Consider the following 56431-nt stretch of genomic DNA (forward strand, 5'->3'; position numbering starts at 1 on the left):
GGCGGCCAGGGGATCGAGGTTGGCGAAGAAGCCCAGGGGCAGGAGGATGACCGGGCGCAGGAGGCCCATGCACATGGGGGTTGCCACCCGGGTGGACTCGACGAAGCGCACCGCGCGGCGGAGGGCGGCGCTGCGGACCAGGCGCCCGAGCCAAGGCGGCTCGACGATGGGCGTAGCCGCGGCCTTCAGGCGGCGCAGCCAGAGCCATCCACCCACCGTGCGAAGGCTGAAGGCCATGACACCCGCGATCCATGCGGCCAGGATCCAGGGCAGGTACGGCTGCAGCCGGGCCTGCCAGGGGAGGGTGGTCGTCAAGGGTGCGGCTGCGGACGCCACGAGCGGTGCGGAGGGGACCTCTGGAGAGCCCGGAAGCAGGGTGAAGCTCAGGCCCTGACCCGGAACATGAGGAACCGGCGAGAGCAGCATGAAGGTGGTGATCGCGCTCCCCAGGCAGGCCAGGAGGAAGGCGCAGCCCGCCAGATGGCGAAGCTGGGGGGCCCGTCGCTTGAGGAGCGAGAACGCCACCCAGGCCGCCAGGCCCAGCAGGGCGCCCTGCCACAGGAAGTGGAGCAGGGTCCAGGCGAGGCGCTGGGCCGCGGGCGATTCGAGGAGGGGGATCACGGACGCTTCTCCTTGGCCTTTGCCAGCAGCTGGGCGATCTCCTCGCGCTCGCTGGAGTCCAGCTTGCGGCTCGCGAGGGTGGTGGCCATCAGGTCCAGGGCGCTGCCGCCGAAGGCGCGCTCCAGCAGGTCATCCACCAGGTGCCTCAGGGTGTGCTCCCGGGCCTGGGCGGGACGGTAGACGTGGGAACGGCCCGATTCATCGCGAAGCAGCAACCCCTTGTCCGTCATGGTCTGCATCATCTTCAACACGGCGGTGTAGGCCAGGTCGCGATCCACGGTGAGCGCTTCGTGGACCTGGCGCACCGTGGCCGGGCCGAGGTCCCAGAGGGCGCGAAGGATGGAGAGTTCCACATCGGTGGGACGGTTCAGGGGATGTCGCATGGGGTGTCCTGGGGCTACACCAGAAAACCTACGATAAAAAGTGTATGTGTCAACCCCGGTCCCGAATTTTTTTTATCCGAGGGCAAAGCTGTCGTCTCTCCAAACGGGGCCCGCAGGCCCTCGTTTGGAGCTGGGCTCTCGGAGAATCAAGGTTCCTCCCGTACAATGATCGGTTCGGGAGTCCGCATGCTCGCAGTCCAGAACGTCACCATGCGCTACGGCGCGAAGATCCTCTTCGAGGACGTCACCACGACCTTCAACCCGGGCCGGCGCTACGGTCTGACGGGGCCGAACGGAGCTGGGAAGTCCACGTTCATGAAGATCCTCGCGGGCGAGCTGGAGCAGCAGACGGGCACCGTCCAGCGGCCCCGCAAGATGGGCATCCTCCGACAGGACCAGTTCGCCTTCGACGCATTCCGCGTCATCGACACGGTGATCATGGGCAACGCGGGGCTCTGGAAGGCGCTGCAGGAGCGGGACGCCATCTACGAGAAGGCCGAGATGACGGACGAGGACGGCATGCGCGTGGCCGAGCTCGAGGGCATCGTGGCCGACGAGGACGGCTACACCGCCGAAGCCGATGCCGCGGTGCTGCTGGATGGCCTGGGCATCCCCGAGGCGCTCCATGAGCGGAAGATGGGCGAGCTGCAGGGTGGCCAGAAGGTGCGCGTGCTGCTGTCCCAGGCCCTGTTCGGCAACCCCGAGGCGCTGCTGCTGGACGAGCCCACCAACCACCTGGACCTGGACTCCATCCACTGGCTGGAGGAGTTCCTGGACCGCTACAAGGGCACGGTGGTGGTGATCTCCCACGACCGTCACTTCCTGAACAACGTCTGCACCCACATCGCCGACATCGACTACCAGACGATCATCCAGTACACCGGCGGCTACGACGACATGGTCATGGCCAAGATGCAGATCCGGTCGCGCATCGAATCCGAGAACGCCCAGCGCGAGAAGAAGATCGCCCAGCTCAACGAGTTCATCCAGCGCTTCGCGGCGGGCACCCGCAGCAGCCAGGTGAACAGCCGGCGCAAGGAGGTCGAGCGCCTCCAGCCCAGCGACCTGGCGCGCAGCAACATCCAGCGCCCCTTCATCAAGTTCAACCTCGGCAAGCCCGGCGGCCGCTACGCCCTGGAGTGCGAGGGCGTGAAGAAGGGCTACGACACGGCCAAGGACGGGACGGGCGGCCGCCACGAGGTCATCAAGGGCTTCACCGCCATGGTCCAGCGCGGCGAGAAGGTCGCCATCATGGGCCGCAACGGCATCGGCAAGACCACCCTGCTGAACGCCCTGCTGGCCAACGCGCCCCAGGTGACCGAAGGCGGCCTGAAGCTGGACGCGGGCGAGGTGAAGTGGGGCCACGAGGCCAACGTGGGCTACTTCTCGCAGGACTTCGCCGAGAGCATCCCCAAGGGCTACGACCTGGTGACCTGGCTGCACCAGTTTGACCCGGACGCCACCAAGGAGCAGATCCGCGGCGTCATGGGCCAGATGCTCTTCCGCGGCGAGGAAGGCAACAAGATGACGGACGTGCTGAGCGGCGGCGAGTCCTGCCGCCTGCTCTTCTGCAAGCTCATGCTGCAGAAGCCCAACATCCTGGTGCTCGACGAACCCACGAACCACCTGGACCTGGAAGCCGTCATCGCCCTCAACGACGCGCTCCAGCGCTACGAGGGGACCATCCTCTTCGTGACCCACGACGAGGACATCATCGACGAAGTGGCCACCCGCATCTGGCACCTCACAGACGACGGCATCGAGGACTTCCAGGGGACCTACGCCGAGTACATGGCGCCCACAGGAAGGTGAGCCGTCTCCCCCGGGCTCACTCGGGCACGTGGATCCGCTCCTTGATGTGCTTGAGGTTCGCCACGATGGTGAAGGTCATGATGATGAGGAGCGACCAGGAGCTCCACTTGCCCACGTGCACCCGGGACCAGGCGCCGAGCTGGTTGGGGTACCTCCAGATGCCCAGGAAGGTGCTGACGTTTTCGGCCAGCCAGATGAAGAAGCCGATCAGTACGAAGGCCAGCAGCAGGGGCATCTTCCGCTCCCGGTCCAGGGGACGGAAGATCACGGTGGCTCGCGCATAGAGACCCAGCGCGCAGGCCGCCAAGTACCAGCGGACATCGCCGATGAAGTGGTGGGTGAAGAAGTTGGCGTAGACCAGCGTGGCCAGGATCCACGCCATCCAGTACGGCGGGTGGTGGACCACCCGCACGTGGAGGAGGCGCCAGGCCTGGATGAGGTAACTGCCGATGGCCGCGTACATGAAACCCGAGAAGAGCGGCACGCCGAGGATCTTGGTGTAGGCGTCGTCCGGATAGGACCAGGACCGGATGCCCTGGGAGGTCTTGAAGGCTTCCAGCACGAACCCGATCACGTGGAAGAGCGTGATGGCCTTGAGCTCGTCCAGGGTCTCGAGCCGGGACCAGACCATCCATCCCTGGATGCCGAGGGCCACCAGGAGCAATAGGTCGTAGCGGGGCAGGCCCAGCACGCCGCCCCGCGGCATGGAAAACACGGCGCCGAAGAAGAGTCCGGCGAAGAGGCAGGCCCGGGCCTCCTTGAGGCCGAAAGACCAGAATTCCGCCAGGAATCGTCGCGGACCCTCCAGGTCAGGCCGATCGGCGGGATGGATCAGGCGCTCATCCAGCTCTTTCAGATCGGGGAATCGCAGGCAGGAGAAGGGCAGGGTAGGCATGTGGACCGGAAAGGGCTGATCGATCTTGAACCATAACAGTCCCCCCTCCCGATCATCGGACTCCGGCCTGACAGGATGCAGATGGCCGCCTCGCTCCTGGATCGAGTCCTGCCTCGTGCTTTAGGTCTATCTTGCCTAGTTGATCCGAATGTCTATATTGAGACTTTGTCTGAATGGTTCTGGATCTGATGGAGAAGCCTCTTCGTGACATTTCGGCAGGGAACCAGCCACGGCCCGGAAGATGAGCCCACGGATCCCGGCGGGCCGGGGAAATCGACCTCGCGCGTCACCCGGCTCCTGCGGGAACTGGAGAACTTCAAGCGGGCCCTCGACGAGCACGCCATCGTGGCGGTGACCGACGCCCGGGGCCGGATCACCTACGTGAACGAGAAGTTCTGCGCCATCTCCCAGTACTCGCACGAGGAGCTGCTGGGCCAGGACCACCGGATCATCAACTCGGGTCACCACCCCAAGGCCTTCATGGCGCAGCTGTGGAAGACCATCCTGGCCGGACAGGTGTGGAAGGGGGAGATCAAGAACCGGGCGAAGGACGGGAGCTATTACTGGGTGGACACCACCATCGTCCCGTTCCTTGGGGAAGATGGCCGGCCCGCGCAGTTCGTGGCCATCCGGGCCGACATCACCCAGCGCAAGGAGGCCGAGGACGCGCTGCGGCAATCCCAGAAGCTGGAGAGCCTCGGGGTCCTGTCCGGCGGCATCGCCCACGACTTCAACAACCTGCTCACCACCATCCTGGGCAACGCCAACCTCGGCGCCATGCAGCTGCCGCCGGAGAGCCCGGCCCTGCCGTACCTGCGGCAGATCGAGCAGGCCACGCTGAGGGCCGCTGACCTGACCCGGCAGCTGCTGGCCTACGCGGGGAAGGGCCGCCTGCAGGTCGTCGAGGTGGACCTGAACCGCCTGGTGGTGGAGATGACCCAGCTCCTCACGGTCTCCATCTCCAAGAAGGCGATGGTGCGCTACGACCTGGCCCAGGGCCTGCCCACCATCTCCGCCGATCCCTCCCAGATGCAGCAGCTCGTCATGAACCTGGTCACCAATGCCTCAGAGGCCATCGGCGAGGAGGTCAGCGGGCTCATCACCGTGAGGACCGGCGTCCAGAGCGTGGACGAGGTCACCAACGGGGGCCTCCTGCCGGCCCTGCCCCTGGCCGTGGGCACCTACGTGACCCTGGAGGTGAGCGACACAGGCTGCGGCATGTCGCCGGAAGTGCGCGACCGGATCTTCGACCCCTTCTTCACCACCAAGTTCACGGGCCGGGGCCTGGGACTCTCCGCCATGCTGGGCATTCTGCGGAGCCACCACGGCAGCTTGAAGGTGTACAGCGAGCCGGGCCGGGGATCCGTCTTCAAGCTCTTCCTCCCCGCCCTTATCCACGACCCCGAATCCCAGGCGCCGCGGCCCTCCGGGGCGGAGTGGCAAGGCCGCGGGGTGCTGCTGGTGGTGGACGACGAACCCGGGGCCCGGGCCGTGGCCCGGGGCATGGCCGAAATCTGCGGCTTCCAGGTGCTGGAGGCGGCGGACGGCCAGGAGGCGGTGTCGCTGTTCGAGCTGCGCCACACGGAGATCCGGGCCGTCCTCATGGATCTGACCATGCCCCACATGGACGGCCGACAGGCTTTCCTCCGCATGCACGAGGTGGATCCGGGCGTGCCCGTGGTGCTCACCAGCGGCTACAGCGAGCAGGATGTGCTGGCGGACTTCCTGGGCCGGGGCTTGGCCGGCTTCCTGGCGAAGCCTTACCAGGCCAGCCAGTTCCAGGGCGTGCTGCGGCAGGCCCTGGAGGGTTCCTAGGTTGCGGGCTCCAGCAGCAGCCGCAGCGCCTCCTCGGCGACTTTCATCCCCACGATGGCGGGCATGTACGAGATGGTGCCCACGGGCCGGCGCTGGCGGCCGGGGCCGCGATGGGGCTCGATGTCGATGGGGTTCGCCGGGCGCTTGTTGTCGGCGGGTTCCAGCGAGTAGACGCAGCAGATGCCCTGGGTGATGCCCACCTTGCGGAGCTCCTTGCGCACCCGCGCCGCCAGCGGGCAGAGGCGCGTGTGGCTGAGGTCGCCCACGCGGAGCTGGCTGCTGTCCGTGCGCCCGCCGGCGCCCATGGCCGAGATGATGGGCAGGCCCTGCTCGTGCGCGGTGCGCATGAGGGCCACCTTGCAGGACATGGAGTCGATGGCGTCGATCATCACGTCGGGTCGCGGCGTGAGCAGCTCGGGCAGCGTGTCCGTGTGGATGAAGGTGATGCGGGGCTCCACGTCGCAGTCGGGGTTGATGTCCCGCACCCGGGCGGCGGCGACCTCGGCCTTGGGCTGGCCGATCGTGGAGCGGAGGGCATAGAGCTGGCGGTTGAGGTTGCTGGGGCCGACGACGTCGTGGTCCACCAGGCGCAGATGCCCCACGCCCGCGCGGGCCAGGGCCTCCACGGCGAAGGAGCCCACGCCGCCCAGGCCGAAGACCGTCAGGCGCGCGGCGCGCAGCCGCTCCAGGGCCGCTTCTCCGAGCAGCAGCTCGCTCCGGGAATACCACCTCATGCCATGAGCTCCTTGAAACACTGGCCCCCATTCTCCCAGGCCAGGAGCTCAAGATCCGTCACGCTGATCCCGCGGATCGCCGAGGCCGCCTCCATCACCCGCTCCAGCTCCACGCTGCCGTCCGTCTCCAGGAGCAGGCGGGAGGGTGAAGCCGACCGCAGAGCCTCCCGTACGCCTGCCTGTTCGGGCTTCAGGAGGGCGCCGGAAAACGACAGGAAGACGCCCATGGCCTGGAGCGTCCGGGCGGTCTCCGGGCTTCCGGAGAAGGCATGGACCAGCGCGCCGGCCGGGGGCACCCCCTCCTCCCGGAGCACCTCCAGCAGCGTCCCCCAGGCCTTGACCACGTGGATCGCCACGGGCCGGTGCAGGGCGTGGGCCAGTCGCAGCTGGACCCGCAGGGCCGACTCCTGTCCGGTCCGGTCCGCTTCCTTGCGCGCGAAGTCGAGCCCGCACTCTCCGACGCCGGCGGGATGGGAACGGAGCAGGGCCTCCAGCCGCGCCTCCCAGCCTTGCGCCGCGTCCCTCACGAACCAGGGATGCAGGCCCAGCATCGGGAGAACCTCTGCGTGAGAGGCCGCATGGGCCAGCACCGCGGGCCAATCCGCCTCGCAGGTCCCGCAGACCACGCGCCGGTGGTCCCGGCCGCGCACCACAGGCTCCGGCGCGCCGACCTTCGGCAGGTGGCTGTGGGCATCGAAGAGAGGCGGCATGACATTCGCTCGGCGGATGGATCGGACGATCCGGGTTCCTTTCCCCATGATAAGCCGGATCGGTGGCGCATGGATGGAATGATGCCGCCGCATCCGTGCAGCCAGATTGAGGATTAATTGTCAAAAACAGGGCACGAATTGCTCTGCTTTCGACGCGATCGCCGTCCGGACACCTGTGTCGGGAGAGCTCCCGCAGCGTCCAGGTCTCCGGGGCTCGTGGAGCCTACTTGATCTTGAACGCCTCATGGGTGATCAGCGTCCCCAGCTCCTCTCTGATGACGGCGGGTGCCTTCGGATCACGCTTCCAGGCTTCCACGAAGTCCGCCACGAGCCCATGATTCCGCACGAAGGAGCCGAAACCAGCCGCCCGCCCCAGGCCTGCGGGTGAGGGAGGCTCCAGAACAAAGAGACAACTGCTAGACTGGGGGCCTCGCAAACCCGCGCGGGTCCCGTAGCTCAGCTGGATAGAGCAGCTCCCTCCTAAGGAGCAGGTCGTGCGTTCGAATCGCATCGGGGCCACCATTCTTGCCAGGGCCCGCCCCGGGCACTCCGAAAGCGGGCAGAAGCCCCCGTGGAGCTTCTGCTCGAATGTCAGAACGGCGGCGGCAGCGCTGCCCGATCACCGGATGGGGGCGTAGGCCAGCCCTCCGCCGGGGGCCAGGAAGACGGCCTCGTGATCGAGGAGGCCCACCAGCCGGTGTCCCTCGGGCAGCTCGGTCGGGATCCACTCCAGGGCGCCGTTGAGCAGGTCGAAGCGGGCAAGCACGAGGCCCTTGGATTCGGGGGCGCCGCAGGACTTGATCTGGCTGGGCGTGAAGACGCTGAAGATCACGTCCTTGCCCGCCCAGGACAGCATGGGGCCGCGGCCCACCGAGCCCAGCAGGGCGCGGCCGGGCAGGGCGTCGTGGCAGGTGAAGAAGGTCTGGCCGGGCTCCTTGGGCCCCCGGGCTGGGTCGAGGACCGTGAAGGCCAGGCTGGCGCCCTCCGCGAGGTACACCGTCCCGTCCGTTCCCAGCGCCATGCGGTTGAGCGGGACCAGCAGGGGCTGGGTCGCGGCGTCCTTCACCTGGGCGCGGTCGCCGTAGGACCAGAGCACCGCGCCGGTCCTCAGGTCGCGCTTCTCGAGGTAGGGCTTCAGGGTCCGGTAGAGGACGAGGATGCCCTCGCGGCCCACGGCCATGTCCTCGATGGCGGCGGGAACCGCCAGGGCGTTCTCGATCTGGCCGTCCTTGTTGAGGATGACCAGGCGGCCGTCGCAGGCCATCCAGGTCCGGCTGTAGGAGTCGATGACCCAGCGCTCGGGCACGGCCTCGCAGGCGGCCTCCGGGGCCGGTTGCGGGGTCGGCTTCGTGGCCGCGGCGCGGGGCCGCTGGTGCTGTGGAATCCCGTAGAGGAGGGCCCCGGCCGCGTCATAGTCGCTGGCGACGCGACCGCTCGCGACCGGCGCCGGTTTCGGCGCCGCGGCGGCCTTCCGGACTTCCGGAAGGGTGACCTGGAGCGTGGACAGGAGGCCGTTCCCCTTCATCCAGGAACGCAGGGAGCGGGTGGGCGGGTCGAAGAAGACCAGCGAGCCGTCGACTTCCTGGAAGGCCCATCCTCCCGTCGCGCGGGCGGGATCCCAGCCCTGGGCCGAAGCCCGGGCCTGGGCGTCCAGGGGAAGGGAGCCGCAGAGGGCCAGCGTGGCAAAGATGGTCAGAAGGCGGAGTCTCATAAATTACCTGCCTATATTTTATTATGCCCATCTACGACTTCAGTCAAACCCATCTCGCTGTGACGGAGCGCACGATTTATTCCAAAGACCTTCAGATCTGTTGAGAACCCCAGGCTGGCCCCGGAATCCCGCACTTCTTGCGATGATGGAGGTTTCCCGAGGGGCTGACGTGACGCGATCCCGGCTGAAGGACGAAGTCTTCATGAACATGGCACTGGAGCTGAGCCGCCTGGGGACCTGCTGCCGCCTCCAGGTGGGCGCGGTCCTGCTGCGGGGCGATGGCGGCATCGCGGCCGCGGGCTTCAACGGGGCGCTGCCCGGCATGCCCCACTGCACGCCGGACACCTGCAAGCCAGGCCAGCGCTGCCTGCACACCAGCCACGCGGAGGAGAACGCCCTGGGATTCTGCGACGGCCCCGTGGCCACGGCCTACGTCACCCACGAGCCCTGCCTCACCTGCTGCCGCGCCCTGGTGCGTCGTGGCGTGCGCCGGGTGGTGTTCCGCCACCCCTACGCGAGCATCGCCGAGCAGGAACGCGTCGAGCGCCAGCACATCCTCGACCACTTCGGCGTGAAGTGGGAACAGCACGGCCAGCCTTGAACTCCAGGGCAGGCGGCGCATACTGCTGAGCGCCCCTTCCTTCAGGAGACAAGCTGGTGACCGGAACCCCCATCCGCCTGCGGGTGAATGGCCGCGACGTCGCGACGCAGCCGGGGACCACGCTGCTGGAGACCTGCCGGCGGAACGGCATCGAGATCCCCACCCTCTGTTCAGACCCGCGGTTGAAGCCCGCCTCCAGCTGCCGGTTGTGCGAGGTCGAGGTGGAAGGCCGCGAACGCCCACCCTGCGCCTGCGGCACCCTGGCGGAGGAGGGCATGGTGGTGGAGACCCACACGCCCGCCCTGGAGGATTTCCGCCGGGCCATGCTGACGCGTCTGGCCGGGCGCATCCCCGTGGAGGATCCGGCGCGCCTGGCGGGGAAGCCCTTCCGGAAGCTGCTGGATACCTATGGCGTGGCGCCATCGGGTGCGCGCAGGCCAGGGGCGAGGCATCCGGAGCATCCCTACCTGGACGTGGACCTGTCCTGGTGCGTGGCCTGCGGCCGTTGCGTGCGAATCTGCGACGAGGTGCAGGGGCAGAACATCTGGACGTTCACGGGGCGCGGCGGGGACCTGGCCTTGGCGCCGGAGCTGTCGCCCGGCCTGCGGGAGAGCGCCTGCGTGAGCTGCGGCGCCTGCGCCGACACCTGCCCCACCGGGGCCATCGAGGATGTCTCCCGCCTGGCCGCGGGGCTTCCGGAGCGCTGGGTGCGCACCACCTGCCCCTACTGCGGCACCGGCTGCGAGCTGGACGTGGGCGTGACCGAGGGGCGCATCACCGAGGCCCGCCCAGTGGTCGCCTCGCCCGTGAGCCGGGGGCACCTCTGCGTGAAGGGACGCTACGGCTGGGGCTTCAACGAGGCGCCGGACCGGATCACCGAGCCCATGCTCCGACGCCACGGCGTCTGGGAGCCGGTGAGCTGGGAGGAGGCGCTGGATGCCGCCGCCTCGGCGCTTCGGGCCGGGATGGCCTCGGGCGGGCCGGAGGCCGTGGGCGTTCTGGCCTCGAGCCGCGCCACCAACGAGGAGAACTACCTGGCGCAGAAGTTCGCGCGCGTGGCGCTGGGCACCCACAACGTGGACTGCTGCGCCCGCGTCTGCCACGCCCCCAGCGCCGCGGGCCTGGGTCAGGCCTTCGGCACCGGGGCGGCCACCAACAGCTACGCGGACATCGAGCGGGCCGGCCTGCTGATGGTGGTGGGCGCCAACCCCACGGAGAACCACCCCATCGTCGGCGCCCGCCTCCGCCAACGCGCGCGGACGGGCGTGCCGCTCATCGTGATCGATCCGCGTCGCACGGAGCTGGCCGAAGCGGCCGCCCACCACCTGGCCCCGCGACCCGGCACGAACCTGCCCCTCCTGCAGGCCATGGCGAACGTGATCCTGGCCGAGGGCCTCGCGGACACGGCCTTCCTCGGGGCCCGCACCCGCAACCTGGAGGCCTATGCCGATTCGCTGCGGGCGTGGACTCCGGAACGGGCGGGCGCCCTGTGCGGGATCGATCCGGAGGCCATCCGGCGCGCGGCGAAGCTGTACGCCACCGCCAAGCCGGCCATGACCTTCCACGGCCTGGGGGTCACCGAGCACCGGCAGGGCACGGATGGCGTGGCGGCCCTGGCCCACCTCGCGCTGCTCACGGGGAACGTGGGCATTCCGGGTGGTGGGGTGAATCCCCTGCGGGGCCAGAACAACGTCCAGGGCAGCGCGCAGATGGGCTGCGAGCCCTCCCGCCTGACGGGCTACCAGAAGCTGGAGCAGGCGAAGGGCGTCCACGCGCAGGTCTGGGGCGCCGACCTGCCGCAGGCGCCGGGCCTCAACGCCCTGCAGATGATCGACGCCGCGGGGGAGGGCCGGCTGAAGGCCCTGCTGGTGATCGGCTACGACCCGCTGCTGAGCCATCCCGGGGCGCGGGAGACCGCCGAGAACCTGAATGGGCTGGAGGCCCTCATCGTGGTGGACCTCTTCCTCACGGAGACGGCCAAAGCCTTCGGCACGGTCTTCCTGCCCGCCGCCAGCCCCTTCGAGAAGGAGGGCACCTTCATGAATGGGGAGCGGCGCGTCCAGCGGGTCCGCCGGGTGCTGCCGCCGAAGGGGAACAGCCGCACGGACCAGGCGATCCTGGCCGCCCTGGCGGAACGGCTGGGCGCCGGCCCGCAGTTCGCGCATCCGGATGCGGCGGCCGTGTGGGAGGAGGCGCGCCAGGTCTGGCCGGCCATCGCGGGCATCAGCCATGCGCGGCTGGACCGCGAGGGGGGTCTCCAGTGGCCCTGCCCGGCGGAGGACCACCCCGGCACGCCGGTCCTTCACGCGGGAGGCTTCCCGGAAGGCCGCGCCACCTTCCGCCCGCTGGCCTGGGCGCCTTCACCGGAGGCTCCGGACCGCGAGTTCCCCTTCCTGCTGAACACGGGCCGCAGCCTGTTCCACTTCAATGCCGCCACCATGACGGGACGGACCCGGAACCACGAGCTGCGGGCGGATGACGAGCTGGAACTCCACCCCGACGACGCTGCGGAGCTGGGGCTTTCGGCGGGCGATCCGGTGCGGGTGCGGAGCCGCCACGGGGCCTTCACTCTCCGCGTCCGCCCCACGGACCGGGTCCGGCGGGGCGAGCCCTTCGCCACCTTCCACGCGGTGGCCGCCTATGTGAACCTGGCCACGGGCCCGGGCCGGGACACGGTCACGGGGACGCCGGAATACAAGGTCACGGCGGTGAGTCTGCACCCTACCGCCGACTCGAAGGTCCGGTAACCTGGGGCATGCTCAGCCATGCCGCCCAGCCGAACCCGCGCCCCTTCCGCGAGAACCGCTTCCTCCAGGCCCTCGGCCTGCTCTACGCCCTCGTCTGGATCGTGACGGCCATCCGGCCCCTCTATCCCAGCGACTGGCGGATGGAGAACCTGCTGGTGGTCATCGCGGTGATCGGGTTGGCTGGCACCTACCGTCGTTTCCCCCTGTCGGACCTCAGCTACCTGCTGATCACCGTGTTCCTGGCCCTACATGCGGTCGGGGCCCACTACACCTACGCCAACGTGCCCCTCGGCTTCTGGATGAAGGCCCACTGGGGGCTGGCGCGGAACCCCTTCGACCGCATCGTCCACTTCAGCTTCGGCCTGCTGATGGCCTACCCCGCCCGCGAGGTGTTCATGCGGGTGGCCCGGACCCGGGGCTTCTGGAACTACTACCTGCCGCTGGACGTGGTGCTGGCGGCCTCCGCCGTCTACGAGATCATCGAGAGCCTCACCGCCCGTCTCGCCGCCCCGGAGCTGGGCGACGCCTTCCTCGGCACCCAGGGGGACATCTGGGACGCCCAGAAGGACATGACGGCCGCCGCCGCCGGGGCCGTCCTCACCATGCTGGTGGTGGCGCTGGTGCGGCGAATGCGTCGGATGCCGGAACCCTCACCCGAACCCGGCGCCTGAATCCAGCACTTGAGACCCGGTTCCCAGCGTCCTCTCCGGAGTTCAGATGCCGCCGTGCTCCCAGGAGGGCAGGGGCTTGTTCTCCAGGGCCACCTCGGTGCCATCGTCCAGGATGAGCACGGGGGGATCCCCCAGCCGGAGGTCGACGATGGTGCGGCCGAGGAGGCGCTCGTGGTGGTCCCGCTGCCAGGGGATGCCCACGGGATAGGTGCGGCGGTAGGCGTCCAGGGGATCCTCGAGCTGGTGGCAGAGGCGATGGAGGGCGGCGTCGAAGGCGGCCTCGAAGCCCTTGGGCGGGTCGGGATCCAGGCCGGCGGCCCGGAGGAAGGCCTCCATGGGTGGGATGTCTCCGGAACCTCCGGCCACCCAGCGCCGGAGACCGCGCCCATAGGGGGCTGGCCCATCCAGTGCCACGGCCCGGTCCCGGTGGATCCCCAGCCAGAGGGAGACCCGTCCGCAGGCGCCGGCGCCCTCGAAGTCCAGGGGCAGCTGGGCATCGTCATGGAAGACCACCGCGCGGAGGGGCAGCCATTCGAAGGTCTCGGCCACCTTGGCGCCCACGGGGCCGAGGCTGTCCCGACGTAGGTCGGCGACAGCTTCCGCGAAGGTCTGACGCAGGCTGGCCAGGCTGAGGACGCCTTCCGGAAGGCCCTGGGCATCGAGGGCCAGGGGCGGTTCGTGCCAGTCCGCGGCCAGGGCCGGCAGCACCTGCTGGAAGAGGATCAAGGCCGGGTCCCAGTCCCAGTGGTGGGCGGGCTCGTAGCCCAGCTCGCGGCAGAGGTCGAACCAGGCGCGATCCGGCGCCGCGGCCCCGGGCAGGTAGATGGACCGTCCGTCCAGGAAGATCTCACAGGCCGGGAGGCCGGCGGCGGACCGCCGGCGGCTCAGGCCCAGCTCATGGCGCCCCAGGGTGGCCAGGGTGGTCTCCCGGTACGGATGATCCTCCTGCCGCAGCACCTTCAGCGGCGCGCCGAGGATCCAGGCGTCCATGGACATCTCCACCTCCCGGGGAGGCTAACCTGGGGTCGCCATGGCATTCCGTCAATCCCAGAATGGGATTTCATGGTCAAAAATCAGTCGACTTTCCGGAGCTCGGTCCCGGGATAGTAGTGCTGGAGGATCTGCTGGAAGGTGGCGCCTTCCAGGGCCATGCCGTAGGCCCCGGTCTGGCACAGGCCCACGCCGTGCCCCCAGCCGCGCCCGTAGAACACCCAGCGGCGCTGGGCGCCCTGGCCGAGCGTGAGGAACCGGAAGACGTTGTCCTTGAGGCCCAGCAGGCCGCGGATGTGCATGCCCCGCACGCGATGGACGGCGCCCTGGGTATCCACCAGCGCCAGATCCAGCACCCGGCCCTCCTGGTTGTGCTGGGCGCGGAGCTCGCGGATGCCGGGCACCTTCATGCGCTTACGCACCAGGGCCAGCAGATCCGCCTCGGTGTACTCCACACGCCAGTGGGCCGTGGGGCTGTAGCGATCCCAGGCGGCGCCGTCGGGATCGAGGCGGCGCACCAGCAGGGTGGCCGGCCCGCCCTCGGGGATCCACTTCAGGCGATCGCCCACCTGGATGTCGGCCTTCGGGACCAGGCGCAGGCTCCCGTCCGGGGCCTCCTCCGCGAGGAGCAGCCGGGGCGAGAGAGCCAAGGGCTCGGGGCCGCCCCGCTTCCGGCGGACCTGGCGGTCCATCAGCAGGCTGCCCTCGCCCAGCGCCAGGGGCTCCAGGTCCTGCCACATCCGGCCCAGGGCCGCGAGAGCCTGCCGCAGGGTGGGCGGCTCCGGAGCGGCCCAGGCAGCCGCGGGCACCAGGCCGCGCCGGGTGAGGAAGGTGGCCAGCAGGCGATCCGCGGCGGGGAGCTCGGAAGGCAGGAAGTAGGCCGCGTCCTGGGGGCGCTCCTGCCCCGCCACCACCTGCTCCAGCCCCAGGGCGCGCGCCAGGGCGAGCATCAGGGGGCCCTGACGGGGCAGGGGCGCGGGCTCGAGGCCCAGCCGTTGCTGGAGGGCCAGGACGGGAGCCGTGAGATCCTCCGCGGTGGCGGGGCGGGCCAGGCGCTCGCCGCTCAGCCAGTCCACCGGCACGATGTCCGCGGCCAGCCTCAGCAGGTCCCAGGTGAGCCAGGGCTGCTGGGCCTCCGTCGTCACGGACACGCCGGAGGCGAAGGGTAGGGTGAGGGGTTTGGCGGGATAGCAGGTGGCGGCCTTGAGGTAGGGGGCGTCCCCGCCGAAGACCTGGGACACGTCCACGGTGTGGCCGCCGCAGTTGGCCATGAAGAGGGCCAGGATGGGCTTGCCGCCATAGGTGGCGAAGAGGCCCTCGGTCTCCTGGATGGCCCGGTCTGTGAGGGCCTGCTCGCCGTCGCGGCCGCCGTACACCTGGTCGGCCACGGTATCGCCCATGTCGAAGCCGTCCGCCGCGCGCTTGCCGCGGTTGGCCACGGCATAGGTGCGGGCGGCCACCGCCTGGGCCTTCAGGGCCTCCAGGCTGGGGAATTCCCAGGCGCCCATCTCCTTGGGCACCACGCCGCGCAGGTAGGTCTCCAGGTCCAAGGTGTTCACCACAGTCAGGCGGCCCTGGGCGTTGGGGAAGATCTCCACCTTGCCGCGGTAGCGGCCCTTGCCGTTGAGGCTGGTGAGCTCGCCTGCGGGCTTCAGCCACACGCCGCCCAGGGGCAGAGGGCGTCGCTCATAGCGCTCGGTGACGGCGTAGAGGGCGCGACCCTTGCGCGGCTGGGCGTCCCGGGATTCCGTGGCCACCCACAACTCCTCGAAGCCCAGGTCCTGGAGCTTCTGGAGCAGGGGGTCGGCCTTGGCCGCCTCGGGGAAGTGCCCCACCAGCACGCGCCAGGTGTCGGCGTCCGGAACCTTCACGCGATCCGACGGTTCCCCCAGCTTCCGGAGGCGGGCCATCAGGGCCGCGGCCTCGTCGGCGCCCAGGGGGTGTCCCACCTGGATGCGGTACTCGCTCGTGGGGTCCGAGACCCCCCGGCTGTCCCACCAGATGCGGACCTTTTCGTCCGGCGCCAGTCGCAGGATCGGCTTCCCCGCGCGGTCGCAGATCTGGCCGCCGCCCTCCAGGGACACGATCCATTCCGTGGCCTGGGTGTCGAGCCCGATCTTCAGCGGGGGCTGGGCGGCGGGGGCGGCGACGAAGGGCAGGACCAGGGCGGGAACGAGGAAGGGCTTCATCCGCCGAATTGTCCCACGAAACGGGAGAGGGCTTGCCAGCGCCGGGCCCGCAACGCCTCTATGTCGAGCATCATTCCGGCCGGCCCGCTCCTGTGGAGCAGGAGGGCCACACAGGCTCCGTCCGCGGGCCGGTAGAAGAGGGCGGGGCCGGTGTAGCCCAGGTGGAACCACCAGCCCGAGGGAGGGCCCGGCTCGGGTTCGAGGGACGGCGCCGGGGTCGGCATGTCCAGCGCCGGATCCTCGATCACATGGAGGCCCACATCGGCGGGAATTCTGGACAGCAACTGTCCGAACCGGCCTCCACCCGAGAAGAGCGCCTGGAGGCCGAGTCCCCACCGGGATCCGTTCTCTCCGTCGGCGGTCTCGACCGCCATGCGCGCCGGCCAGCCCGCGGCCACCCAGCCCGCCAGGGCGGCTTCCAACTGCGGAGTCGTGGCGCCGAAACCCGCGTGGCCGGGCATGCCCGCCCGGGCGTTGGCGTCCTGGGGCAGGCACGGATCCCGCGGGGGCAGGGGATGATCCGTGGCCAGCCGCCAGGCCTCGGCGTCGGGGGCATCCGGCAGCTCGATGGGTGCGTCACGCCAGGGGGCGGGTGACAGGCCGGACATCGCGCCGAGCCTTCGGAAGGAAACGCGAGTCTCGGCCTCCACCAGCTCCGCCAGCAGGCGGTAGTTCAGGTCCGAGTAGGTGGCCATGCCTGGCGTGGCGGGGCGGAGCAGGGGATGATCCGGCACGGGACGCCGCAGCTGCGCGGCCAGGGGTTCGCCCGTGAAGGGCCGCCAGGGCGGCAGCCCGGAGCTGTGCGACAGCAGCTGCCGCACCGTGAGCGGCGTGTCGCGGTCATGGAAGCCCAGCGCCCAACGCCGGTCCGCATCCAGGTCCAGGAAGGCCAGCGCCAGCGGCGCCGTCACCAGGGGCTTGGTGAGGGAGGCGAGGTCGTAGAACCCGCTCACGCCTGCCGGATCTCCGCCAGGCTCTTGGCCACGGCCTTCTGCACCTGGTCGGCCACGCGCATGGCCTCCTGGCCTTCTTCCCAGGTGACGCCCTCCTGGCCCTGGCCCAGGCAGGCGGCGTGGAAGGCTTCGATCTCGAGGCGGAGGGGCTCGCCCTCCTCGATGCTGGCGGTCTCCGGGCGCACTTCGGGGCCGTCAGGGCCCATGACCAGCCGCAGCAGCTCCAGCTTCTGGGCGGCGAAGTCGAGGCTGGCGTATTCCTTGTCGCCGAAGGCGCGGAGGGTGCGCTCCTTCTTGCGGGCCACGCGGCTGGCGGTGACGGTGGCGAAGGCACCGCCCTCGAACTTCAGGCGGGCGTTCACCAGGTCGGCGTAGGGCGTCAGCACCGGCACGCCCACGGCCACCACATCCACCACGGGACGTCCCACCAGGGCGCGCAGCAGGTCGAGGTCATGGATCATCACGTCCATGATCACGTCCACCTCCAGGCTGCGGGCCGGGAAGGGCGAGACGCGCACGGCCTCGAGGAAGCGGGGCTTGAAGCCGCGGTCGCGCAGGGCCGCCACGGCGGGATTGAAGCGCTCCAGGTGCCCCACCTGGGCCACGAGGCCCGGTTTGGCGGCCCGGGCCGCTGCCAGGGCCGTCAGCAGGGCCGCGCCCTCCTCCAGAGAGGCTGCCAGGGGCTTCTCCATCAGGACGTGCTTGCCGGCCTTGAGGGCCTGGGCGCCGAGGGCATGGTGGAAGCCCGTGGGCGCGGCGATCTGGACGGCGTCCACCTCCGCGAGCACCTGGCCCAGGGAGGCGGCCCAGGGGGCGCCGAATTTTCCCGCGATCTCCGGGCCCCGGGCCGGATCCGGATCCACGACGGCGGTCAGCACGGCGTCCGGCGCGGAGGCGGCGATCCTCGCATGGTGCTGGCCCAGGTGTCCCACACCCACGACGGCGACGCGCAGCTTGGACATGACAGCCTCCTGACCAATCGAGCCTAGCAGGGCTGCTACCCTGGGGGTCTTCTTCGCGAGGGTGACCATGAACCTGAAGCTCGAGGCCGTGAATCTTGTCCGCTGGCTGCACTTCGTGACCCTGGCCGTGGGTGGCGGAGCGGCCGTGGTGGCGCTGCTCCTCTCCGGATTCGAGGAGGGCCGCGAAGAGATCCGGGGTCTGGCCGCGACGATCTGGGCGAAGGTGGTGGCCTGGTCCTTCCGGCTGGCGCTGGTCGCCGGCATCGGCCTCCTGATCCTGATGATCCAGGGCGGCCAGAACCCCCTGAAGCATGGCCACTACTTCCACATCAAGCTGCTGCTCGTGGTCGTCCTGGTGGGCCTGTCCGAGATGACGCCCAAGGCCCTGGCGGCCGGCAAGCGGGGGTCCGCCCTGCTGGTCTTGATGTTCTTCCTGGCCTCCAGCTTCATCGTCTACAACAAGGGGCTCTTCGGCGCCCGTCCGGCGCCGGCCACCATCCTCCCCGCCACGGCGGATACCGCTTTCACGGCCCGCTGATCCATGCGGCGCCTGGTCTGGATCCTGGCGGGGACGAGCCTCCTCGCCGGGTGGCCGGAGACCGTCCCTGAACGCACTCAGCTCCGGCGGACCTCCACGGTGGGGGAGGTCCGGGCCTTCATGGAGGCCCTTCGGAAGCAGGCCCCGGGCCTGGAGCCCTACCAGCCCAAAGGGGCGCCGCGGGCCACGGAGACAGGCCGGCCCCTGCTGGCCTGGCGCCTGAGGGGCACGGGGAGGGATCCGCTCCGCGTCTACGTGAATGCCAACATCCACGCGGGCGAGGTGGAGGGCAAGGAGGCCATCCAGCAGATCGTCCGCGAGCTGCTCCAGGGCAAGCACCCGGTCCTGCGGCGCGACCTCGACCTGGTGGTCATGCCCGCCTACAACGCCGATGGCACGGATGCGCTGGATCCCGCCATCCGGCCCTGGCAGCCCAACCCCACGGAGAGCGGCGTGGGCCGACGCGAGAATGCCCAGGGCCTGGACCTCAACCGCGACCTCATGAAGGCCGCGGCGCCCAACACCCGCTGGCTCCTGGCCATGCTCCGCGACTTCGACCCGGCGGCGGTGCTGGACCTCCACACCACCGACGGCAGCACCCACGGCTTCCATCTCACCCACGGCCCCGCCTGCACCCTGGGCGCGGACGAGGGCCTGCTGGCCTTCAACCGGAAGATGCTGGTGGAGGTGCGCGAGCGCCTGAAGGCCGAGGGCATGCCCACCTACGACTACGGCAACTTCGTGCCCTACAAGCCCACGCCGGAGAAGCCCCCCACGGCCTGGGAGACCTACGACGCCCATCCGCGGCTGCTGACCAACTACCCGGCCCTGCGCAACCGCCTGGCGGTGCTCTCGGAGAGCTACGTCTACCGCAGCTGGCCCGACCGCATCGCCGACACCCGCCGCTTCGTGCTGGCCTGCCTGACCTGGATGGCGGAGCACCGCGGCGAGATCCGGGGTGAGATCCAGATGGCCCAGGCCCGCTGGACCGAAGCCTGGACGAAGGAATCCGTGTCCCTCCCCCTTTCCGCGAAGCTGAAGGAAGTCGAACGCGCCGCGTTCGAGTGGGTGGATCCCATCCGCGACGGGAACGGCCGCTTGATCGGCGAGAAGTCGCGGACGCACCTCGTGCTGCCGAGCTTCGTGGGCTTCGAGGGCCAGGACTTCGTGCCCGTGCCGGCGGGATACCTGGTGGATCCGGCCTTCGCCGCCGCAGTCCGCCCTCTTCTGGAGGCCCACGGCCTGAAGGTTCTGGAAGGCCGCACGCGGCCGCGGACCCTGCCTCTCCTCCGCTTCGAGGAGACGGGCCGCAAGCTCTCGTCCTCGGCCTACCAAGGCGTGTTCACGCTGGAGCTCCAGGGCGCCTGGAAGGCGGGGACGGTGCCGAAGCCCATGGAGCTGCCCTGGACACCCACGGACCTGGACCGGGCGCTCTACGTGCCCCTGGACCAGCCCCTCGGCCGCCTGGCTTTCTACCTGCTGGATCCCCGCAGCACCGACAGCCTGGTGTTCTGGGGCGCCTTCCATACCGTGCTCCTGCGCGGCAACGGCATGTGGGGCGAGCCGCCCAGGTTCCCGATCCTGGCCGTCGGGCAGGGGGATGGTGCAGCCCCCGTGGTTCCATCGGCTCCGATGGCGAAAACGCAGGAGTGACCCATCGGCCGGCTTCGCCGGAATGAACCTTGATCCTGGAGGCGTCATGATGCGTATGGCTTTGTTCTTGGTTCTGTCGATTCCGCTGATAGCGGCCAGTGCGTCCTTGCGGGTGGAAGGCAGGGTCCTGGGACCTGGCGGTGAGCCGATTTCCGGTGCCGTGGTGGCGCTGGTTCCGACGGGCGGGCGCTCGGGTTTGTCTCCTACCCCCGAGCAGCGTACAGATGCCAAGGGTCGATTCAGGCTCGAAGCCTCCCCAGGTCGCTTCGGGCTGACTGTCACGGCCAGGGCCTTCTCCCCTCATTTCCGCAACCTGGATCTCAAGGCCGAAGGTTTATTACAGCCACTCGAGGTTCGACTGGAGAAGGGAGGGCATCGGGTCCAGGGCATGCTGCTGCCGGCTCAAGGGTTCGACTTGACCGGAGTCCGCATCGGATTTGCCAAAATCAGCCAGGATGATGGGGACGAATTCTACGGTGAGGTGAAGCTCGGCCGGTTCGACATCACGCTCGCCCCCGGAGACTACCTTGCCAACGTCGAGGCCAAGGGGCAGACGGGAAGAAAACGGGTGGCCGTTCGCGGGGATATCCAGAACGACACGATCCAGCTGAGCGCAGAACCTCGACCTGCGGATCCGGAGACACTGGCCTGGATCAAGCGGAAGGCCGTCCCTCTGCAAGGTGTGGAGGCAGGGCATGGCTTTTCGGACATGCAGCCTCTGAGAGCCCTTGTGGGCGATGCGACGGTCGTGGGATTGGGCGAGGCGACCCATGGCACGCGGGAATTCTTCCAGCTCAAACATCGGATGCTGGAATTCCTGGCTACGGAGATGGGGTTCACCGTGTTCGCCATCGAGGCCAACCTTCCGGAAGCCTTCGCGGTGGACGATTATGTGGTCACCGGGAAGGGAGACCCCGCGAAGGCTCTCGCAGGCCTCTACTTCTGGACCTGGAATACGGAGGAAGTCCTCGACATGATCCGATGGATGCGGCGCTACAACGAGGACCCGGCCCACCTGAAGAAGCTGCGGTTCTATGGCGTGGACATGCAAACGGAAACGGTGGCCTATGCCCAGGCAAAGGCCTGGCTGGACATCGTGGACCCGGCCGAGGCTGCGCATCTGGCTGCGATCAGGACCGCCATGGTGAAGCTCCCGAGATGGAACAACGCGAAGCGGACGGACGAGGAGCAGGCGGCTTGGCGTTCGGTTGCTCAGGGATTGGAGGCTTTGATCGTTCGCCTCGACGGGAAGCCATTCTCCGAAGGAGATGCGGACCGCCAGCGCCAGAACCTCCGCGTGTTGGCCCAGTTTGCGATGATGCAGGCCGAGGTCGGCCGTGGCAATCAGGTCCGGGATGAATCCATGGCGGCCAACCTCCGGTGGATCCAGGCTCGGGAACACGGCGCGAAAGTGGTGCTTTGGGCGCACAACGGGCATATCAGCTTCCACCCCGGTTCAATCGGTGGGGACAACAGCCTCGGGTGGCATCTCCGCCAAAAATTGGGGAGGTCCTACCTCTCCATGGGGTTTGCCTTCCGCGAAGGTGGGTTTCAGGCGATGGGTGGCGGTTCCTCACCCCAGGGGCTGAGGGCCTTCGAGGTGAAACCCCTGGAGGTGGGGACTCTGGATGCCGCGCTTGCGGCGACCGGCCATCCGGTTCTTGCCTTGGATCTCAGGTCCCGGCCGAGTTCAGGTCCCGTAAAACGCTGGCTGGATTCTCCGCAAGGATCCTGGAGCATCGGCGCCGTGTTTGGGGAGGGGCAGGCGGCCCGCTACCTTGTAAAGCAGCCCATCGCCGAGGCCTATGACGCCATCCTGTTCGTGAAACACACCACGAGTGCCAGGCCTGTCGGAGGGCGTGGAACCCCCATGGCGGCTGCAGCCAAGGCGAAAGAACCCATGAATCTGGGCTTCGAAGGTGGGCTGAATGGCTGGTCCAACCCTCAGGATCGGGGCTTCAAGGCCACAGTGACGGATCAGGGCGCCAAGCAGGGCGCCCGTTGCCTCCAGGTGAGGTTCGAAGGAGACCAGAACCCGTCCGCGTGGTGGACGGGCATGCAGGCCATCGATGCCACGGCCTATCGCGGAAAGAAGGTCCGTCTCCGTGGATGGATCCGGACGGACGGGAAACCCGATTGCAAGGCGATGTTCTGGATGCGTGTGGACTGCGCAAGCGGAATGGGGTTCTTTGACAACATGATGCAGCGGCCCGTCACGGGCACGGAGTGGACCGAAGTCGCCATTGAGGGCCCGGTGGCCATGGATGCCGTGAACCTCAATTTCGGGTGCATGATTCAGGGAATGGGGTCGGCCTGGTTTGATGGAATCCGCTGGGAAGTGCTGCCGTAGTCGTGGACTACGCCATGACCAAACCATAAAAATACGACTCGGGGCGCCAGAAGGCGCCCCGAGCAGCTGAAGACTGACCTCAGTCTTCGGGCTCCTCGTAGTCGCCGTTGTGCCACACGTTCTGCACGTCGTCGTTGTCCTCCAGCAGGTCCACCAGCTTGAGGAAGCTGGCGAGCTTGGAGCCTTCGAGGGCGGTGCTGGTGCTGGGGGCCATGATGATCTTGGCCTCGATGACGGGGAGCTTGGCGGCGTCCACGGCATCCTTCACGGCCTGGTAGGACTCGGGGCTGGTCTTGATGACCCAGGCATCACCCTCGTTGGCCACGTCATCGGCACCGGCCTCCAAGGCCACTTCCATGACCTTGTCCTCGGAGACTTCAGGCTCCACGACGATCTGGCCCTCTTTGGTGAACAGGTAGGCCACGGAGCCCTGCGCGCCCAGCTCTCCCCCGAACTTGGTGAAGTAGCTGCGGACCTCCGGGGTCGTGCGGTTCTTGTTGTCGGTCATGGCCTCCACGAGGATCGCCACGCCACCGGGACCGTAGGCCTCGTAGACCACTTCCTCGTAGGTCACGCCCTCCAGCTCGCCCGTGCCCTTCTTGATGGCGCGCTCCCAGTTGTCCTTGGGCATGTTGCTGCCCTTGGCCTGGTCCACGGCCAGGCGCAGGCGGGGGTTGCTGCCGATGTCGCCGCCGCCGAGGCGGGCGGCCACGGTGATCTCCTTGAGGATCTTCGTGAAGAGCTTGCCGCGCTTGGCATCCGCGGCGCCCTTCTTGTGCTTGATGGTGGACCATTTGTTGTGGCCGGACATGGGGGTGGCTCCTTCAGTCGTTCGTTCCGTGCAGCAACCGCTTCGCGTTTGCTGAAGAGTGAAAAGATTCGTTTCAATACTTCGGAACCGGTGCGCAGCGGTGGTCCCGAAGCCAGGCTTCAGCCCCGCAGCGCCCGGCGCGACACGCGGGCGAAGGCCGGTGCCTCCTGGCGGATCATGGGGCGCTCGAGCATGAACTGGTACCATTGCTCGCCGTAGACCTTCATCTTGAGGGCCTTGCCGTTCTGCAGCAGGTTCCGATTGGTGATGAGGCGCTCGTCGCCCTTGCAGACGCCGAGGCCCTGGTTGAGGATCTCGATGGCCTTGTCGCGCTCGCCCATCTCGACCAGCACGTAGGCGTAGACGGCGTAGAGCAGGCTCTCCTTCTTGCCGGTCTTGAGCGCCAGGGCAAAGGTTTCCTTGGCCTTCTTCTTCTCGCCGCGCTTCCACTGGAGGATGCCCAGCATGGCCTTGGCGATGTAGTGCTGCATGGAGGCGGAGGCCAGCAGGGGCTCGGCCTCCTCGTTCTTCTTGCGCAGGTACTGCACCACGCCGATCTGGCCGTCGATGCTGCCCTTCACGAGGAACTGGCGGGAGGCGAAGCGGTAGCCCTCCTTCATGATCTCAATGGCCTTATCGAACTGCTGCTTCTTCAGCTGATCGCCGGCCCGGGTGAAGATCTTCTCGAGCTCCTGCTGGACCTTGCGGCCCTGCCAGATGAAGAGGCCGGCACCCGCGAGGATGCCGATGGGCACGCTGATCCACAGCTTGATGCTGAGCAAGGTGGACAGCAGGATCACGGCGAGGGCGGCGCCCAGGCCGAGCAGGAGGTTGATCACAGGGGCTCCGATGGGGGCCCGGGGCCGGGCCAAAGGGCCATTTTATCGGCCTTCGGCCCCTTTTTCCACGCGGAGGTTGAGAACTCGGCTAGGCGATGACGCCGCTCCGGGAAGGGGTCGGCCGACGGCGGCGGAGGACGCGCTTCGCGGGAGCCGCGGCGGCCTCCTTGCGGGGCCGGCCGGGGCCGCGCTTCGCGATGGCCTCCTTCGGCTTGGCCACCTTGCGCACCTTGACCTTCTTTTCCTTCTTCACGCGCTCACGGCGGACGAGGGCCGCGGCGGCCCGGCCCGTCACCACCACCCGGGTACCGTCCTTGAGCTTCTTGACCTTGCTGCCCGGCTTGCGGCCCCGCTTGAGGCTCATGGACAGGGGCTCGGTCTCGAGCAGGTCGCGCTCAAGCTGGGCCTGGAGCGCCATCATCTCGCCCTGGTCCTTTTCGTGGTCGTGACCGCAGAGATGAAGGAAGCCATGGATCACCAGCGTCTCGACTTCGCGACGCCGGCTGACACCGAACTTCTTGGCCATTTTCTCGGCAGTGGGAAGGCTGATCACGATATCGCCGAGGTGCGGGAACGCCCCCTTTTCAGCGCTTGAGGGGAAACTCAGCACATCCGTCGTCATGTTTTTCCCGCGGTGTTCGCGGTTGAGTTTTCTCATGCCGCGATCATCGACATAAGTCAGCGATACACCCTGAGCGCCTGGAGCAAGCCGATCCCGAAGGCTATGAAGCAGCTTCCCGAGGGACTGCTCGCCAGGCCCACGCATTTTGCTCCGGCTCGACCAATCGATCTGGAAGGGCAGCTTGGTATCAGTCATGGCCGGCTCCTGTGGAAGATCAGTCAAAGGGAATACATCATGGGGGCTATTGAGCCATTCGTCAATATTTTCATTCTAGAAGCATGAAATGCATCAATGTTCACCATTCAGATGATAGACCGGGGTGTTGGCCAACCTGAACCAAAATCGCGTAAAAATATTGAATATAAAAGAGAAGTGATCGGCCCAGCAAGGATTCAATCCCGTGGGCCGATCCCTGGCATCCTGGAGGCATGGAGCCCCGCCTGCCCGCCCCCCTGTCCGCGCCCCTGAGCCGCTACCTGGACCTGCTCGAGCGGTGGAACCGCACCCACGCCCTGACTTCCCTCGCCCCATCCGAGCGGCGGGAAGAACTGCTGCTGGATGCGGCGGCGCTCCTCCCCTTCCTTGAGGCCCTTCCCCCGGGAAGCCGGGTGGCGGATCTGGGAACCGGCATGGGCTGCCCTGCGGTGGTGCTGGCCCTGGCCCGCCCCGACCTGGAGGTGCTCGCGGTGGATGCCTCCGCCAAGAAGCTGGCTTTCGTCCGCCAGGTGGCCCTGGAGCTGCCGTTGCCCAACCTCCGGCCCGTGCATGGCCGCCTGGAGGACATGACCCCCCTCAAGGCGGATCTCGGGACCGCCAAGGCCCTCGGATCCCTGGGGCAGCTGACGGCCTGGTGGGACCGGCACGGAAAATCAGGCGCTCCGTTTCTGGCGCTCAAGGGGTCGGACTGGTCCGAGGAGGTCCTCCCCCCCGGTTGGGAGGCCACCCCCCATCCCTATGCCTTGCCCACCCGGGGGCGGCGCGTGGTGGTGGAACTGAAGCGCCGGAACGACTGAGGCCCCCGAAGGGGCCCCGGTCTTCGCCAGTCTGTTCAGGAGTTCAACGGGTGAGGGTGTCGCCGAGGAGGATCTCCTCGGTGGTCCTGAGCAGCCGGCAGGTGGCCGTCTGGGCGTCCGTGCGGACCACCAGGGCCTGGCCGATGTAGTGGGTGGTGGTCTCCGTGGCCTTCTTCCGGTCGTCGTCCGGGCCCACGGGGAAGGTCTTGGTGCGGACGGCCAGCAGCACGTCGCCCACCTTCAGGCCGTCGTTGGTGCCCTTGTCCACGATCACCATGTCGCCGATGGCCGTGTGCTGGTGGGCATCGCGGGCGAAGACGACCACGGCCGAGTTCGGGGCCATCTTCACGGGATCGGTGATGTCCGTCCGGAGCTGGAGGGGCAGGTTCGCCGGCTCGGTGAAGCGCACCAGATGATCGCCGACCTCGACGCCGTCGAGGCAGCGCTCGATGATGGCGACGGATCCCTTGGGCTGGGGCGTCACCACCCGGAGCACGCCCACCTGCTGCACCACGTCGCCCATCTTGTGCTTGGTGGCGGGGTGCTTGACCTTGCGGGCCACGGTCTTGAGGATGAGGAAGCGGTCGCCGACCTTCACGCCCTGCTCGCTGCCGCCGTTCATGTAGACGGTCTCGCCTTCGGCGAGGTGCTGGCGGTCATCCCGGCGGTTCCCGGTCAGGGTGAAGGCGCCCTGGCTCTTGTAGTGGGCCTCGGCGCCGTCGGGGGCGAAGAAGGGCAGCTGGATGAAGTCCTGGAAGGCGAAGCCCAGCTCGGGCCGCCTGGCGGCCGTGTAGGCACCCCGCCGGTCGGGCTGGAGGCCGGACACGGATTCGGGGACGGAGCCGGCGGTCGCCACGGCGCGGGTCAGGTCGATGATCAGGGGGTCCCCGGGGTAGATCCAGTGCGGATCCTTGATCCACTGGTTCAGCTCCCAGATCTGGGGCCATGCGTAAGGATTGCCCAGGTACTTCCCGGACAGATCCCACAAGGTGTCCCCCTTCTCCACGATGTGGGTGCGGGAGCCTTCTGGCACCTGGATTTCCTTGGGATAATCCCATTTCGAACTGTGGGTCTCGACCTTGATCGTGCCAGCGGGCTCCTGGGCCACAAGCGCGGGAACAGCGAAGGTCAGGGCCATGAAGAGACCGGGGGCCAGCGCGAGGGCGCGCCGCCGACCGACAGGCAGACGATTGGGCTGGTGCATCAGGGACCCCCAGGGGATTAGGTGGTGCTGATTATAGGTCTTCGACGCGGATCATATCTGAAAATAATGCCAAGCGGTTGCGAACTTCATCCTGGGATATCTGCTCGAGGCGTTCCGTGGAGAACTGCTCCACCGTGAAACTGGCCATGACCGAGCCCACCAGGGTGGCGTGCTTCAAGGCGGTCACATCTGCCCGCTCGATCCAGGCCAGGTAGCCCAGGAAGCCGCCGGCGAAGGTGTCCCCGGCCCCGGTGGGGTCGAACACGTTCTCGAGGGGGTAGGCCGGGGCGGCGAAGATCCCCTCGGGCGTGAAGAGAGCCACGCCGTATTCCCCGCGCTTGACCACCAGGGTGCTGGGGCCGAGGGCCCGGACCTTCTTGTAGGCCTTGATGAGGCTGTATTCCTGGGTGAGTTCCCGCACCTCGGCATCGTTCACCAGGAGGATGTCGACTTCCTTCAGGACCGCATCCAGGGCCGGACGGGCGCCCCGGATCCAGTAGTTCATGGTGTCCAGGGCGATCCACTTGGGCCGCTTCGCCATCTGGCGCACCACGTCCAGCTGCAGGACGGGGTCGATGTTCCCGAGGAACAGGTACTCGCACTCCCGGTAGCCCGTGGGCAGGACCGGCTTGAAGTCGGCGAAGACGTTGAGGTCCGTGGCCAGGGTCTGGGCCTCGTTCAGGTCATAGCCGTAGGCCCCCTTCCAGCGGAAGCTCAGGCCCTTGACCTTCGACAGGCCCGCCAGGTCGATGGGGCGTCCTTCGAAGACGCGCATCTGGTCCGGGCCGAAGTCCTCCCCCACCACGGCGACGATGCGGACGGGATGGAAGCGGCTGGCGCTCAGGGAGAAGTAGGTCGCGGAGCCGCCCAGGGCGTGCTCGCGGCTGCCGAAGGGTGTTTCCAGGTCATCAAAGGCCACACTGCCAACCACCAACAGACTCATCGGGGGAACTCCATGTGATTCGAACCAGGCAATCGGATCAGGACTGGGGCTGGGATGGGGTGAAATAGAGCAGCCAGGCCTGGCTGCCGCCCATGGGCACCGGTGCCTGGGCGAACCGCGCGACCATAGGCGTCTTGCCGGAGGCCAGCAGGGCCAGCAGGCCCTCATGGAGCGCCGGCTCCGGGCCCAGGATGACCTGGAGGCTCCGCCAGCCCAGCACGAGGCCATCCTCCAGACGGTCTTTCAGGCGGTCCATGGCGTCCTGGAGCGTGTGGCCGCGGAGGTCCAGTACGCCGTCCACATCGATGGCCATCCCCGCCGCCAGCTGGAACCGCACCGGAGAGGGCGCGGGAACCTCCGGCATGCCAGCGGGAACGCTCGCTTCGACGGCTTTGGGGGGCTCCGGGGGAAGAGCCACGGGCGCCTTCTCCGCTGGGGGAGGCGGTGGTGCCTGCGTTGGCCTGATCGCCGGGGCCGGGGCTGGGGAAGCCTGGGCCATGGGCCCGCGCGGAATCGGCTTCAGGCCTTTCAGGTCCTTGAGCGCTTCTTCAAAGGTCTCGGGTGAAGGCGGAGGTGGAGGCGGTGTGGCAGGGGCCTCGGAGGGCGCCGCCTGGGGTTCGGGAGCGGCCTTGGCAGGGCGGGGGGCCTTGGCTTTCAGGCCCATGGCCGACAGGAAGACCTCGTCCTCGTCATCCAGGCTGGTGGGGGTCGATGGCTTCGGGGCGGGCTTGGGAGGGGGTTTCGGCGCCGGCGCGGGGACTCCCTCCGCTCCCAGCTGCTGCTTCAACTTCGCCAGATCCTGCTTCCACGCCATGAACCATCCTCGTCCTGTCCAGAGTAGGCCATCGCGGTCCCGGCCCAAAGCCTGCTGTTGCAATCCGGCACGCGACCGAGGCAAAACGCCGCGATCGCGCCGGGGCCTCAACCGGAGTATGCTGCGCTGGATCCAAGGATTGACGGGGCTTGCCCTAAGCTGGCACGCCGTTCGCTCCGTAGTTTTCCAGCACCATCCATTGGAGGCCCTATGCGCCGAATCTCGATGCTCCTGCTGCCCATGCTCCTCGCTTCGGGCGCCGCGCTCCACGCCCAGTCCCCGCACATGGGCTTCAGCCTGAACCTCACCATCCCCACCGGTGAGTTCTCCAGCAAGACCTATCCCGCCTACTACAGCCCCTCCGCGGGCTACGTGATCCCCCCGCAAAAGGAGACCTACGACGTGGGTCTCGGCGGGAGCTTCACGGTCAGCTTCCCCGTCGACCGCAGTCTGGCCATCCGTCTGAACTTCAGCGGATCCGCCGAGAACGGGACCAACCGAGCCCCTGGCGAGACCACCATCAACCTACGCCACTCCATGTTCAACCTGGGTGGGGACCTGCAGATCTTCCCCGAGGGGACCGCCTACCGGCACCGTGGCTTCTATTTCGTGACGGGGCTCTCGGCGGACTTCGAGCAGTTCGATCGCAGCTTCGGCGATCCGCTCTACGACTACACCGACACCACCCGCAAGAGCCGCATGGGCGGCTCCCTCGGTTTCGGCCACAGCTTCGGTTATGACGCGGGGCTGCGGTTCACGCTGGAAGCCACCTACCACAAGACCCTCACCTCCCACGATGTGGATGCCGGCGATCCCCCGGCCACCGACTTCGTGAAGGTGGGGTTCGGATTCGTGTTCTAGCGTTTCCCCCACGGACGAAAAAGCGGCCCTCGCGGGCCGCTTTTTCGTAGATGGAACGGCTCACTTCTTGGGAGCGGCCTTCTTCTTCCGGGCCTTGGGCTTGGCGGGCTCGGCCGGCTCGTCCTTGCCCAGGAGGGTGTTCACCAGACGGGTGACATCCTTGTTGGCGGGATCGAGCTTCTGGAGGCGACGGGCGTAGGCCAGGCGCTCCTGCTGAGGCCGGGCATCGTCGGCTTTCACCTGCTCGACCTTGCCGGCCACGAAGCGGGCGGTGCCGCCGGCCTCGGCGATCTCCGCTTTTTCGCGGTCCAGGAAGGCCTTCCAGTCCGCGGCGGCCTTGGTGGTGTTCGCCTTGGTCTGGCGCAGCCGCTCGAGGATGCCGTCGATGTCCTTCAGGGCGCGCTCGCTGTGGGCGATGGCGGCCTTCTGCTCGTCCATGAAGATCCGGAGCTGCTGGCGGAGCTTCATCTGTTCCTGGGTCAGGCCGGGCGCCTCGTCCAGCTCTTTGAGCCGAGGGGCCTGCTTGTCCATGGCGTTCCGGAATTCCTGGAGCTTGGTCTCGTGCTCGGCGCGGGTCTTGGCCAGCAGGGGCTCCGCGGTGGCCAGATTCTCTTCGGCGGCAGCCTGGGCCTTCTGCAGGTGAAGAACCGCCTCCTCCCAGCTGCCTTCGGCCACGCAGGCCCGGGCAGCCAGGCTGCGGAGGGCCGCGAGGGCGTGCATGTCGTTGTAGTCGGAGGGATTGACCGTGAGGCCTTCCCGGCCGAGAAGGGCCTCCACCCCGCGGCGGACGGTCGAGGCGTCACCCCGCTCCAGCTGGAGCTCCCAGGGGCCCCGGACCTCCTTGAACCGATCCGTGAGGCTCTGGGCGCCCAGGCTGGCGGCCAGGGCGCAGGCAAACAGGATTCCGAGGCGGCTCATGGTCGCTCCCTCCAGGTCGTACGCGGCGTGCTCACTTCTTCTTGCCGGCCTTCTTGGCGGGCTTGGCTTCCTTGGCGAAGGGTTCCTTGCCCTGCTTCAGGTTGTCCAGAGCCTTCGTGGCCGTGGCGTTGCCGGGATCCAGCACCAGCAGGCGGTTGAGGAAGGCGGCCTGGGTCTGCGTGCCGTTCAGCTTGGTGACGTTCTCGTGGTTACGGAGCACCGCGTCCACCCAGTTCTTCTTGCCGACGACCTTGACCTTCTTCACCACCTGCTCGGTGTTGAACTTGGTGATCTCGTCGTTCTGGCTGGCCAGGACTTCCTTGGCCTTGGCCAGGGAGGTCTCCGCGGCCTTCACCATGCCCTCGGCTTCCTTGCGGTTGTCGGCGAGCACCTTGATCACCTTGGGGGCGTTGGCGATGTTCTGCTTGTGGACCGGGAGGGCCGCGTTGATCTGGTCGAGCTCCTGCTGCTGCTCGGGGGCCTTCGCCGCCCGGGCCTTGAGGTCTTCCAGGCCCTTGGCATCCAGCTTCGTCTGCTTGGAGTTCACGGCCGCGATCTCGTCCTGCAGGGCCTTCAGGCCCGTCTGCAGCTCCTGCTGACGGCCCGCGTGCTTGGCGATGTAGTCCTGGGAGTCCTTGGCGGCCTTGTCCCACTGGGCGGCGATGGGGGTCTGGGCCTTCTCCAGGTCCGCCTTGATCGCCTGGGCGGTCCTGAGCCGCTTGTCCTGGATCTCGACGGCCTTCTCCCACTGGCCGGCCTCGGAGGCGGCGTTCGCCCAGAGGCGATAGAAGGAGAGGAGGCCCTGGGCATTGTCCATGCTCTGGCCGATGGTCTGGAGATTGGCGCCGTTGAACGCGGGGCGCTCGGCGGGGATCAGGCCCTCCACCTTCTTCATGGCCTCCTGGGCCTGGAAGGTCTTGAGCATCTGGTTGATCCCGGGCAGCTCGGCATTGAACCGCTGGGTCAGGTCGATGGGGGCGGGGGCCTGGGCCACCAGCGCCACGGCGGGGAAGAGGATGAGAGGCATCGGGCGCATGGGCACTCCGTAAAAGTCCAGGCTCCAGGGTAGCGAAAAGGCCCAGGGCCTGCCCGTCCCAAGGGCAACTTGTGATGGGATCAGCCTTCCTGCCGCTTTTCCTCCAACTCCAGCCAGACGATCTCGAGATCCTCCAATTCCGCGCGTGCCGCATCCCGGTCCTTCAGGGCCTGGTGGCCCGGGCTGTCGACCCGCAGGAAGGCCGATGGGTCGGCCAGGGCCGCGTCCAACTTGGACAGCCGGACATGGAGGACGTCCATCGCCTGCTCCACCTCGGCGAGACGCCGCAGCTCCTTCTGGGAGAGCCCCGGCTTGCGGGCCCGCGGCACCGCGGCTTTCACCGCGGCGCGGGCCGCCTCGGGCCGGGCCGCCTCCAGGGAGGCCGCCCGGGCCTCCCGCAGGCTGCGCACGGTGGAAGGCGCGCCTTCGTAGAGTTCCCAGCGGGGCGTCCCTTCGCCGTTCCAGGCCAGCGTGTGGGTCGCCACCTGATCCAGGAAGAAGCGGTCGTGGCTCACCAGGAGCAGCGTGCCCTGGAAGCCCAGCAGGGCCTCCTCCAGGTTCTGGAGGGTGGGGATGTCCAGATCGTTGGTGGGCTCGTCCAGCACCAGCAGGTCGGCCGGGCTGAGCATGGCCTTGGCCAGCAGGAGGCGGTTCCGCTCGCCGCCGCTGAGGGTGGCCGCGCTCCGGTTCTGCTGGTCCACCAGGAAGCCGAAGCGGGTGAGGTAGACGTGGGCCAGCAGGGTGCCGCTGCCGGTGTCCACCACCGCGGCGCGGTCCGCCAGGTTGTCGAGGATGCTGCGGGTGCCGTCGAGCTCCCCGCGTCCCTGGGAGATGGTGGTGGTGGCCAGCTTCGGATGCCGGGCCACCTCGCCCGCGACCGGTTCCAGATCCCCCAGCAGCACCTTCAGCAGGGTGGACTTCCCGCAGCCGTTGGGCCCCAGCAGGGCCACGCGCATGCCGCGCTGGAGGCTCAGGTCGAGGCCGTCCAGCAGTTCGGGCCCGCCGGGATAGGCGAAGCGCAGGCCCTCCGCGCGGATCAGGGCGTCGCTGCGGTTGCCGCCGGCGGCGAAGGCGAGCCCCTGGCGCACCTCCAGGCGCGTGCGGTCCTCCACCGTGTCCTTGAGGTCCAACACTTCCTGGATGCGCAGCTTGGACTTGCGGGTGCGGGCCTTCGCGCCGCGGCGCAGCCAGGCCATCTCGCGCCGCAGGCGGTTCTGCATGTGCTCCGTAAGCCGCGCCTCGCGGAACTCCCGGTCCGACTTCTCCAGCAGGTAGTCGCTGTAGCCGCCCTCGTAGCTGCGGAGCCCGCCATCCTCCAGCTCCAGCATCCGCGACACAACGGCATCCAGCAGGTGGCGGTCGTGGGTGATGAGGAGGAGGGCGCCCCCGAAGGCCTGGAGCCAGGCTTCCAGTTTCTCCACCTGGTCCGGGTCCAGGTGATTGGTGGGCTCGTCCAGCACCAGCACGTCCGGCTCCTTGAGCCAGGCCTGGGCCAGGGCCACGCGCTTGCGCCAGCCGCCGGAGAGGGATTCCACCTCGGCGTCCAGGTCCTCCAGGCCCCAGGTGGTGGCCGCCGCCTTGAGGCGCGGCTCGAGATCCCAGCCCCAGTGCTCGATTTGATGTTCCACGCTTTGCAGTTCGTCAAGCAGCCTGGCCTCCTCGGGGCCGGTCGCGCCATGGAGCGTCTCGTGGATGCGCTGGTGGCGGGCCAGCAGGGCCGCATGGTCCGCCAGAGCGGCTTCCAGGGCCTGCCGGATGCTGGCGCCCGGGGCGAAATGAGGTTCCTGGCTCAGGCGCGCGACGCGGAGGCCCTGGGTGATCACCACGTCGCCGGAATCGGGCGTCTCGTCCCCGGTCAGCAGCCGGAACAGCGTGCTCTTCCCCGCGCCGTTGCGCCCGATGAGACCGACCTTCTCACCCTGGAAGAGACCGAGGCTCAGTCCGTCCAGAATGGCTGTCGCGCCATAGCGTTTCGTGACATTGATCAAACTCAGGGCGATAGAAGGCAAGAAGGGCTCCTAAGACCTTCCAGAATCCCATGGATGGGGAGATCCTTGCCCGCAAAGAATCCGTGAGGTCGCCATGTCCCTTCAGGAAGAACTCCAGATGTCGAAGCTTCCCTCCCCGGGAGTCCAGCTCGTGCTGCAGCTGATGCTGACGCGGGAGGCCGTCGTTCGGGTGCAGGAACGGCTCTTCGAGGCCCATGGCCTCACCATCCAGCAGTACAACGTCCTGCGCATCGCCCGGGGCGGCCCGGCCAAGGGGCACCCCATCTACGAGATCGAGCGGCGAATGATCTACCGCTTCGCGAACGTGACGCGCCTGGTGGACCGCCTGGAGGCGCAGGGGTTGCTCAAGCGGGTGGCGGACCCCAAGGACCGGCGCGTGAGCCGCGTGGTCATCACACCCAAGGGACGGCGGCTCATGGAGCGCCTCGACGAGCCCGTGCGCAGCATGGCCGCCCAGATGACGAGCTGCTGCGACGAGCAGGAGTGCCTGAACATGTCGGTCTGGCTGGAGCGCCTGCGGGAACACTGCCTCCACCAGGAGGAGACGGTTCAGGAAGACCTGGTGGGTGCCATCAACTGATCCAGCAGGTGATAGGCGGCCGTCTCGGTCACGCCATCCAGGCGCAGCCAGCGACCCTGTCCGAGGTCCATCCACAGGAGGCGCGAGGCGGGATCCCACCAGCCCTGGCGGAAGGTGCGGGCGCCCGCCAGCCGCCGGTTCCCCTTGAGCTGGGCCTGCCCGGGCCGGGAGACGGCCTCCACCTTCCAGGTTCCGTTCAAGGTGAGGGTTCCCTTCCGCAGGTCCCACCGTCCGCCCGGCAGGCGAAGGTAGCTTCCGTCGGAGCTCGTCACCTGGTCGCCTTCGATGCGGATGCCCTTGCCCCAGGAGGCCGGGCCTTCGCGCTCCGGGATCCAGCGGACGCCTGAGAAGGCCTGGGCGGCGCCCTCCCAGCCCACGCTGCCGAGGTCGGAGAGATCCGTGTCGCCGAGTTTGATGCGCAGGGCCGAGGCCGGGGCCTGGTCGAAGGTGGGGTCCACGGGCACCCAGCGGTCCTTCAGCTTCACCTCGACCCAGAAATGCAGTCCGAGGGTCTCGCCCAGGCCCACCCAGCCGGTGACGCCGCGGGCGGGGACACCCAGGCGGCGCAGCAGGGCCACGGCCAGCACCCCATGCTCGGTGCAGTCGCCCCGGGGGGTGCGGCAGACCTCCAGGGCCGAGGCGAAGCCCACGGTGAAATCCTTGTCGGAGATCCAGTCGAAGACGAACGCGGTCACGCGCTTCGCCACCTCCCAGCGCGGCAGGCCCGGCGGCAGGGCCATGCGCCGAAGGAGGCCGTCGAAGGCGGGATCCCTGAAGGGCACCAGGGGGCTGGGGGCGAGGTAGCGGGCCTCTTCCGCCGCCGGAGTTCCCGTCACGGGGGGCTGGGCCGCCTCCGCGCCGCTGGGCGACGCCGCCTGAGAGAGGCGCCACCGGCCATCGGGAAGCCGCGTCTGCTGGGCGTCCTCGGGCAGGGAGGGCGGGGATCCCTCGGCCCGCAGCGTCAGAGTCTGCAGCCAGGGCTGGAAGGGGTGGGGCGGCAGGGTCTGGAGGGTGCGCTCGAAGAACCCCGCCGCGTCGCCGGTGCGGACCTCGGGCGGGGGGAGCTCCGCGCGCTGCATCAGGATGGCGAGGCCGCCCAGGTCGGTTTTCTGGCGCAGTTCTCCCGCGGTGGGCGAGATCCAGACTTCCACCGGCGTCGACGACGCGCCCTGGGTCTCCTGGCCGGTGAAGCGTACGGCGTCGGGAAAGCCGGGAAGCGGCGCCGCCCCCGCCGGCTCGAGGCTGAGGGTGCTCCACTGCTGGACCGGGAAGGAGTAGGTGACCGCCTTCACGGGACGGCGCAGCCGCGCGGCCTCCATGAGGCGGGCGTCGAGATCCTCGGGCCAGAGCAGCGCGCCGTCGGGCACCTGGGTGCGCAGGGCGGCCCCGTTCAGAGGATGGAGGTTCAGGGCGCGGGGATCCGAGGGCGACCACTCCGCCCGGCCTTCGAAGGGCTCCTTGGAAAGCTGGAGCCGCCAGGTGAAGGTCATGGCGCCGTCGGCGGCGCGGCGGGCGGTCTGGTCCACCTCCTGGCGGATCTCCTGGCCGAGGCGCGAGATGGACAGCCACTCGCGGTTCCGCACCTCGCGGACGCCGCTGCGGGTTTTCGTCTCCTGGGAGGCCCCGCCCACTTCCTGTCCGCCCACCCATTGACGGTAGGTCCGGACCGGGGCGTCCTGGGCGAGGAGGATCCCGCTGAGGGCGGCTGCGAAAAGGAGGGATGCGCGCATCCCTCCAGTCTATCGGCAGCCTCACATGCCCATGGCCATGCGGAAGTGGCGCAGGCGCTCCCGCCGGCGGAACCGGGCCTCTTCGCGCAGCTGGGCGGCCTTGGCCCGCTGCTCCGGCGTGAGCACGGCCTGGACTTCCTGGCGCATGGCGCGGCCCGCCATCCGCATCCCGAACCGGGCGGAGGCGGCCTTGTCATGGAGGAGGTGCAGCTGGGCCTCGGGGGTGGCGGGGTCCCGGAGCGCGGCCCGGAAGGCGGCTTGGGCCTCGCGCGCTGCGTTCCGCTGGGCCGCCAGGTCCGGCCGGTGCTTTTCGCGGATGGCCTGGATGCTGGCTTTCTGCGCATCGGTGAGGGCCAGGGCCCGGCCGATGCGGCGCTCACCTGGGCGGGGGGCGGGTTGCGCCAGGGCCGGGAGCACGGTGAGCGCGAGGACCGCGAAAGTCCGGAACAGGGATGTCATGGCCATCTCCTTCGGCGGGAAGGCTCAGGAGCCTCGCCAGATGAGACACGGCTCCGGGCCGGCGGTTGAATCCGGGCAGACTGGAGAGGTGATCCGCACCTGCGCCGCCATCGTCCTCAAGGCCGTGCCCTTCGCCGAGGGCGGGGCCGTCGTCTCTTTCCTGTCCGAGCACGGGGAGCGGCTGTCGGGCCTGGCCAAGGGGGTGAAGAAGCCCACGGCCAAGTGGGTGGCGGCCTTCGAGCCTCTGGGCATGGTGCGGGTGAGCTTCTTCGGCAAGGAACAGACCGAGCTGAAGCGGGTCACCCGCTGCGAGCTGGCCTTCAGCCCGCTGACCCTCGGCCACCTGGAGTGCAGCCTCGTCATGGCCTGCCTGGCGGACCTCTTCGACCGGGTGGCCAAGGAGGGCGTGGAGGACGACCGCCTCTACCGGCTGCTGAGCGCCTGCGGGCGGGCCCTCAAGGCCGATCCGGACAACGCCCTGGGCATCCTGGCCTACGCTGAGCACTGGCTGTTGCACTGCCTGGGCCTGCTGCCCCACCCGCGGGTCTGCGGGCGCTGCGGGAACGAGGTGGCGCCGCTGGTCCTCCTGAGCCCCGAGCACGGTTGGTGCTGCGCGGAGTGCACGCCCGTGGATCCCGTCGAGGCCCTGCCTCCCGGCACGCGCGAGCACCTGCGCCGCCTCCGCACCGGCGGCGCCGACGCGGCCCCGCGCCTGGATCCCGCGAACGAGGCCCAGGCGGCGGTCACGGCTCTGCTGCGCTCCCGGCTGATCCAGGAACTGGGGGGCGGCCTCCGGAGCTATGAGGTGCTCTGGCGGACCATCTAGGGCCGCGGTTCCTATCGGCCCAAATTTGCCTTGGCGGGGTCGCCGGCCGATGGGACTTCATGGCTTGAGGATGGGCATGAGGCTGGGGAGCGTGTTCGTGGGATTGGGCGGCATCCGCTCCTGGCTGGCGGATCTCGCGGCGTTGCCCCTCCTGGGCGCCGCGGCCTACCTTCTCTTCACAGCCTCGGCGTCGCTGCGGCCGGCGGAGGCCGCGGTCCTGATGATGGTGGCCGCGGGGTTGGTGCTGCTGGGACGCCGGTGGCTGGCCTGGCAGCGGAGCCTGGCGCCGGAGAGCCTGCTGTCGGACTGGGCCGGCCGCATCCTCCAGGGCGATCGCACGCCGCTCGCGCCTCCCGAGGGCATGGAGCCGGCGGACCTTGAGGTGGCGAAGGCGCTCAACCTCCTCCTGGAGGAAGGCCGCCTGATGGACGGGCGCCTGGAGTCCCTCCACCGGGCCGTCCTCCGGGAGTGGACGGACCTGGATGGGCTGCTGGGGCAGGTCCAGCAGCGGTCCGGCGAGGACCGGACGGCGCAGGTCGCGGTCCGGAAACGGCTGGTGACCTTCGGCCGCGACCTACGCGAGGTGGTGGAGCGCTCCATGAATGTCGATCGGATCGAGCTGGATCTGCGGCTCCGGGCGGACCAGCACCGCATCCAGGGTCAGGCGTTCCGGGCCGCCATGGAACAGGCGGAGGGGCGGCTCGAGAAGGTCGAAGGGCTGATGAACGATCTGAAGGAGACCTTCCCCCGCCTGCGGGAAGGCGAAGAGTCCCTGGGGCGGCTGGCGGGCGCCGGTGTGCGGCAGGGGGCGCATCTCGACCTGGTGGTCAAGGGCCTGGCGACCCACACGCCGAGGCTCGTGGAGGAGACCCGGATCCGGGCGGAGCAGCTCCGGCGCTTCCGGACCTCGGCGGATGACCTGCGGGACCAGGCGGAGGCCCTGGCCCGCCGCATCGAAGGGTTCAGGGTCGAATCGCAACGGCGGATCGAATCCTTCGGCGGCGCGCAGGGAGCCATCCACATCATCGATCAGGCGGCCCAGCAGGCCGGTCTGCTGGCGGTGAACACCGCGATCCTCGCTCAGCAGGGTGGTGGCGGGCCCCGCCTGCAAACCATCGGCGGGCGCCTCCGCGGCCTGGCCGACCAGACCTCGCAGGGGGCAGCGGACCTGGGGCGGGCCCTCGATGAGCACCAGCAGGGCATGGCGCGGGAGAGCGCGGGACTGTGGGATCTCCAGGAGGTGACGCAGCGTCTCGGCGCGGGCATCCAGGAACTCCTCCATGCGGCGGATCATCTGGACCAGCAGGGGCAGGACCTGGAACGGACCCTGGAGGCCCAGGTGGCCCTGGTGGGGCAGGTGCAGGAGGCCTCGGATCCCGCGGAACAATCCCTCATCCAGATCGGCGAATGCTCGGCGGCCCTCCAGTCCGCCCTGAGCCGCCAGTGGGGCGTGGAGGCCAAGGCGGCGGCCGAGATGGATCAGCTGGTCAGGACCGGAAGGCACATGGCCGAAGCGGGCCGCGACCTCTCCCGGATCGCCCAGAAGAACATGGAGGAGATCTGGGAGATCCTCGAAGGCCATCAGACCCTGCGCCAGAGCGAGGCCTATCGCCAGATCGCCCACGGCGACCTGGCCAGCCTCCTGGGGCCCGAGGATCAGACGGATCCCGTGTGGAACCGGGTCGCCTGGGCCAGGTCCCAGCGCCGCTCGCGCCTGCTGGAATGCATGGGGCGCCCACGTCCCTTCGGCCGTCCGGACCCGACCGGGGGGATCCGGATGCTCGTCCTGGGGCTGGATGCCCTCGGACGTCCCGAACCCTCCGCCGTGGTGGATTGGTCCTGCGACGAGGATGGCCAGGCCTGGCGGCTCATCCTCGCCGAAGGCCTCGACACCGAGGACCATCGGCATGCCTTGCAGGAGACGCTCCGGGAGAGCCCTCTGCGAGCCTGCCTCCCGGGAACGGAAGTCCATGTCTCCGCCGAGGGGATCGATGTCCGGCTGCCCTTTCCCTACCCGGGATTCCCCCGCTTCCTGGCGGGCCTCGGGCTCGAAATGACCGTGGATCCGGCGGCCTGGCGAGCCCCGCTCCGCGAAGCGGGCCTGCGGGTGGCCCCCGTGCAGCGGTTCTTCTGGTGCGGACCTGGCGTGGAGCCCGCCCGGCGGAGCAGCCTCATGCGCCTGGTCCACGCCTGGGTCCGGGACGATCCGCAGCACGAGAACTTCCTGCTGGGGTTGCCCTATGAAGGGCACCGGCCACCCTGTCCCTGGCTCGCGGGGAGCGACCCGGGCGAGCGCCTTGAGGCTCAGCCGAAGGTCCGATGCCTGGGTCTGGGAGCTGACGACGCGAGCCTCCGCCCGCTACTGAACCGCCTGCTCCAGGCCGGGGCGGAGGAAGGGGAGGGGGAAGCGGTCCTCTGTGCCGCGGCCCTGGGCCATGCCCATCCGGAGGCCCTGCTCCTGCGGCTCTTCCAGGCCGGCACCGGCATGGCGGGCGCGCCCCATCCCGAGCTGGCCCCGCTCCGCGCCCGCCTTCAGTCGGAGGTGCTTGGCGCGCAGAGCGCCGATCCGTATCGCGCGGCCTGGCGGCTGCTGGAGGATCTCCAGCGCAAGGGGTGGGTGCTGCCGCTGCCCTCCGCGGAGTGATCTGGAGGATCTCCGAACCTAATCCAGGTAGGTGCCTTGACAGCGGTGCTTCGCCGCCGATACCTGATTCAAGCGATCTTTGGACCTCCTCCAGACGGTGTGTGATCCAGGGCCCGGGATTGCCACCAACCTGATGTCCGCCGCCTGCGGTGGGTGTGGGTTCTGCGGAAGGCCACAGTCGCCACCCACAGGAGATCCCATGTCCATCCTCGCGCTCCGGCGCGGCCGGGGGCCTGCCTTCCCGGACCTGCCGCCCACCCTGCAACCCCACGCCATCCTCGCTTCGGCGCCGCCTTCGGACACCTTCCGCGCGGCCTCACTTTCCGCCTTGACCTACCTCCTGCTCGTCGGCGGAGCCGTGGCCATCGCGTCCTTCGGGCCCAAGGCCGTCCTGGCGCCGACGCTTCCGCCCGCCCCTCCCTGGAGACCGATAGAGATCGACGGACCTCCGCGTCCGCGTCCCATCGAACGTCAGGCGCCCACGGCCACCGGGGGCGTGGGAGGCGGCACGGCCGTCGTCACCACCGGCGCGCCCACGCGGGCGGATCCGGTGGAGCCCGCCGCGGGCCTTCCCACCTTGGATCGCCACCTGGAGGTTCCCGGGGCGGGGCCCGCGCTTCCAGGCCTCACGGTCCCGGCCGCCGGCCCCGCAGGTCCCGCAGCGGGCCCGGTGATCCACGACTTCACCACCACCGCTCCGGCGATCCTCCATCGCGTGGATCCCATCTACCCGGATCTGGCGCGCCGGGCCCACGTCCAGGGCACGGTGGTGCTGATGATGGTGGTGGATGAACGGGGCGCGCCCATGCAGGTGCGTGTCCTGGACGGACACCCGGCCCTTCAGGACGCCGCGCTGCAGGCTGCCCGCCAGTGGCGCTTCGAACCCGCCCTGATGGATGGCCGCCCGGTGGCGGCGAGCTTCCGGCTCACCCTGAACTTCCGGCTGAGGTGAGGACACCATGACCCCGAAGATCCGCAGCGACATCAACATCACACCCCTGGTGGACATCGTCCTGGTGCTCCTGATCGTCTTCATCACCCTCGTTCCGGTCCTGCCCCGGGCCCTCGACGCCTCCCTCCCCGGGGGTGCCGGGGCCGGGGTCCCGGGACCGCTCCTCCGCCTCACCCTCGCGGCGGACGGTTCCCTCGACCTGGATGGCGTGAAGATCACCCTGGCTGAACTGCCCGCACGGATCCACGCGACGACCGGGAAGGTGGTCCTCCGGGTCCACCCTTCGCTGCCGCTCCATCGGGCCACGGGCGTCCTCGACGCCGTCAAGGCGGGCCGGCCGGAAGCATTGCCCGCCCTGATCGCCACGCCGGAGGGCACCTAGATCGTGCTAGCCTCACCCTTGTGGATCAGGGCGTCGCTGCTCGCAAGGGCAGAGGAAAGTCCGGGCTCCACAGGGTGCTGGGCCTGGTAACACCAGGGCGGGGCGACCCGACGGAAAGTGCAACAGAGAGCAGACCGCCGATGGATCCTCGGATCACAGGCAAGGGTGAAACGGTGGGGTAAGAGCCCACCGCCGGACTGGCAACAGGACGGGCACGGTAAACCCCCCAGGGAGCAAGACCAAATAGGCCGGCGCACCGCGCAAGCGGCGAGGGTTGACCCGACCGAGCCGGCGGGTAGGTCGCTTGAGTTGGATGGCGACATCCATCCCAGAGGAATGACGTCCCACGACAGAACCCGGCTTACCGATCCACCGGAGCCCCCGCAAGGGGGCTTCGCGCGTCCTCCTCCCCTCGTGATTCCCTCCTCGCCGGGTCCCGACTCCGCACGCTCCACCGGAGCGTGCTCCATCACCCGGCGGTCGGGAGAACCCGGCTTGCCGATCCACCGCGGCCTCTGAAAGGAGGCCGTGTTCATGTCCTCCGGGAATCCGTCGAAGATTCGGCTAAGCTGGTGGCTTCTCTGGATAGGCCTCTGACCTGCTCCCGTCATTCCGTTGGTTTCGCGCCTGGACTTGGCGTCGGGAGCCTGCGCCTGGGCTGACGCAAGGGCGCGACCCTGTGTTTGCCGCCGCGCCTCCGGGCGGGCGGACTCCCCTTTTTCGGAGATTTCCATGTTCCATGACTTGACCTGCCTGTCGCGTCGTCTCGAGCGCGCCCAGGCCCTTCAAAACGAACGATTCAACCAGGCCGCCGGAGGCCGCAGCCTGCCGGTGGGCGGCGGTTTCGCGCACTTTCGCGGCGAGGCCCACCCCCTCAATCAGGCGCTGGGCTTGGCCGAGCCGATCACCGAACCAGAGCTGGAAGCCGTCGAGGCCTTCCTCGGCGTGCCCACCGTGCTGGAACTCAGTCCCGGCGCCGATCCGTCGCTGTGGCCGCTGCTGGCGCGCCGGGGGTACCGCCTCCACGCGTTCCAGCAGCTGTGGGTGCGATCCCTGGAGGACCCACCTGCGGCAGGTTCGGAAGGCCTGGTCCGGCAAGCCCGTCTCGACGAGGCTGGAATCTTCAACCGCGTGGTCGCGGCAGGATTTCTCGAGCGCGATGACTGGCAGGACCTGACGCCGCCTTTCGAGGTGTCGCTGGAGGTGCCGGACGCCTGGGGCTTCCTGGCCTTCGCGGACGGAGGGCCGGCCGGAGGCGGCATGCTGGGTGTCGTGGAGGGCGTGGCCCTGCTCTCGGGCGATGCGGTGCTGCCGCGCTTCCGGGCCCGCGGCCTGCAGAAGGCCCTCATCGCCGCGCGCCTGGCCTTCGCGCGGATCCGCGGCTGTGACCTCGCCTGCGCCTCCACGGCCCCGGGCACCGCCAGCCAGCGGTCCTACGAGGCCTGCGGCTTCCGGGCCGCCTACCCCAAGGTGGAGATGGCGCGAGGCTGAAAGGCCGATGCGATAGTGGGGGGATGCGCCGTCCCGCTCCCCCCACCGCCGCCCTCCTCGTGACGGCCCTGGCCTTCCACGTGGACATGCTCCTCTACTACCTGCTGGTGCCCCTGCTGCCCCGGTACGCGCGGGACCTCCACCTGAACCAGATGGAGGTGGGGATCCTCTTCGGCAGCTACGCCGTGGCCCTGCTGGCAGCCACCTTCCCCGTGGCTCTCCTCACGGACCGCTTCGGCCGCCGCGCGCCCATGCTCTGGGGCCTGGCGGGGCTGGGAGTCACCACGCTGGTCTTCGCCGTGTCGAAGCAGTACTGGCTGCTGGTGCTGGCCCGCTTCCTCCAGGGCGTGGCGGGGGCGGCCACCTGGCTTCCGGGCATGGCGTTGCTGGCGGACATCTTTCCGAGCGAATCGCGGGGCAAGGCCATGGGCACGGCGTTCGCGGCCGCGAACCTCGGCGTGCTGATCGGGCCCCCGCTCTCCGGCTTCCTCGATCAGCACGCGGGCCCCACCGCGCCCTTCGTGTTGGGGGCGGTCCTGGTGGCCCTGGATGCGGCGGGTCGCGCCTTCCTCCTGCCGGAGACCGAATCCGGCCAGGGGCTGCAGCTGCCTTTCCGCCAGCTGCTGTCCAATCCGACCATCCGGGTCTTCGCCGGCGCCATGGCCCTGGGCTCCTGCCTGTGGGCCCTGCTGGAATCCACCCTGCCGCTGCACCTGGATCGGCGCCTGGGCCAGTCGCCGACCCAGATCGGTCTCTGTTTCGCGGCGGCGGCCCTGGCCCACACCTTCACCTCGCCATTGATGGGTGCCCTCTCGGACCGCATCGGGCGGGTGCGGGTGCTCCGCATGGGGCTGGTGCTGGCGGTGGTCTTCATCCCCTTGCCGGTGCTGCTGCCCCGGTCCTGGATGGTGGTGCTGGCCATGATGGGGTTGGGCAGCACGGCCAGCTTCATCATGAGTCCCTGCAGTCCCGCGGTGGCCGACCAGGTGGAGCGGCAGGGCAGTCAGAGTTTCGCCTCTGCCTTCTCCATCCTGAACCTGGCGTACTCCGTGGGCCTGATGGTAGGCCCCCTGGTGGGCGGCGCCCTGGTGCAGGGACTGGGCCTGCCGGTGGCCATGGGGCTTTCGGGGTTGGGGTTCGGCGCCTACCTGGCGGCGACCCGGCGGATTACCCGCTGAAGGCCTGATTGAATGGAGGATTCGAGCCTAGAATCGGGGCATGCGACGCCTACTTCTCCTGGCAGTTCTGCCCTTGATGGGGGCCGCACCGGGATCCTTGAAGATCCTGGAGGCCAGTGTCACCTGGGGATCTGGCGTGGAACCCAGGGACTCGATGCCAGCCGCCCGATTCGAGGCCCGAGTGGCCTTCCAGGGACGGAAGTTGCCCGCCAAGGCCCAGTTCCGGGCCCGGTGCCTGAATGTGAGGGATCTGCGGACCCTGGAACCAGACGCGTCCATACGCAAGCTCTATGACCGCCATGGGAACCTCGAGATCACGGTTAGGGCGGGAGCAACTGGAACCTGGACCATTCAGGGCCCCTGGCCACACGCCCCGGAATCCGACGATCGCTTGGTGGTGGAGGTCTGGTCCGGTTCCCGCCGCCTGGGATGGGCTGCGGCACCTCTGGTGGAACTTGCGCTCCCGGTTGTCGCCGGGCCCCAGCGGGATCCGATTCAGCACTGAATCTCGATTCTGGATCTTCATGACTTTGAAGCCCGAAGCGCGCAGAGGCTAAGAGCCCTGCTTTCAGGCTGCGGTCTTAACAAAAATTAACATTCAGGGCCCCCCGTGCCTCGATAGGTAGGTGGTAGTGTTTCCATGTACTTTTATAAAAATTTTGTTTTTTTGACGCGGCCATCCCCTTTGGGGGTGACTTGGCTCGGAGGATTACATGCTTTTTCCACCACCTAACCGACTTGTGGGTGGGCTTCTGGCCACTCTGCTCGCCGGAATGCCCACCGTTCAGGCCAAGGATGTCCCCAAGAGTGCCGCCCAGGAACCGGATCGCCCCATGGAACGGGCCCTGGCCAACCTGGAACTCTTCGGCGGCCGGGCAACCCCGGAATACCTGGACTTCAAGGCGCGAGTCGCGGAAGACCAACTCCAGAAGTGGGAACGCCTCATCCCGGGGACCAGGGCTTTCAGGGCCCAGCCTGCCCCGACCGGCATTCCCGCGAAGGCTTGGACCAACATTGGTCCGCTGCGGGGCCAGAGTCAGCTTTACCTGATGGATGCCAACGTCGCCGACACAGGTCGCCCCACGGTGATCCTCCCCCATCCCACCGATCCCAACATCCTCTACGTGGGTTATGCGGGCGGTGGCCTATGGCGTTGCACCAACGCCGATGTCACGGCCACCGGAGACTGGACCTGGGCGCCCCTGACGGACGCCCTGCCCGCCGGGAGCCCCGCAGGCAACCTTTCGGTGGGGGGCGCGGCTTTCAAACCCGAAGACCCCAACATCCTTTACCTTGCCCTGGGCGACATGGAGCCCGGATCGGCCGATAGCACTGCCGAAGGGCGGGGGTTCTTCATCAGCACCGATGGGGGGGATAACTGGGTTCGGGGGGGCACCCTCGGCGCCACCACCCGGGTGAAGACCGTTCTCGCCCTGTCAGGAAACATTGTGCTGGTGGCCGGCAACGCGGGCCTGTTCCGTTCCACGGATGGGGGGGCGAGCTTCGCTCAGGTTGCCATCGGAGCAGCCCCTCTGAGCAACACCAAGGGCTGGGATATCGTCCCCATGGCCAACGGGGAACTGGTGATGTCCTTCCAGTCCACCACCACCGGTGGCGTGGTCTACTCCACGGACCAGGGGCTCACATGGACCGACGCCGCCATAAGTTCCGAGCTGTTCACCATCGGGGCCGGTCGCATCGCCTTGGCCGCCCAGGGCAACACCATGTACGGGTTGTTCGCGGACAAGAACGGGACCTTCCAGAAGGGGGTCATGAAATCCACGGATGGGGGCCACTCCTGGGTTTGGCTGGGCAGCACGACACTGTTCAACGTCTCCGGCGACGGAGCCCAGGCGGGCTACAACCACATGATCGCCGTGGATCCCACTGATCCCAACAAGGTGTTCGCGGGAACCAACCTGTCCCTGTACCGCAGCCTGAATGGGGGCGCGGACTGGGAGCGAATGACCCAGTGGATGGGCGGTGACCGTCAATACAATCATGCGGATTTCCACGTCCATGCCTGGATGAAGGCTCCCACCGGGCCCAAGACCCTCTTCCTGGGCACGGACGGTGGGCTGAGTGTGGTGAGGAATCCGGACATCAACCCCATCCCCACGGGAACGGGAGGCGTGCTATCGGACATCACCTTCATCGATACCCGGCGGAACCGCAACATCGCCACCCAGCTGGTCTATCACGTGGGCTCCACCACGGCCACCACTCCCCCGAACTCCAGCCAGCGGGTGATCGTGGGCCTCCAGGATCAGGGCACCCGCCTTCGTTCGGAAGCCGGGGCCGCCGACCAGAGTTACAACCTGGTGGTGGGCGGGGACGGGTTCGGCTGTCTCATCCATCCCTACGATGGCAACAAGATGCTGGGCTCGATCTACTACACCCGGATCTATCGATCCACGGACGGAGGCAGCAGCTTCGTGTCGAGCAGCACCGGCATCACCGGGGCCGGCTACGGAAATTTGGCCCCCTTCTTCACCCGCCTGGGCCAGGACATGTCCGATCCTACGGGCAACCGGGTCTACACCTACACCAACACCGCGCCTTATGTCTCCAATGATTTTGGCGCCTCTTGGACGGCCATGCCCACCACGGGACTCACGTCCGTGTCCGCCATCCGCAATATCAGCGCCTCTCCCCTGGCTCCCAATCTTGTGGGTGTCGCCCTCAACGGCGGTCGCGTGGGTCTCACCAGCAACGGCGCCAGCTGGACGACGGTCGCTGCGGCATCCTTTCCCAACAACCCCAGTTACATGAACTGCGTCGCCTTCGATACGGCCGATTCCAGGGTCATGTATGCCTCATCCGTGGCCTTCAACGCAACCGCGAGCCATATCTGGAAATCGGTGAATTCGGGCGTCACATGGACAGCCATCGACGTGGCCAACGGATTCCCCTTTGGTATCCCTGTCCACATGGTCAAGGTGGATCCCCTGGATAGCACCTGCGTGTATGCCGGCACGGACCTGGGCCTCTACCGCTCCACCGACGGAGGCGCCACTTGGGCCCGTTTCGGCACCGGGCTGCCCCTGGTGTCCGTGCGGGATATCTACATCGCCCCGGATGGAACCTTCATGCGCATCGGTACCCATGGCCGCGGCGTGTGGGAGATGCAGGGCGTCACCGATGCCTTTGCGCCGGTCATCAGCTCTCCGCCTCAGAACACCTCCGTTTATGCGGGCCAGAACGCAGTCCTGACCGTGATCGCCACGGGACTTCCAGCCCCCACCTTCCAATGGCAGATCTCCCTCGATGGCAGCACCTGGAACAACGTGGCCTCCAACGGCACCAGCAGCACCTATACCTTTCCCAATGCCGCCCTCAGCGATACGGGCACCCAGTTTCGCGTACTGGTCTCCAATGCCGTGGGGACCGTTACCAGTGCCGCGGCCACCCTCACGGTCCTGAGCCCGGTAATTCCCTCCTTCACGCTCCAGCCCACCAACCAGACCCAGATCGCCGGGCTTCGGGTGGACTTCACGGGCGGCGCCACGGGGCTTCCTGCACCCACCTACCAGTGGCAGAGCTCCACCGATGGCACCACCTGGAACAACCTTGCAGGCTCGACCACGACCCGGTACCGGTTCTACCCGGCGACCACGGACGCCAACAAGCGGTTCCGCCTCCAAGCCAACAATTCTGCGGGGACCACCAACAGCAATGTTGCCACCCTGTCCTTGACGCCGAACCTGGTTCAAGTGCTCGTGAATCCCGACTTCGAGGTCACCCCCTTCGGCAACGGCTGGTCGTGGTCTCACCTCGCATCGTCCATGCTGGATGCCACCAACGTCCATGAAGGAGCTTCCGCGGCTGTCTTTGGATACTGGGGGGCGGTCACCACGGACTGGGCCTATCAGGACGTGGCCATTCCGGCCAATCCCACCAGTGCGAACCTCAGCTTCTGGCTGAAGATCTGGAATGGCGCCGGGGTGCCGGCTTCTGTGGTCAATACCATGGCCGTGAAGGTGAAGGACACCAGCGGCGCCGACCTCGCCACCCTCGGCACCTTCAATAACACGACGACGGGATTCGCCTCCTTCGCTAAGGCTGGCCCCTACGATCTGAGGGCCTTTGCGGGACAAACCGTGCGGGTGTACTTCACCAGCAGTCAGACCAACGCAGCCTACAACACGGGCTTCTCCTTGGATGATGCCAACCTCATCGTCGGCACCGCTCCGGGCTTCGATATCAACGGGGATGGCGCGATCGACGTCTACGACCTGCTGGAACTCCTGAAGCGGTACGGAAGCACGGTTCCTGCGGATCTAGCCAAGTCGGACTTTAACGGTGACGGTCAGATCAACGATGCCGATCTCACCGCCCTCCTTGCCGCCCTCTGAGGAAGGAACGAATCATGAGTTTTCGCCCCTCGATCCAAGCGTTCTTCGGTGCCCTCCTTCTGGTCCTCACCCTGGCCTGCGGAGGAGGTGGCGGCGGAGGGGGCAACTCGCCCACCCCTGTGGCCATCAGCGTGACCCCCACCACCGCCAGCCTCTTCACCGGGGCCAGCCAGACCTTCGCGGCCACGGTGACGGGTAACACCAATACGGCTGTGACCTGGACCGTTCAGGAAGGCGCCCCGGGCGGTACCGTCACCTCGGGTGGGGTCTACACCGCCCCGGCCACCCCCGGCACCTACCACGTGATCGCCACCAGCGTGGCCGATACCAGCAAGCGTGCGAGCGCCACCGTGACGGTGACGGCGGCCCCGGTGGTCGCGGTCGCCCTCACGCCCACCACCACGAGCCTCTTCACGGGAGCCAGCCAGACCTTCACGGCCACGGTGACGGGCAACGCCAATACGGCGGTGACCTGGACCGTGCAGGAAGGCGCTCTGGGCGGGACCATCACCTCGGGTGGGGTCTACACCGCCCCGGCCACCCCCGGCACCTACCACGTGATCGCCACCAGCGTGGCCGATCCCAGCAAGGTGGCCAGCGCCACCGTGACGGTGACGGCGGCCCCGGTGGTCGCGGTCGCCCTCACACCCACCACCACGAGCCTCTTCACGGGAGCCAGCCAGACCTTCACGGCCACGGTGACGGGCAACGCCAATACGGCGGTGACCTGGACCGTGCAGGAAGGCGCTCTGGGCGGGACCATCACCTCTGGTGGGGTCTACACCGCCCCGGCCACCCCCGGCACCTACCACGTGATCGCCACCAGCGTGGCCGATGCCAGCAAGGCGGCCAGCGCCACCCTGACGGTGACGGCGGCCCCAGTGGTCGCGGTCGCCCTCATGCCCACCAGCGCCAGCCTCGTTACGGGAGCCAGCCAGACCTTCACGGCGACGGTGACGGGCAACGCCAATACGGCGGTGACCTGGACCGTGCAGGAAGGCGCTCTGGGCGGGACCATCACCTCTGGTGGGGTCTACACCGCCCCGGCCACCCCCGGCACCTACCACGTGATCGCCACCAGCGTGGCCGATACCAGCAAGAGTGCGAGTGCCACTGTGACGGTGACTTCCGTGGCCACTGGTTTGAACTATGTCGACCCCACCACTGGGACCTACCGCCTTCTAAAGAACTCCACCCTTAGTACCGCCAGCCACTTGGTACTGGACGTGGTAGGCGTGGGGGCCCCCAGCGGGGCCGCCATCGCCTTCACCTTGTCTGTTGGTGATTCCCAGACCCTTTGGGTGAAGGTGGATGGCGCGGATGCAGAAGTCATCGAAAATGGCACGGTCTTGAGCTTGGGAACGGGACCCCTGGCCCTCAAGGGCAAGGTGGTCGGCGGCGTACTCACAGCCGCCCTAGGTCAGAAAGGTACGGGTTCTTCTGTGGCCTTGAATGGTGTCCTTGCCCGGGTCGCACTGGACCTCAAGGCTGGAGCCCCGCTCGGGCCCGTGCCGTTCGCGGTGGTCAAGGCCCAAGTACTTCAGTCCGATGGCAGTCTTCCGGTCGTGTCCATCAGCATCGGGACTCTGACCGTAAACTGATCTCCAGGCCTATGCCCCCCCTGGAAGCCCGGAGCTTCCAAGGGGGGCCTCGGTCCTGGCATTCGAGCCCCTCAGGGGGCGACAGGCGCTGTCAAAGAGGAGAACACCGCTTTAAGGCCCGGTAGATCCAGCGTTCCGCCTCTTCCGCCCAGGGCCGGCCGTCCAGGCCGCCGTAGGCCGCCACGTCTCCGAAGCCCGCCGCCGCGAGGCTGGTTCGGACCTCGGTGTCCGAGGGAATCCAGATGTCGTGGCGGAAGGCTTCGCCCTGGCAGCGGCGCTCCGTGCGGATGCGGCGGCCGTCGGGGCTCCAGGTGGCGCGCTCCTCGTAGCCTTCGTCCGGGAATTCCAGCCACTGCCCCTCGACTTCCGCGATGGTACGCCGCAGGGAGGAGCGGCCGGCCAGATCCAGGAGCAGGGCGCCCCCGGGCCGGAGCACGCGGGCGAACTCGGCCAGCTGGCGGAGGTTCTCCGCGTCCGTGGCGAAATAGCCCCAGCTGGTGTAGGCGCAGAAGACGCCATCCGCACAGCCCACCCGGAAGGGCAGGGCGCGGAGGTCGAGGCGGGCCAGGGCCGCGGGGTGTTCCTTCCGGTGGCGATCCAGGTTCATCCGGCTGAGGTCGCCCCCCACGGTTTCCCAGCCCCGGGCCACCAGGTGGGGCTGGAGGCGGCCCCAGCCGCAAGGCAGGTCCAGGATCCGGCTACCCGGAGGCAGGTCCAGCAAGGCCGCGAGCGCCGGCCCTTCGGTGGCGGCCTCCGCGTCCTTGTCCGCGTAGATCTGGAAGTAGGCCGGGCGGTCGAAGTCCCAGGCGAACCATTCCATGGCCCGAGTGTGACGAGGCTCCCCTGGGGGAAAAGCAGGGGGCCGGCTTTGCCGGTCCTCTGCCCCGGGGGGCCGGGGGTGGGCGCGCAGCGGGGAACCCCCGGAGAGCATCATCCTTCGTCTGTGTCGGCCTTCACCAGCTTCACGATGGGCGTGGACTGGGGCGTGTTGACAATGCCCTTCCAGACGTAGCGGGTGCCGCGCTTCTGGCCGCTCTTGGTGATCAGCTTGGCCTCCTCCAGCTCGGTGAAGAGGCGGCGAAGCGTGGCCGGGGCCCAGTCGCAGTCCTTGAGGTCCAGGGCCACCTGGGCCTCGAAGCTGCTGAGGGATCCCTTGTCCTGAAGGGCGCGCATCAGATCCCCCTTCAGGTCTTCCAGTTCGGGCTTGGATCGGCGGGCCTTGGTCTTGAAGGCCGGCGGGGCGGCCACGGGCGCGGGGGCAGCGGGCTTGGGCGCCGGCGGGACCGCGGCCTGGACGGGCGCGGACACCTGGGCCTGCACCAGCAGGCCATCGAGGTAGATGTCGCCGCGCTCGGGGCGGAAGAGCACTACCACGGAGCCGGGCGGCAGGCCTTCCTGCTGGAGTGCCGTGATGACACGCTCCCCGATGCGAGACTTCTGGTCCGATGACAGATTGGGGGATTGTATAATAACGATGGCCATGGGGGCTCCAATATGCATACGGTTGATACATAATACGCTTTGGGTTTTCATCTGTAAAATACGATCTGTCGACTGGACCGGTTAGACTTGCCACCGAGGATTCCATGCGCAAACCCAAGATCGAACGCCCCGAGGAACAGCAGCGCTTCGAAACCTTCCTGCGATCGCGGCAGCTCAAGCTGACCGGCGAACGCCTCGAGCTGGTGGAGGAGGTCTTCGGCCAGGTCCACCACTTCGATGCGGACCAGCTGCACATGGCGCTCAAGCAGAAGGGCAAGGCCATCAGCCGGGCCACGGTGTACCGCACCCTGGATCTGCTGGTGCAGTGCGGCCTGGTGCGGAAGAGCAGCTTCGGCGACCAGCACGCGCACTACGAGGCCGTGCGCAGCAATGAGCACCACGACCACCTGATCTGCCTGAACTGCGACGCCATCATCGAGTTCTTCCGCCCGGACCTGGAGGCCCTCCAGGAGGCCATCTGCCACGAGTACGGCTTCCGACCCATGCACCACAGCCACCAGATCTTCGGCCTGTGCAAGGAGTGCCAGAGCCGCGAGACGGACGCGCCGACGCTGGCGCACCGGATGAGCCAGCTCAACGTGTGATACTTTCCGGGGGTTCCGCGCTGCGCGTACACCCCCGGACCCCCGCGCAGAAGCCCGGCGAAGCCGGGCTTCTGCTTATTCCAAGGTCCTCATCGGATGGTCGCCCGCCTCGCGAAGCGCTAGGCTAGGCCATGCCGAAACTTACGATCCAGGATCTCCAGCGCCTCCCGAAGACGGATCTGCATGTCCACCTGGACGGCAGCCTCCGCATCGCCACCATCCTCGACCTCGCCGAGCAGCAGAAGGTGAAGCTGCCCGCGGACACGCCTGAGGGCCTGCGGCCCTTCGTGGAGGTGGGCGACGATTGCAAGTCGCTGGTGGAGTACCTCAAGGCCTTCGACGTCACCCTCTCGGTGATGCAGACCTACGAGAGCCTCGTGCGCACGGCCTTCGAGTTGGCGGAGGACGCGGCCAAGGAGAACGTCCGCTACATGGAGGTGCGCTACAGCCCGATCCTCCACCAGCAGAAGGGCCTCACGCTGCACGCCATCGTGCAGGCGGTGCTGGAGGGCCTGGCCCAGGCCGAGAGGCAGCACAACATCAAGACCGGCGTCATCCTCTGCGGCATGCGCCACATCTCGCCCGACATCTCGCTGCGACTGGCGGACCTCACCGTGGCCTTCAAGAACAAGGGCGTGGTGGGCTTCGACCTGGCGGGCGCCGAGGAGAACTTCCCCGCCAAGCGTCACAAGGACGCCTTCGGCCGCGTGCTGCAGAACAACATCAACTGCACCCTGCACGCGGGCGAGGCCTACGGCCCCGAGAGCATCCACCAGGCCATCCACCTCTGCGGCGCCCACCGCATCGGCCACGGCGTGCGGCTCATCGAGGACGGCGACCTGCTGAACTACGTGAACGACCACCGTATTCCGCTGGAGTGCTGCCCCTCGAGCAACGTGCAGACCAAGGCCGTGAAGAAGATGGCGGACCATCCCATCCGCCTGTTCTACGACCTGGGCCTGCGAGTCACCGTGAACACGGACAACCGCATGGTCACCAACACCACCGTGAGCCGCGAGTTCCAGGTCATCCACGAGGAGCTGGGTTTCAGCCTCGAGGAGATCAAGGACCTCATCATCATGGGCTTCAAGAGCGCCTTCCTGCCCTACGCCCTCAAGCGCGCCCTGCTGGCCGAAGTGGTCCACGAGCTGAAGGCCTTCAAGCCGGGCAGCCTGGAGAGCAAAAAGGAGCACCTGTAAGGCCTCGATGAGTCGGCGCGGTCTCGCGTATCGGCGAAACCGATACCGAGAAGAAGGAGCATCTGTAAGGCCTCGATGAGTCGGCGCGGTCCCGCGTATCGGCGAAGCCGATACCGAGAAGAAGGAGCATCTGTAAGGCCTCGATGAGTCGGCGCGGTCTCGCGTATCGGCGAAGCCGATACCGAGAAGAAGGAGCACCTCTGATATCCTGACTATCGAGGTCAGGATTCATGCTCGATCGCTTTGCCGACTTTCTCGATGGCCATGCCAAGGTCCTTCTCACCACCCACGAGAACCCGGATGGAGATGGGGTGGGCGCGGCGGTGGCGCTGGCGGCCCACCTGAAGGAGGAGGGCAAGGAGGCCCGCATCGTGGTGGCGCCGGTCCTGCCGGAGAATCTGCGGTTCCTGGATCCCGAGGGCTGGATCGAGGCCTACGATCCTGCGGGCGCCCATGTGGACCTGGCCGCCTGGCCAGACGCCTGGCTGCTCATCGACGCCTCGGAACCGCACCGCATGGGGGCGCTCTACGCCGCCTTCGAGGGCACGAAGGCCGAACGGGCCTGCCTGGATCACCACCTGAAGGATGCGCCCCACGGCTTCGACGACGAGTTCACGGATCCCACCGCCAGCGCCAGCACGGAGCTGGTCTACGACCTGGTGCGGCCCCGAATCGGCGGGGACCTGCCGCCGGTGATGGCCCAGGCCCTCTACGCAGGCATGGTGAGCGACACGGGCAACTTCCGGCACTCCAACACCACGCCCAAGATCCACCAGGCGGCCGCAGACCTCATCGCACAGGGCGTCCATCCGGCCCGCACCTACAACGCCCTCTACCAAACCGCCACACCCGCCAAGCTCAAGCTCTTCGGCCGGGCCATGGGCGGGCTCCAGATGAGGGATGGCGGCCGTTTCGCCTACGTGGCCGTGACCAAGGCGGACCTGGCCGCCTGCGGCGCCACGCACGAGGACCTGGACGAGCTGGTGGAGGAGCCCCGGAAGCTGAAGGGCGTCGAGGTGGCCGCCCTGTTTTCGGAGGCGGCGGACGGCCGGGCCAAGGTCAGCCTCCGCTCCCGCGAGAAGGTGGACGTGAACGCGGTCTGTCGCCGGTTCGGGGGCGGGGGCCATCGCCTGGCCTCGGGCGCCAAGGCGGCCATGCCGCTGCCGGCGTTCATCGCCGAGGTCGAGGCAGCCGTGATGGACCAGATCGGACGCGACATGGCCTAGCCGCCACCCTCCGGATCGGCTTGCCGAGAAAAAAGCCTGGTCCCAGACTTCATGTTCCCCCCGGGCGGCATCCAATGGTTGGACCCGCACCCTTTCCCGGACTCCCATGTCGCCCAAAGAACCCAGCAGCGCCCCGAAACTCGAACTGTTCTGCAAGCTCCAGGCGGAGAAGGTGCCCTTCATCGCCAAGGCCAACGTGCCGTCGATCTTCGGCAAGTTCACGGTCTACGGCTTCCTGGAGCACGCCACGGGCAAGGAACACCTGGCCATCGTGGCCGGCGAAATCGACGCCCGGCGCCGCATCCCCGTGCGCATCCACTCCGAGTGCTGGACCGGCGACGTGCTGGGCAGCCTCCGGTGCGACTGCCGCCAGCAGCTGGAAGAGGGTCTTCGTCACGTGGCCGAGCATGGGGGAATGGTGCTCTATCTCCGCCAGGAGGGCCGCGGCATCGGCCTCCTGAACAAGCTCAAGGCCTATGCCCTCCAGGAGCAGGGGCTCGACACGGTGGAGGCCAATCACTCCCTGGGCTTCCCGGACGATCTGCGCACCTACGATTGCGCCGTGGAGATGCTCAACTTCTTCGGCATCACCAAGGTCAAGCTGCTGACCAACAATCCCCGGAAGATCGGGGCCCTGGAATCCGCCGGCATCGAGGTGGAGCGGGAGCGCCACCAGCTGGCCTCCAACCCCCACAACCTGCGCTACCTCAAGACCAAGGCCCGCAAGAGTGGGCACATGCTGGATTTCGAGGAAGAGGTGCTGTAGGAGCTGTCAGCCATCGGCTCTCAGCTTTCAGCTCAAGAGGGGCGCGGCATTTTTTACTGACAGCTGACAGCTGAGAGCTGATAGCTATAGAGCCATGCCCGTCCCCGCGCCTCCCGTTTCCGCCCAGACCATCACGGACATCTCCCACGTCATCCAGCTGTCGGTGGCGCCGGTCTTCCTGCTCACCTCCATCGGGACGATCCTCGGCGTGCTGTCCACCCGGCTGGCGCGCATCGTGGACCGGGCCCGGGCGCTGAAGGACCTTCTGGATCAGGCGCCGGAACGTCGGCACCCGGCCATCCACGACGAGATGCACACCCTGGCGCATCGCCGGCGGTTCATCAACCTGGCCATCACCTCCGGCACCACCGCGGCGCTGCTGGTCTGCGTCAGCATCGCCACCGTGTTCCTGGGGGCCGTGCTGAAGGCCAGCGTGGCCGTGCCCGTGGCCCTGCTTTTCATCCTGGCCATGGCGGCCTTCGTGGCGGCCCTGGTGTTCTTCCTGCGGGAGATCCTGCTGGCGGTGCGGAGCCTGCACCTGGCTTGATTCGCTGACCTCTTCCCGCCTCCGGATGCCACAATGCCCCGCAGGAGGGCACCCATGGGGCAGGAACTGGAAGGCAAGGTGGCGCTCGTGACGGCGGCCAGCAAGGGGCTGGGCCGGGCTTCGGCCGAGGCTCTGGCGCGGGCCGGCTGCGACCTGGCCATCTGCGGCCGGGATCAGGCGGCCGTGGAGAAGGCGGCCGAGGAGATCCGCCGGGCCACGGGGCGCGCGGTCCTGCCGGTGGTGGCGGACCTGGGCCGTGCCGAGGATGTCCAGCGGCTGGTGGAGGCCACCCTGGCCGCCTACGCCCACGTGGACGTGCTGGTCTCCAACACGGGCGGACCCCAGCCGGGGCCCTTCATGGGCTTCGACGATGCCGCTTGGCAGGGAGCCTTCGACAGCCTGCTCATGCCCGCTGTGCGCCTGGCGCGGGCGGTCGTGCCCGGCATGAAGGAACGGAGCTGGGGCCGGATCCTCTTCATCACCTCCAGCGCCGTCAAGCAGCCCATTCCCGCGCTGGTGCTCTCCAACTCGCTGCGGGCCGCGGTGACGGCCATGGCCAAGACCCTCGCCGGGCAGGTGGCGAAGGACGGCATCACCGTGAACTGCGTGGCCCCGGGGCGCATCTTCACGGACCGCGTCCGCTTCCTGGACGGCGAAGCCGCGAAGGCCAGCGGCCGGACCATGGAGGACATCCGGGCGGAGCAGGGCGCCCGCATCCCGGTGGGGCGCTACGGCGAGCCGAGGGAATTCGGCGAGGCCGTGGCCTTCCTGGCGGGACCCGGGGCCTCCTACATCACCGGAAGCACCCTGGCGGTGGACGGCGGGGCGATCTCGTCGCTTCTGTAGATCGCTACAGGCTCTTGATCGCCGCGATCTCCTGGGGGCTGAGGAAGCGCCAAGCGCCGGGCTTGAGGAACTGGTCGGCCAGGGGGCCGAACTGCACGCGGCGCAGCTTGCTCACGGGGTGGCCCACGGCGGCGAACATGCGGCGGATCTGCTGGTT

49 protein-coding genes, 1 tRNA gene and 1 other RNA gene (2 of these 51 running past the window's edge) are annotated in these 56431 nt (G+C 68.2%); 27 read left to right on the top strand and 24 right to left on the bottom strand.

What is annotated here, in order from left to right:
* Together MLG87_RS14595 and MLG87_RS14600 are read right to left on the bottom strand one after the other, a co-directional pair.
* Positions 1–621 carry the 5' portion of a M56 family metallopeptidase gene (locus MLG87_RS14595; protein WP_243295830.1) on the bottom strand. It extends 1569 nt beyond the left edge of the window, so the window shows 621 of its 2190 coding nt (coding positions 1–621); its start codon is at positions 619–621; its stop codon lies off the left edge, out of view.
* A complete protein-coding gene (locus tag MLG87_RS14600; RefSeq protein ID WP_243295831.1) occupies positions 618–1004 on the bottom strand; it encodes a BlaI/MecI/CopY family transcriptional regulator in 387 nt (128 codons plus the stop codon). Before MLG87_RS14600 ends, MLG87_RS14595 begins: the two co-directional genes overlap by 4 nt.
* 186 nt (positions 1005–1190) lie before the next feature.
* Here MLG87_RS14600 and MLG87_RS14605 point away from each other — a divergent pair, with 186 nt between their 5' ends.
* Positions 1191–2816, top strand: a complete 1626-nt coding sequence (locus MLG87_RS14605; RefSeq protein ID WP_243295832.1) for an ATP-binding cassette domain-containing protein — start codon at positions 1191–1193, stop codon at positions 2814–2816.
* A 16-nt stretch (positions 2817–2832) separates the two neighbouring features.
* Here MLG87_RS14605 and MLG87_RS14610 read toward each other — a convergent pair whose 3' ends face one another.
* Positions 2833–3711, bottom strand: a complete 879-nt coding sequence (locus MLG87_RS14610) for a DUF817 domain-containing protein (RefSeq protein WP_243295833.1) — start codon at positions 3709–3711, stop codon at positions 2833–2835.
* Between the two features lie 204 nt (positions 3712–3915).
* On the opposite strand from MLG87_RS14610, the gene MLG87_RS14615 reads away from it, so the two are divergent.
* Positions 3916–5526 carry a hybrid sensor histidine kinase/response regulator gene (locus MLG87_RS14615; RefSeq protein ID WP_243295834.1) on the top strand — a complete coding sequence of 537 codons (1611 nt, stop codon included), beginning with the start codon at positions 3916–3918 and terminating at the stop codon, positions 5524–5526.
* On the opposite strand, the gene MLG87_RS14620 is transcribed toward MLG87_RS14615, so the two are convergent.
* Both MLG87_RS14620 and MLG87_RS14625 read right to left on the bottom strand, forming a co-directional pair.
* Positions 5523–6260 (bottom strand): tRNA threonylcarbamoyladenosine dehydratase, encoded by a 738-nt coding sequence (locus MLG87_RS14620; protein WP_243295835.1) that lies wholly within the window; start codon positions 6258–6260, stop codon positions 5523–5525. The two genes, MLG87_RS14615 and MLG87_RS14620, sit on opposite strands and share 4 nt — an antisense overlap.
* Positions 6257–6970 carry a TatD family hydrolase gene (locus MLG87_RS14625; protein ID WP_243295836.1) on the bottom strand — a complete coding sequence of 238 codons (714 nt, stop codon included), beginning with the start codon at positions 6968–6970 and terminating at the stop codon, positions 6257–6259. Before MLG87_RS14625 ends, MLG87_RS14620 begins: the two co-directional genes overlap by 4 nt.
* Before the next feature lie 445 nt (positions 6971–7415).
* Here MLG87_RS14625 and MLG87_RS14630 point away from each other — a divergent pair.
* Positions 7416–7492 (top strand) — tRNA-Arg (locus MLG87_RS14630).
* Between the two features lie 97 nt (positions 7493–7589).
* On the opposite strand, the gene MLG87_RS14635 is transcribed toward MLG87_RS14630, so the two are convergent.
* Positions 7590–8681, bottom strand: a complete 1092-nt coding sequence (locus MLG87_RS14635; protein WP_243295837.1) for a hypothetical protein — start codon at positions 8679–8681, stop codon at positions 7590–7592.
* 169 nt (positions 8682–8850) lie between these two features.
* On the opposite strand from MLG87_RS14635, the gene MLG87_RS14640 reads away from it, so the two are divergent.
* Genes MLG87_RS14640 through MLG87_RS14650 form a run of 3 tightly spaced genes read left to right on the top strand, consistent with a single transcriptional unit; the run spans position 8851 to position 12700 of the window.
* Positions 8851–9282 carry a deoxycytidylate deaminase gene (locus MLG87_RS14640; protein ID WP_243295838.1) on the top strand — a complete coding sequence of 144 codons (432 nt, stop codon included), beginning with the start codon at positions 8851–8853 and terminating at the stop codon, positions 9280–9282.
* A 56-nt stretch (positions 9283–9338) separates the two neighbouring features.
* The gene (gene fdhF / locus MLG87_RS14645) at positions 9339–12029 is read left to right on the top strand and encodes a formate dehydrogenase subunit alpha (RefSeq protein WP_243295839.1); all 2691 of its coding nucleotides are present in this window, start codon (positions 9339–9341) and stop codon (positions 12027–12029) included.
* 8 nt (positions 12030–12037) lie between these two features.
* On the top strand, positions 12038–12700 hold the full coding sequence (locus MLG87_RS14650; RefSeq protein WP_243295840.1) for a DUF2238 domain-containing protein: 663 nt from the start codon (positions 12038–12040) through the stop codon (positions 12698–12700).
* Between the two features lie 42 nt (positions 12701–12742).
* On the opposite strand, the gene MLG87_RS14655 is transcribed toward MLG87_RS14650, so the two are convergent.
* From MLG87_RS14655 to MLG87_RS14670, 4 genes are all read right to left on the bottom strand, one after another.
* Complete coding sequence (locus MLG87_RS14655; RefSeq protein ID WP_243295841.1) at positions 12743–13690, bottom strand: hypothetical protein; 948 nt, start codon at positions 13688–13690, stop codon at positions 12743–12745.
* A gap of 83 nt (positions 13691–13773) precedes the next feature.
* Complete coding sequence (locus tag MLG87_RS14660) at positions 13774–15879, bottom strand: SpoIID/LytB domain-containing protein (RefSeq protein ID WP_243295842.1); 2106 nt, start codon at positions 15877–15879, stop codon at positions 13774–13776.
* Entirely contained in the window at positions 15876–16832 is a 957-nt protein-coding gene (locus MLG87_RS14665; RefSeq protein ID WP_243295843.1) for a serine hydrolase domain-containing protein, read from the bottom strand. The genes MLG87_RS14660 and MLG87_RS14665 overlap by 4 nt, the downstream gene beginning before the upstream one ends.
* Complete coding sequence (locus MLG87_RS14670; RefSeq protein WP_243295844.1) at positions 16829–17794, bottom strand: Gfo/Idh/MocA family protein; 966 nt, start codon at positions 17792–17794, stop codon at positions 16829–16831. The genes MLG87_RS14665 and MLG87_RS14670 overlap by 4 nt, the downstream gene beginning before the upstream one ends.
* A 67-nt stretch (positions 17795–17861) precedes the next feature.
* Between MLG87_RS14670 and MLG87_RS14675 the strand changes: the two genes are divergently transcribed.
* From MLG87_RS14675 to MLG87_RS14685, 3 genes are read left to right on the top strand one after another with little or no spacing between them, the layout of a single operon-like run.
* Complete coding sequence (locus MLG87_RS14675; RefSeq protein ID WP_243295845.1) at positions 17862–18332, top strand: hypothetical protein; 471 nt, start codon at positions 17862–17864, stop codon at positions 18330–18332.
* 3 nt (positions 18333–18335) lie between these two features.
* On the top strand, positions 18336–19985 hold the full coding sequence (locus tag MLG87_RS14680; RefSeq protein ID WP_243295846.1) for a M14 family zinc carboxypeptidase: 1650 nt from the start codon (positions 18336–18338) through the stop codon (positions 19983–19985).
* Between the two features lie 46 nt (positions 19986–20031).
* Positions 20032–22335 (top strand): erythromycin esterase family protein, encoded by a 2304-nt coding sequence (locus MLG87_RS14685; RefSeq protein ID WP_243295847.1) that lies wholly within the window; start codon positions 20032–20034, stop codon positions 22333–22335.
* Between the two features lie 79 nt (positions 22336–22414).
* On the opposite strand, the gene MLG87_RS14690 is transcribed toward MLG87_RS14685, so the two are convergent.
* The 3 genes from MLG87_RS14690 to ybeY form a co-directional block, all read right to left on the bottom strand.
* Positions 22415–23146, bottom strand: a complete 732-nt coding sequence (locus MLG87_RS14690; protein ID WP_243295848.1) for a YebC/PmpR family DNA-binding transcriptional regulator — start codon at positions 23144–23146, stop codon at positions 22415–22417.
* A gap of 119 nt (positions 23147–23265) precedes the next feature.
* Positions 23266–23985, bottom strand: a complete 720-nt coding sequence (locus tag MLG87_RS14695; protein WP_243295849.1) for a tetratricopeptide repeat protein — start codon at positions 23983–23985, stop codon at positions 23266–23268.
* Positions 23986–24073: 88 nt separating this feature from the next.
* Positions 24074–24802 (bottom strand): rRNA maturation RNase YbeY, encoded by a 729-nt coding sequence (gene ybeY, locus MLG87_RS14700; protein ID WP_243295850.1) that lies wholly within the window; start codon positions 24800–24802, stop codon positions 24074–24076.
* A 233-nt stretch (positions 24803–25035) separates the two neighbouring features.
* On the opposite strand from ybeY, the gene rsmG reads away from it, so the two are divergent.
* Positions 25036–25620: a 16S rRNA (guanine(527)-N(7))-methyltransferase RsmG gene (gene rsmG / locus MLG87_RS14705; protein ID WP_243295851.1), complete on the top strand. Its 585-nt coding sequence runs from the start codon at positions 25036–25038 to the stop codon at positions 25618–25620.
* Positions 25621–25663: 43 nt separating this feature from the next.
* On the opposite strand, the gene MLG87_RS14710 is transcribed toward rsmG, so the two are convergent.
* Genes MLG87_RS14710 through MLG87_RS14720 form a run of 3 tightly spaced genes read right to left on the bottom strand, consistent with a single transcriptional unit; the run spans position 25664 to position 28581 of the window.
* Positions 25664–26824, bottom strand: coding sequence for a LysM peptidoglycan-binding domain-containing protein (locus tag MLG87_RS14710; RefSeq protein WP_243295852.1), 1161 nt, complete (start codon positions 26822–26824; stop codon positions 25664–25666).
* 31 nt (positions 26825–26855) lie between these two features.
* Complete coding sequence (locus tag MLG87_RS14715) at positions 26856–27767, bottom strand: PfkB family carbohydrate kinase (protein ID WP_243295853.1); 912 nt, start codon at positions 27765–27767, stop codon at positions 26856–26858.
* Between the two features lie 37 nt (positions 27768–27804).
* Positions 27805–28581 carry a Smr/MutS family protein gene (locus tag MLG87_RS14720; RefSeq protein ID WP_243295854.1) on the bottom strand — a complete coding sequence of 259 codons (777 nt, stop codon included), beginning with the start codon at positions 28579–28581 and terminating at the stop codon, positions 27805–27807.
* Positions 28582–28791: 210 nt separating this feature from the next.
* Between MLG87_RS14720 and MLG87_RS14725 the strand changes: the two genes are divergently transcribed.
* Positions 28792–29442 (top strand): hypothetical protein, encoded by a 651-nt coding sequence (locus MLG87_RS14725; protein ID WP_243295855.1) that lies wholly within the window; start codon positions 28792–28794, stop codon positions 29440–29442.
* 60 nt (positions 29443–29502) lie between these two features.
* On the opposite strand, the gene MLG87_RS14730 is transcribed toward MLG87_RS14725, so the two are convergent.
* The 3 genes from MLG87_RS14730 to MLG87_RS14740 form a co-directional block, all read right to left on the bottom strand.
* Positions 29503–30360 carry a hypothetical protein gene (locus MLG87_RS14730; protein ID WP_243295856.1) on the bottom strand — a complete coding sequence of 286 codons (858 nt, stop codon included), beginning with the start codon at positions 30358–30360 and terminating at the stop codon, positions 29503–29505.
* A gap of 31 nt (positions 30361–30391) precedes the next feature.
* Entirely contained in the window at positions 30392–31396 is a 1005-nt protein-coding gene (locus tag MLG87_RS14735) for a DUF3450 domain-containing protein (RefSeq protein ID WP_243295857.1), read from the bottom strand.
* 80 nt (positions 31397–31476) lie between these two features.
* Positions 31477–33405 (bottom strand): ABC-F family ATP-binding cassette domain-containing protein, encoded by a 1929-nt coding sequence (locus MLG87_RS14740; RefSeq protein ID WP_243295858.1) that lies wholly within the window; start codon positions 33403–33405, stop codon positions 31477–31479.
* A gap of 97 nt (positions 33406–33502) precedes the next feature.
* On the opposite strand from MLG87_RS14740, the gene MLG87_RS14745 reads away from it, so the two are divergent.
* Positions 33503–33985 (top strand): MarR family winged helix-turn-helix transcriptional regulator, encoded by a 483-nt coding sequence (locus MLG87_RS14745; RefSeq protein WP_243295859.1) that lies wholly within the window; start codon positions 33503–33505, stop codon positions 33983–33985.
* Here MLG87_RS14745 and MLG87_RS14750 read toward each other — a convergent pair.
* Both MLG87_RS14750 and MLG87_RS14755 read right to left on the bottom strand, forming a co-directional pair.
* Positions 33955–35715 carry a transglutaminase-like domain-containing protein gene (locus tag MLG87_RS14750; RefSeq protein ID WP_243295860.1) on the bottom strand — a complete coding sequence of 587 codons (1761 nt, stop codon included), beginning with the start codon at positions 35713–35715 and terminating at the stop codon, positions 33955–33957. The two genes, MLG87_RS14745 and MLG87_RS14750, sit on opposite strands and share 31 nt — an antisense overlap.
* Positions 35716–35736: 21 nt before the next feature.
* Positions 35737–36174 carry a Spy/CpxP family protein refolding chaperone gene (locus MLG87_RS14755; protein WP_243295861.1) on the bottom strand — a complete coding sequence of 146 codons (438 nt, stop codon included), beginning with the start codon at positions 36172–36174 and terminating at the stop codon, positions 35737–35739.
* 40 nt (positions 36175–36214) lie between these two features.
* Here MLG87_RS14755 and recO point away from each other — a divergent pair, with 40 nt between their 5' ends.
* From recO to MLG87_RS14800, 9 genes are all read left to right on the top strand, one after another.
* The gene (gene recO / locus MLG87_RS14760; protein ID WP_243295862.1) at positions 36215–37000 is read left to right on the top strand and encodes a DNA repair protein RecO; all 786 of its coding nucleotides are present in this window, start codon (positions 36215–36217) and stop codon (positions 36998–37000) included.
* A gap of 76 nt (positions 37001–37076) precedes the next feature.
* A complete protein-coding gene (locus MLG87_RS14765; RefSeq protein ID WP_243295863.1) occupies positions 37077–39644 on the top strand; it encodes a coiled-coil domain-containing protein in 2568 nt (855 codons plus the stop codon).
* Positions 39645–39843: 199 nt separating this feature from the next.
* Positions 39844–40596, top strand: coding sequence for an energy transducer TonB (locus MLG87_RS14770; protein ID WP_243295864.1), 753 nt, complete (start codon positions 39844–39846; stop codon positions 40594–40596).
* Between the two features lie 7 nt (positions 40597–40603).
* Entirely contained in the window at positions 40604–40978 is a 375-nt protein-coding gene (locus tag MLG87_RS14775; RefSeq protein WP_243295865.1) for an ExbD/TolR family protein, read from the top strand.
* A 17-nt stretch (positions 40979–40995) separates the two neighbouring features.
* Positions 40996–41358, top strand: an RNA gene (gene rnpB, locus MLG87_RS14780) — RNase P RNA component class A.
* A 352-nt stretch (positions 41359–41710) separates the two neighbouring features.
* Positions 41711–42469 carry a GNAT family N-acetyltransferase gene (locus MLG87_RS14785; RefSeq protein ID WP_243295866.1) on the top strand — a complete coding sequence of 253 codons (759 nt, stop codon included), beginning with the start codon at positions 41711–41713 and terminating at the stop codon, positions 42467–42469.
* A gap of 23 nt (positions 42470–42492) precedes the next feature.
* Positions 42493–43647 carry an MFS transporter gene (locus tag MLG87_RS14790; protein ID WP_243295867.1) on the top strand — a complete coding sequence of 385 codons (1155 nt, stop codon included), beginning with the start codon at positions 42493–42495 and terminating at the stop codon, positions 43645–43647.
* 833 nt (positions 43648–44480) lie between these two features.
* Entirely contained in the window at positions 44481–48002 is a 3522-nt protein-coding gene (locus MLG87_RS14795; RefSeq protein ID WP_243295868.1) for an immunoglobulin domain-containing protein, read from the top strand.
* 14 nt (positions 48003–48016) lie between these two features.
* Positions 48017–49603, top strand: coding sequence for an Ig-like domain-containing protein (locus tag MLG87_RS14800; protein WP_243295869.1), 1587 nt, complete (start codon positions 48017–48019; stop codon positions 49601–49603).
* A gap of 91 nt (positions 49604–49694) precedes the next feature.
* Here the strand turns inward: MLG87_RS14800 and MLG87_RS14805 are convergent, their stop codons facing one another.
* Together MLG87_RS14805 and MLG87_RS14810 are read right to left on the bottom strand one after the other, a co-directional pair.
* Complete coding sequence (locus MLG87_RS14805) at positions 49695–50423, bottom strand: class I SAM-dependent methyltransferase (protein WP_243295870.1); 729 nt, start codon at positions 50421–50423, stop codon at positions 49695–49697.
* A gap of 110 nt (positions 50424–50533) precedes the next feature.
* Entirely contained in the window at positions 50534–51085 is a 552-nt protein-coding gene (locus MLG87_RS14810) for a hypothetical protein (RefSeq protein WP_243295871.1), read from the bottom strand.
* Between the two features lie 104 nt (positions 51086–51189).
* On the opposite strand from MLG87_RS14810, the gene MLG87_RS14815 reads away from it, so the two are divergent.
* From MLG87_RS14815 to MLG87_RS14840, 6 genes are all read left to right on the top strand, one after another.
* On the top strand, positions 51190–51690 hold the full coding sequence (locus MLG87_RS14815) for a Fur family transcriptional regulator (protein ID WP_243295872.1): 501 nt from the start codon (positions 51190–51192) through the stop codon (positions 51688–51690).
* 131 nt (positions 51691–51821) lie between these two features.
* On the top strand, positions 51822–52889 hold the full coding sequence (gene add / locus MLG87_RS14820; protein WP_243295873.1) for an adenosine deaminase: 1068 nt from the start codon (positions 51822–51824) through the stop codon (positions 52887–52889).
* 230 nt (positions 52890–53119) lie between these two features.
* Positions 53120–54115, top strand: a complete 996-nt coding sequence (locus MLG87_RS14825) for a DHH family phosphoesterase (protein WP_243295874.1) — start codon at positions 53120–53122, stop codon at positions 54113–54115.
* Between the two features lie 106 nt (positions 54116–54221).
* The gene (ribA, locus tag MLG87_RS14830; RefSeq protein ID WP_243295875.1) at positions 54222–54881 is read left to right on the top strand and encodes a GTP cyclohydrolase II; all 660 of its coding nucleotides are present in this window, start codon (positions 54222–54224) and stop codon (positions 54879–54881) included.
* A gap of 94 nt (positions 54882–54975) precedes the next feature.
* The gene (locus MLG87_RS14835) at positions 54976–55428 is read left to right on the top strand and encodes a DUF2721 domain-containing protein (protein WP_243295876.1); all 453 of its coding nucleotides are present in this window, start codon (positions 54976–54978) and stop codon (positions 55426–55428) included.
* Between the two features lie 54 nt (positions 55429–55482).
* Positions 55483–56274, top strand: a complete 792-nt coding sequence (locus MLG87_RS14840; protein ID WP_243295877.1) for an SDR family oxidoreductase — start codon at positions 55483–55485, stop codon at positions 56272–56274.
* Between the two features lie 4 nt (positions 56275–56278).
* Here the strand turns inward: MLG87_RS14840 and MLG87_RS14845 are convergent, their stop codons facing one another.
* Positions 56279–56431, bottom strand: the final stretch of a protein-coding gene (locus MLG87_RS14845; protein WP_243295878.1) for a pseudouridine synthase. It continues 852 nt past the right edge of the window; the window shows 153 of its 1005 coding nt (coding positions 853–1005); the start codon falls outside the window, past its right edge; the stop codon is at positions 56279–56281.

Origin of the sequence: Geothrix mesophila, from assembly GCF_022808835.1 — a bacterium.
Lineage (GTDB): Bacteria > Acidobacteriota > Holophagae > Holophagales > Holophagaceae > Geothrix > Geothrix paludis.

Coding starts and splice junctions, on each gene's coding strand:
- MLG87_RS14730 (WP_243295856.1), bottom strand. CDS start 30,360: ATGAGCCGCCTCGGAATCCTGTTTGCCTGCGCCCTGGCCGCCAGCCTG.
- MLG87_RS14790 (WP_243295867.1), top strand. CDS start 42,493: ATGCGCCGTCCCGCTCCCCCCACCGCCGCCCTCCTCGTGACGGCCCTG.
- MLG87_RS14800 (WP_243295869.1), top strand. CDS start 48,017: ATGAGTTTTCGCCCCTCGATCCAAGCGTTCTTCGGTGCCCTCCTTCTG.
- MLG87_RS14715 (WP_243295853.1), bottom strand. CDS start 27,767: ATGAGTCTGTTGGTGGTTGGCAGTGTGGCCTTTGATGACCTGGAAACA.
- MLG87_RS14745 (WP_243295859.1), top strand. CDS start 33,503: ATGTCGAAGCTTCCCTCCCCGGGAGTCCAGCTCGTGCTGCAGCTGATG.
- MLG87_RS14685 (WP_243295847.1), top strand. CDS start 20,032: ATGATGCGTATGGCTTTGTTCTTGGTTCTGTCGATTCCGCTGATAGCG.
- MLG87_RS14710 (WP_243295852.1), bottom strand. CDS start 26,824: ATGCACCAGCCCAATCGTCTGCCTGTCGGTCGGCGGCGCGCCCTCGCG.
- ribA (WP_243295875.1), top strand. CDS start 54,222: ATGTCGCCCAAAGAACCCAGCAGCGCCCCGAAACTCGAACTGTTCTGC.
- MLG87_RS14605 (WP_243295832.1), top strand. CDS start 1,191: ATGCTCGCAGTCCAGAACGTCACCATGCGCTACGGCGCGAAGATCCTC.
- ybeY (WP_243295850.1), bottom strand. CDS start 24,802: ATGACTGATACCAAGCTGCCCTTCCAGATCGATTGGTCGAGCCGGAGC.
- MLG87_RS14735 (WP_243295857.1), bottom strand. CDS start 31,396: ATGCGCCCGATGCCTCTCATCCTCTTCCCCGCCGTGGCGCTGGTGGCC.
- MLG87_RS14620 (WP_243295835.1), bottom strand. CDS start 6,260: ATGAGGTGGTATTCCCGGAGCGAGCTGCTGCTCGGAGAAGCGGCCCTG.
- MLG87_RS14600 (WP_243295831.1), bottom strand. CDS start 1,004: ATGCGACATCCCCTGAACCGTCCCACCGATGTGGAACTCTCCATCCTT.
- rsmG (WP_243295851.1), top strand. CDS start 25,036: ATGGAGCCCCGCCTGCCCGCCCCCCTGTCCGCGCCCCTGAGCCGCTAC.
- MLG87_RS14810 (WP_243295871.1), bottom strand. CDS start 51,085: ATGGCCATCGTTATTATACAATCCCCCAATCTGTCATCGGACCAGAAG.
- MLG87_RS14660 (WP_243295842.1), bottom strand. CDS start 15,879: ATGAAGCCCTTCCTCGTTCCCGCCCTGGTCCTGCCCTTCGTCGCCGCC.
- add (WP_243295873.1), top strand. CDS start 51,822: ATGCCGAAACTTACGATCCAGGATCTCCAGCGCCTCCCGAAGACGGAT.
- MLG87_RS14625 (WP_243295836.1), bottom strand. CDS start 6,970: ATGCCGCCTCTCTTCGATGCCCACAGCCACCTGCCGAAGGTCGGCGCG.
- MLG87_RS14770 (WP_243295864.1), top strand. CDS start 39,844: ATGTCCATCCTCGCGCTCCGGCGCGGCCGGGGGCCTGCCTTCCCGGAC.
- MLG87_RS14835 (WP_243295876.1), top strand. CDS start 54,976: ATGCCCGTCCCCGCGCCTCCCGTTTCCGCCCAGACCATCACGGACATC.
- MLG87_RS14805 (WP_243295870.1), bottom strand. CDS start 50,423: ATGGAATGGTTCGCCTGGGACTTCGACCGCCCGGCCTACTTCCAGATC.
- MLG87_RS14775 (WP_243295865.1), top strand. CDS start 40,604: ATGACCCCGAAGATCCGCAGCGACATCAACATCACACCCCTGGTGGAC.
- MLG87_RS14840 (WP_243295877.1), top strand. CDS start 55,483: ATGGGGCAGGAACTGGAAGGCAAGGTGGCGCTCGTGACGGCGGCCAGC.
- MLG87_RS14785 (WP_243295866.1), top strand. CDS start 41,711: ATGTTCCATGACTTGACCTGCCTGTCGCGTCGTCTCGAGCGCGCCCAG.
- MLG87_RS14825 (WP_243295874.1), top strand. CDS start 53,120: ATGCTCGATCGCTTTGCCGACTTTCTCGATGGCCATGCCAAGGTCCTT.
- MLG87_RS14720 (WP_243295854.1), bottom strand. CDS start 28,581: ATGGCGTGGAAGCAGGATCTGGCGAAGTTGAAGCAGCAGCTGGGAGCG.
- MLG87_RS14750 (WP_243295860.1), bottom strand. CDS start 35,715: ATGCGCGCATCCCTCCTTTTCGCAGCCGCCCTCAGCGGGATCCTCCTC.
- MLG87_RS14725 (WP_243295855.1), top strand. CDS start 28,792: ATGCGCCGAATCTCGATGCTCCTGCTGCCCATGCTCCTCGCTTCGGGC.
- MLG87_RS14680 (WP_243295846.1), top strand. CDS start 18,336: ATGCGGCGCCTGGTCTGGATCCTGGCGGGGACGAGCCTCCTCGCCGGG.
- MLG87_RS14815 (WP_243295872.1), top strand. CDS start 51,190: ATGCGCAAACCCAAGATCGAACGCCCCGAGGAACAGCAGCGCTTCGAA.
- MLG87_RS14690 (WP_243295848.1), bottom strand. CDS start 23,146: ATGTCCGGCCACAACAAATGGTCCACCATCAAGCACAAGAAGGGCGCC.
- MLG87_RS14755 (WP_243295861.1), bottom strand. CDS start 36,174: ATGACATCCCTGTTCCGGACTTTCGCGGTCCTCGCGCTCACCGTGCTC.
- recO (WP_243295862.1), top strand. CDS start 36,215: ATGAGACACGGCTCCGGGCCGGCGGTTGAATCCGGGCAGACTGGAGAG.
- MLG87_RS14670 (WP_243295844.1), bottom strand. CDS start 17,794: ATGTCCAAGCTGCGCGTCGCCGTCGTGGGTGTGGGACACCTGGGCCAG.
- MLG87_RS14655 (WP_243295841.1), bottom strand. CDS start 13,690: ATGGACGCCTGGATCCTCGGCGCGCCGCTGAAGGTGCTGCGGCAGGAG.
- MLG87_RS14765 (WP_243295863.1), top strand. CDS start 37,077: ATGAGGCTGGGGAGCGTGTTCGTGGGATTGGGCGGCATCCGCTCCTGG.
- MLG87_RS14675 (WP_243295845.1), top strand. CDS start 17,862: ATGAACCTGAAGCTCGAGGCCGTGAATCTTGTCCGCTGGCTGCACTTC.
- MLG87_RS14635 (WP_243295837.1), bottom strand. CDS start 8,681: ATGAGACTCCGCCTTCTGACCATCTTTGCCACGCTGGCCCTCTGCGGC.
- MLG87_RS14610 (WP_243295833.1), bottom strand. CDS start 3,711: ATGCCTACCCTGCCCTTCTCCTGCCTGCGATTCCCCGATCTGAAAGAG.
- MLG87_RS14795 (WP_243295868.1), top strand. CDS start 44,481: ATGGAACGGGCCCTGGCCAACCTGGAACTCTTCGGCGGCCGGGCAACC.
- MLG87_RS14650 (WP_243295840.1), top strand. CDS start 12,038: ATGCTCAGCCATGCCGCCCAGCCGAACCCGCGCCCCTTCCGCGAGAAC.